Here is a 56,849-nt window from a genome sequence, read left to right on the forward strand (position 1 = left end):
ATCGAGCACATCATCGATCGGCCCGACGTGGCCAACCACGCTGAGGAAGTGCTGGCGCTTCTCTAGGTCCCGGGCCGTTCGCGAAGGCGGACCAGTTCCGCCCCGACGGCCTCGTGCACGCGCGCGTCGAGGAGCATCGCCAGATGGCCCACGCCGTGAATCGCGACATTGCGGGCCCAGGCGAGCCGGCTCGACTCCTGCGGGGCCACCAGGTTGTCATGCGCCGTGTACACCGAAAGCGCCGCACATCCCGGACCGCTGCCTCCTTCGGCACCGGCGAGTTCGCGCAGGAAGTCGCTCCCGATCCGCATCTGCCGAGCGTTTCGGCCGGTGCCCAGCGGGGCCAGCGCCGTGCCGTGGTGCGGGCTTCCCAGAGTGACCAGCCCGGCGATGCGGCTTGTCCCATGCCGCGCAAGCCAGGCGCGCGCGATGAGGCCCCCCATGCTATGCCCGACCAGAATCACCCGGGGCTGCCCGGTCATCTCTGTCACGCGGTGCACCACGCGATCCAGATGCGAGGCAAACGTCTCGATCGGCGCCACGATCGCCGGCAGGCTGGGGACGAAGACGGGGCCGATGCCGGCCGCGTCAAGGGCGTGGGCAAGACCGCAAAGCGTTCCCCGGTTGGACAGGTAACCGTGCACGAGTATCACCGGCACGCGTGCATCGGGCACGAGCGGGGGATCCGGGCGAAGGACCCGGCGCTCGAACGGCAGCCACAGGAAATTATTGGCGAGCATCGCGCGCCACTCGCCGGCGACGAGTCGGACGGTGCCTGCAAGGCCCAGACGCTCGCCGGGCGCCCTGGGCGAGCGGGCGAACCACGAGATGCACAGGGTGAGACCGACGAGGACGAGCCGCATGCCCAGGGCGCCCGCGACGGCGGCCGCGGCGAGGGCCGGAATGCTCCAGCCGCTCCGCGCGCGAAGCCAAGCGCCGATCGCCGTCCATGCGAACAGCTCTGCGGCGAGCGCGAGGCGGACGAGGTTGGCTGGCATTCGCGTCGAGTATAGCAATGGAGCGCCCGGAGGCCCACGCAGCGCGTGATACCATTTCGCGGCCTTCATGCCGCCCCACACGGGACAGAATCGCGCGATGCCGCTTCACGCCGCAACGATATTCCTGAGCGCCTTCCTGCTCTTTCTCGTCCAGCCCGTCCTCGCCAAGCAGATCCTGCCCTGGTTCGGCGGCTCGGCCATCGTCTGGACCACGTGCATGGTGTTCTTCCAGTTCGTGCTGCTGATGGGCTATGCCTATTCGCACTGGATCACGACGAAGGTGGCCTCGCCTCGCCAGAACTGGATCCACATCGGCCTCCTGGTGGCGAGCCTTGCGTTCATGCCGATAGTGCCGGGCGAATACTGGAAGCCCGCCGGCGACGAGAATCCGGTCGTGCGCATTCTCCTCGTCCTCTTCGCCACCATCGGCCTGCCCTATTTCCTGCTTTCCACCACGAGCCCTCTCATCCAGGCGTGGTTCGCACGGGAGTTTCCCGGCTCGATCCCCTACCGGCTCTTCGCTCTCTCCAACCTCGCCTCGATGCTCGCCCTGCTGGGCTACCCGTTCCTCTTCGAGCCGTGGCTTGCGAGCCCCCAGCAGTCGTGGGCCTGGTCGGGTACCTATGCGCTCTTCGTGGCCATGTGCTCATGGCTCTCCTGGCGCAGCCGGGAGCTGGCCCCGCTCGCGCGCGCAGTTCGGACCCGGGAAGACGCAGGCGAGCCCCGGCCCGCGGCGCGAACCCTTTTTCTGTGGCTGGCCCTCGCCACGATGGGGTCGGTCATGTTGCTCGCGGTTTCCAATCACCTCACCCAGAACATCTCGTCCATCCCCCTGCTGTGGGTGATTCCGCTCGCGATCTACCTGCTCACCTTCATCCTGTGCTTCGAGGGCACGCGCTGGTACAAGCGCGACGGGTACCTCGGTTTCCTCGTCTGGATCGTGTGCGTGATGGCATGGTTCCTTTCCGACAAGCGCCTGCAGTTCGAGCTCGCCTGGCAGGTCGGCGTGTTCGCCGTGGGCCTGTACGTCGTCTGCATGTTCTGCCACGGCGAGCTCGCGCGCCTGCGGCCCGGGCCGAAGCACCTCACCCTGTTCTATCTGGTCGTCTCCCTGGGGGGCGTCACCGGCGGCATCCTCGTCGGGATCGTCGCGCCACTCACGCTGCCCGGATTCCTGGAACTCGAGATCGCCCTCTTCGTGGTGGCCCTTCTCGCCGTTTACCTCAACCTCGACCGCCCGAAATCCATTGTCGCGATGTTCGCGGTCGTGGCCGTGTTCACCGCCGGAGCGCTCGCGTACCGCGTGAAGCACTTCACCGAGGATACGGTCCTCCTGGAGCGCAATTTCTACGGCGTGCTGCGCGTGAAGGAGGTCCTCGCGCGCGAGGGCGACCCCGAGACGCGCTATCGCTCGCTCGTGCACGGATCAATCCTGCACGGCGAGCAGTGGATGAGCCCGAAGTACCGTCGCGCAGCGACCACCTACTACAAGACCACCTCGGGAATCGGTATGACGCTCCTCGCGCACGAAGGCCTCGCGATCAAGGTGGGCGTCATCGGCCTGGGGGCCGGAACGCTCGCCACGTATGGCGATGCCGACGATACGTATCGCTTCTACGAAATCAACCCGGCCGTTGTGCGCATCGCGCGCGAGCGGTTCTCCTACCTCGGCGACAGCCCCTCGAAAATCGAAATCATCCTCGGGGACGCGCGCCTGAACCTGGAGCGCGAGCGGCCCCAGGGATTCGACGTGCTCGCCGTGGATGCCTTCTCGGGCGACTCCATTCCCGTCCATCTCATCACCCTCGAGGCCGTGGGGACGTACCTGCGCCATATGAAGCCCAGGGGCGTCATCGCCTTCCACGTCTCGAACCGGTTCCTCGACCTGAAGCCGGTGCTGCTCGCGATCGCCGAGAAGCACGGGCTCGAATATGCCTTCGTCCACGAGACCGGCACGGATGGAAGCACGACGACCAGCGACTGGGTGCTGCTCACTCGCTACAAGCCGCTCATCCTTCGCCGCGAGATCGTGGCCTCCACCGAGCCGGTGGCGCCGCAACCCGACTGGCGTCTGTGGACGGACGCCTACAACAACCTCCTGCAGGTCTGGCGCCGCTAGGGCGTCCGGCGATCGTTCAGGAGTTCAGGAACTTCGCCACGCGTTGCGCGATGAGAATGCAGACGCGCTCGTTCGACTCCAGCGTGACGCCGGAAATATGCGGCGTGAGGATCAGGTTGGGAACGCCGGCCAGGACGCTCCCGGCACCCAGGGGCTCCGCCTCGAAGACATCCAGCGCCGCTCCCGCCAGGCGTCCCTCGTGCAGCGCCTTCGCGAGCGCGGCCTCGTCGACAATGCCGCCGCGCGCCGAATTGACGAGGATCGCGCCGGGCTTCATCCGCCCAATGCGCGCCTCGTCGAAGAGCCTGTACGTCGCCTCGGCGAATGGCACGTGCAAGGAGACGACATCGGCGCGCGCCAGGAGGTCCTCGAAAGCGCAGGGCGTCGCGCCGGTTTCCGCCCACGCGGGCGAGTCGGCGGGTACACCGGGGTCGAAGGCAACGACGCGGATGCCCAGCGCGCCGGCCTTGCGTGCGGTCACGCGGCCGATGCTTCCGAAGCCGACGAGCCCCATCGTCTTCCCCGAGACTTCATGGCCTTGCGAGAGCATCTGGCGCGGCCAACGCCCGGCCGCAACGGCGGCGGTGGAAAGGTAGGCCGCGCCGCGAAGCAGGATCATCGACATGCCGAGGACGTACTCCGCAACCGATTCCGCATTGGCGCCCGTGGCGGGGATCACCTCGATGCCGCGCGCGGTGCATTCCGCCAGGTCGATGTTGTCCAGTCCCACGCCCAGCCGCCCCACGACGCGAAGGGCCGAGGCCGTCTCGAGCGCGGCGCCTCGAACCTGCGTCCGGTTGCGGACGATCCACGCATCGGCCCCGGCAAGCGCTCTCGCCAGCGCCGCCACGTCATCCACCAGCGCAGGCCGGTAGTCGACGTCGAAGTCACGCGCGAGGAGAGCCACGGCGGGAGCGTCCATGTTCTCGGAGATGACGATACGCTGCATGGGACAGGGCTCTCCTTCGGGGCCATTCGGAGTCCGGGCGAGTCTAGCACGCGATCAGCGCCGACCCGCCGCGAGCCAGACGGTGACCTCCTCGCGATCGTGGTAGAGGTGCCGCAGGCGAATGCGATGCGGCATTCCCGCCAGCGTGTCCTCGACAATGTCACGGGCCTTCGCCACTTCCTCCCAGCGCTTCTTCATCGGAAGCTTCAGGTTGAAGATCGACTCGCGGCACCAGCCCTCGGCGACCCAGCGTGCGGCAAGCGCGCACACGCGGGACGGGCTTTCCACCATGTCGCACACCATCCAGTCGACGGGCTCCGGGGGACGAAAACGGAAGCCATCCTCCCGCCGGTGTTTCACCTGACCCGTGTCGAGGAGCGCCGCGTCCATCGGGCCGTTGTCCACTGCGGTCACGCCAAGACCTCGCCTGACGAGCTGCCACGTCCAGCCGCCCGGGGAGGCGCCAAGGTCCACGGCGGTCATCCCGGGCGTCATCCGCTTCCCGAGTGCCTCGTCACCCAGGAAGTGGGCCATCGCCTCGGCGAGCTTGAGCGTGGAACGCGACGGCGCCCCGTGCGGCATGCGCAGCCTCGGGATGCCCATGGGCCACGGCGAACTCGCGCCAACGCGGGAGACGCCCACGTGGCAGGCCGTCCCGCCGACGAAGAAGACATGCAGCCGCTCGGGGGCCGCGGGGACGTCGATGGCCACCCCCGCGCGGGCCAGCGCCCGCGAAAGGTGGGGCGCCAGCGGGCGAATGAGGGATGCGAGGGACTTGCCGTCGTTCGTGTCCGGGGTTTCCAGGAACATCTCGCGGAAGGCCGTGCCCGCGGCGCGCGCGGCCGCGGCGATGGGCGTCGCGCGGTCCCCGACCGGCAGGTCCGGGAGCAGCGCGCCCGTACGCACCCCCTGCCGCGCAAAGACGAGCGAGTCGAGATCGATCCGGTCGGCGAATTGCCTTCCCGCCGTCTCGTCGTGTGGATGAAACACCGCGAAAGCGGCGTCGGGCCGCGCCTTCACGAAACCTTCGACCTCGGACCTGTGCGCGAGCGCCATCACCTCCTGCGCGCACTCCTTCTCGAATCCGGCACGGCAGTAGGTCAGCAGGTGCGAAGCGCTCATGCCGCGCCCGCTGCGCGCTCAGGACGGGCGTTTCGCATCTCGGAACAGGTCGAAGAAGTTCCTCGTGGTCGCCGCGGCCACCGCTTCGAGGCTCACCCCCTTCAGCCGGGCGACTTCCTCGGCCACGTGGCGCACGAAGGCCGGTTCGTTGGTCTTTCCCCGGTGCGGCGCCGGGGCCAGGTACGGGGCGTCCGTCTCGACGAGCATGCGCTCGAGCGGGACGAGAGTCGCCACCTCCTTGAGTGCCTTCGCGTTCTTGAACGTGACGATGCCGGAGAACGAGATGAAGAAGCCCAGGCGCATTGCAGCCTGCGCCACTTCGAGCGATTCGGTGAAGCAGTGCATCACCCCACCCACTGCAGAGGCGCCCTCGTCCTCGAGAATTCGAAGCGTGTCGACCGCAGCCTCGCGCGTATGGATGACCAGGGGCTTTGAGCAGGCCCTGGCCGCGCGCACGTGGACGCGGAAGCGCTCGCGTTGCCACTCGGTGTCACCCTCGACCCGGAAGTAATCCAGCCCCGTCTCCCCGATCGCGATCACTTTCGGGTGGCTCGCGAGCGCGACAAGCTCCTCGACGCTCGTTTCGCGGCCATCGCGCCGCTCGTCGGGATGCACGCCCACCGAGCACCACAGGTTGGGTCGGGACTGCGCAACCGCCAGCACGCCGGGAAACCCGGCGAGCGTGGTCGAGATGGTGAGGGCATGGGTCACGCCGTTCTCGGCCATGCGCGCGAGCAGCGCATCGAGCTCCGGGCGCAGATCGGGGAAATCGAGGTGGCAGTGGGAATCGACGAGCATGGCGCGCATTCTACCGGCGCGCGCCAGGCTCGGGCGGGCGCGCTAGATCGTGTGCGTGGGTCTCGAGGACTGCAACGCTCCCGCGAGCAGCCCCTCGACACGCTTCCTGAGTTCCCGGCAGGATTCGGATTCCTGCAATTGCACGCCGAAGCCCTGGGGACGGTTGCTTGCGGCATGCGCGGGATTCACCCAGGCGACGTGCCCCTGGATGGGAATCTTCACGCTGTCGTCGAGAAGCGACAACAGGACCAGCACCTCCTCGCCGAGCCGGTGTTCCCGTGTGCTGGGCACGAAGATGCCTCCCCCCCGAAGGAGCGGGATCCATGCGGCATAGAGCGCGGCCTTCGACCGGATCACCAGGGAAAAGACCCCGGGCCTCGCGATCGCCGCATCAGGTGCGATTTGATTCATGGCTCAGGCTAGTGTCGCTCGATTGTAGGCCATCATCAAGTGCTCCGCCGCAAGCCTCGCGTTCAGCGGATGCGCGACGAGCCTCCGGGCTTCCAGGAGTTCCCGGTCGAGCGCGAGCAGTCGGTCGAGTCGTGCACGGCGGGCCTTCGATCTGAGGGCGGGGACCGAATCGACATGATGGCGCACCTCGCCAGAATTCTTCAGGCGGACGAGGTCGTGGACCCAGGTCTGCATCACGAATACCGTGCGCTCGAGGAACGCACGATCGAAGCCCGTGGCGAACGCAACGACGTGCACTCCGTCTGGACGCGAAAGCTCCGCGACGATCTTCCGGCGCCATTCGCGCTCTGCCGGTTGCGCCAGTTCGGCGGCCAGCAATGGCGCACCACCGGCGAGGGCTAGCGCAATCTCCGGTTCCTCGGCCCCCCCGGCTTTGAGCCAGTCGAGGGCGCGATCGCGCGCGGGCGATCGCAGCACGACCGACTCGCACCGGCTGCGCAGGGTCGCGAGGAGCCTGGCGGGCCGGTCGCTCACGAGGATGATCACCGTGGCCGGCGGCGGTTCCTCGAGCGTCTTGAGCAACGCGTTGGCCGCCGCGGGCTGCAGCGCCTCCGCCGGGTGGATCACGATCGCGCGGTGACCGGCGCGGTGCGTGGATAGCGACACGAAGTCGCGGATCGCGCGTACCTGCTCGATCTTGATGACAAGGCTTTTCTTGCCCGCCTCCTTGCCTGCATCCGCGTCCGGGCCGTCGCCCTCCGTTTCCTCGGCGGCCTCGGGCACGATCTCGCGGTAATCGGGGTGGTTTCCCTGGTCGAACCAGTGGCAGGAAGGGCATTGCCCGCAGGCCAGCCGGTCGATGGGCGACTCGCACAGGAGACTGCGCCCGAACTCGCGGGCGAATTCCGCCTTGCCTATCCCGGGGCGACCCGAGACGAGGAAAGCGTGCGGCAGGCGCTCCCGGCGCCCCATGAGGCGCTCGAGTTCCTCCCGTTGCCAGGGCAAGGCGTTCACGGGAAAGCCTTCGCGAACACGTCGGCGAGCCTCGCACGCACCGCCTCGATCCCGCCAGAGGCGTCGATCACCCGCACGCGCGCTGGATCCTCCCGCGCGCGTTCGAGGTACGCGTCGCGCACGCGCTGGAAGAACACCTGCGCCTCTCGTTCGAACTTGTCCTGCGTCCGGCCCTGGGCCCGCTGGCGCTCGAAAGCAACGGCCGGGTCGAGGTCGAACAGAAAGGTGGCGTCCGGCTTTCGGTGCGGATGCACGATGGCCTCCAGGGCGCGGAAGACGTCCCGGTCGAGCCCGCGTCCGCCGCACTGGTAGGCGAAGGTCGCGTCGCTGAAGCGGTCAGACAGCACCCAGGCCCCCCGGGCCAACGCCGGTTCGATCACGCGAACCAGGTGTTCGCGGCGGCCCGCGAACATCACGAGCGCCTCCGTGGTGCCTTCCATCGGCTCGTGCAGGACGAGTTCACGAAGCCTTTCGCCCAGCGGCGTGCCTCCCGGCTCCCGCGTGACGACCACTTCCACACCGCGCTTGCGGATCGCGGAAGCGAGAAACTCCAGGTGCGAGGATTTCCCCGCCCCGTCGATGCCCTCCATGGAGATGAACCGGCTGGTCGTCATGATCTTCCCAATTGGTATTTTGCCACCGCCCGGTTGTGTTCCTCGAGGGTGCGCGAAAACTGGTGCGTGCCGTCGCCGCGTCCGACGAAATACAGGTAGTCGGTCGTTGCGGGGCCCACGGCGGCGGCGATCGATGCCGCGCCGGGCATCGCGATGGGGGTCGCTGGCAGGCCGCCGCGCGTGTACGTGTTCCAGGGCGTGTCGGCGAGCAGGTCGCGCTTGCGCAGGTTCCCGTCGAAACGCGTTCCCAACCCGTAGATCACGGTGGGATCCGTCTGCAGGCGCATGCCCCTTCGCAGCCGGTTCACGAACACCGAGGCGATCACCGGCCGCTCTCCCGACTGGCCCGTTTCCTTCTCGATGATGGAAGCCAGGATGAGCGCTTCATAGGCGCCGGAGAGCGGCAGGGCCGCATCGCGGGCGTCCCACGCGCGCGCCAGGCGCCTGACCATTTCCGCATGCGCGCGCTTGAGGATCTCCACGTCGCTGGTGCCAGACAGGAACCGGTAGGTATCGGGAAAGAACAGTCCCTCGAGCGCCGTCTGCGTCACCCCGAGCGCAGCACCGATCGCGGCGTCGTCGATGCGATCGAGGGTCGATCGGATATGCGGGTGCTGCTTCATTTGCACGAGCCACTGCCTGAACGTGGTGCCTTCAACGAACACGATCTCGATCGGCAGGACGTCGCCCGACGCGAGCTTGTCGAGAAGTTCCAGGGGGGTCACCGGGACGGCGAGCCGGTAGGTGCCGGCCTGCAGCGACGTCGCCTTCCCCAGGAGGCGGCCCAGGATCCAGAAGGTCTGCGGTTCTGGAAGGAGGTCTTCCTCGGCGAGGTTTCGGGCGACCGATTTCAGGCTCGCCCCGCTCTTCACCGTGAAGTCGAACGGGACTCGCGGCAACTCGAGCGGACGCAGGCAGAACCACGCGGTCCAGGCGATCGCCGCAAGTGCCGCAACAAGCGTCGCGGCAAGCGCCAGCCTAGGCGCGGCGCGCATCGTCGTCCTCGACCAGTCGCTGCAGGCGGCCTGCCATCGGGCCCGGAATCCAGCGCGCATCGTCGAGAACGACAACGGGCCAGATGCCGATGAGGCTGTTGGTGAGAAACACTTCCCCGGCCTTCCGCAGTTCCTCGAACGCGCAATCGCGGACCTCGCACGCGACCGCGTCGGCCTTCGCGAGTTCGAGCACGCGCTCGCGCTGGGCGCCGTTCACGCCGCACCGGGACAACGCCGGCGTGACCAGCTTGCCGTGGAGCGTGAAGAAGACATTGCTCATCGTCCCTTCCACCAGGCGCCCCTGGGCGTCGCCCAGGAGTCCCTCGCGGATGCCGGGGTCACGCCATTCGGCGCGCGCCAGCACGTTCTCCAGGCGGTTGAGCGACTTCACCCCCGCGAGCCGGGGCTGGATGGCCAAGGCGAGGTCGCACCGCCGGATCCGGACGCCTTCACGGGGTGCCTCGGGAGCCGTCTCGGGAATCGGAAACGCGATGACGATCCTCGTCGGCGCGACGTCCTCGGAAAAGGCATATCCGCGCCCCGACGCGCCGCGGGTCACGATGATCTTCACGACCGCGTTTCCGGGCGCCACGGACCTGATTTCGTCGATGAGAACCGGCTCCTCCGGGCAGCGCAGGCCCAGCCTGCCGCAATCATGCGCAAGCAACCGGTACTGGTGCTGCCAATTGAGAGGCCGCCCCGCCCGGGTGAGCAACGTGCGGAAGACGCCGTCGCCGTACATGAAACCGCGATCGCTCGAATTCACCGACCGGGCGGGCCGGCCATTGACGAGGAGCGTGGCCATCGGGTCCCCGGGCGACTCGCCCCGGCTTCCTAGCGCAGGCGCCGGAACGCGAGCGTGCCGTTCGTGCCGCCGAACCCGAAGGAATTGGACAGCGCCACGTCGATCTTCATCTCGCGCGCCACGTTGGGCACGTAGTCGAGATCACAGGCCGGGTCCGGGTTCGCGAGGTTGGTGGTGGGGGGCGAGACCTGGTGATGGATCGCGAGCACCGTGATCAGCGCCTCGACGCCCCCGGCCGCCCCGAGGAGGTGGCCGGTCATCGACTTGGTGGAGTTCACGGCCAGGCGATTCGCGTGGTCGCCGAACGCGGCCTTCACTGCCGCTGTCTCGTTGGCATCGCCCAGGGGCGTGGAGGTCCCGTGGGCGTTGAGGTAGTGAACCTCGGCGGCGTTGATGCCGCCATTTCGCATCGCTGCCAGCATCGCCCGCCGCGGGCCGTCCATGTCGGGCGCGGTGATGTGGTTCGCATCCGCGCTCATGCCCATGCCGGCGAGCTCGCAGTAGATGCGCGCCCCGCGCTTTCGCGCGTGCTCGTATTCCTCGAGGATGAGGATGCCCGCGCCCTCGCCCAGGACGAAGCCGTCGCGGTCGCGGTCGAATGGCCGCGAGGCGTGCGCCGGGTCATCGTTCCTTTCTGAAAGAGCCTTGAGCGAGCAGAAGCCGCCCATGCCCGACATGCAGATCGTGGCCTCGGTGCCGCCCGCGATCATGACGTCGGCGTCGCCGTACTCGATGACCCGGCCCGCCTCCCCCACGCAGTGCGAGCTCGTCGAGCAGGCCGACACCATCGAGACGTTTGGACCCTTGGCGCCGAACTGGATCGAGATGAGCCCGGCGACCATGTTGATGATCGAGCCGGGAACGAAGAAGGGCGAGATGCGCCTCGGCCCCTTGGCGCTCATTTCGAGGATGTTCTCCTCGATCATGGGAAGCCCGCCGATGCCCGACCCCACGATGACGCCGATCCGCTCCGCATTCGAGTCGTCGATCGCGAGCCCGGCATCGTCCAGCGCCATCTTCGTGGCTGCGATGCCGAAGTGGATGAAGGTGTCGGAGCGGCGCGCCTCCTTGGGCGTCATCCACTTCGTGGCGTCGAAGCCCTTCACCTCCGCGGCGATACGGGTGGACAGAGGCGCGGGGTCGAATTTCGAGATCGTGCAGACGCCGCTCACGCCGTGGACGAGGTTGCCCCAGGCCTGGGCGATGCCGGTACCGACGGGGGACACGATCCCAAGGCCGGTGACGACGACGCGGCGTTTGGTCATGGAGTCGCTCCGGGGAGTTTCGGAATTGGGAAGCGGGACAGAGACGGTCGGCGCGGCCCCCGGGAGTGCGGGGCCGCGCCCCAGGTGCCTATTGCTTGAGGTGGGCCTTCACGTAGTCGATCGCCTGCTGCACGGTCGTGATCTTCTCCGCGTCCTCGTCGGGAATCTCGCACTCGAACTCCTCTTCCAGGGCCATCACCAGCTCGACGTTGTCGAGGGAGTCGGCGCCAAGGTCCTCGACGAACGAGGATTCGATCTTCACATCGGCTTCCGCCACGCCGAGCTGCTCGGCAACGATCTTCTTGACGCGCGCTTCAATGTTCTCCATCTCGATCCTCCACTATTTTTTCGGGTCCCGCTGCTTTCGGGGCAATGCGTCGAATGCGGAAAAAAACGGCCTATTTTACCACACGGGCCTGTGCCGGCCGGCCTGCCCTAGTCCATGAACATGCCGCCGTTCACGTGCAGCGTGGCCCCGGTGACGTAGGCGGCTCCGGGGGAGCACAGGAAAGCCACCGCGGCCGCGATGTCGTCCACGCGCCCGAGCCGGCCGAGCGGGACGTTGTCGACCAGCCTCTTCACCTGTTCCCCGTCCAGCGAGCGTGTCATGTCCGTCTCGATGAAGCCCGGCGCCACGCAGTTGACGGTGATGTTCCTGCTGCCCACCTCGCGGGCGAGCGACTTCGAGAAGCCGACGATGCCGGCCTTGGCGGCCGCGTAATTGGTCTGCCCGGGGTTTCCGGTGAAGCCGACGACGGATGTGATGTTCACGATTCGCCCGGCCCTCGCCTTCATCATGCCGCGAAGCACCGCGCGCGAAAGGACGAAGACGCTCTTCAGGTTGGTCGACTGGATCTCGTCCCACTCCTCGTCCTTCATGCGCGCCAGGAGGTTGTCGCGCGTGGCGCCCGCGTTGTTGACGAGGATCGCCACCGGACCGAACTCGCCAGCCACCTGGTCGGCAAAGACCGCGCATGCGCCGGCATCGCGGACGTCCAGGACCCTTCCCGCGCCCTTGCCGCCGGCTTCGGCGATGACGCGCGAGACCTGCTCGGCTCCCTTGTCGGTCGTCGAGGTGCCGACGACGGTGGCGCCGGCTCGCGAAAGCGCGATGGCGATCGCCTCGCCGATCCCGCGCGAGGCCCCGGTGACGATGGCGACTTGTCCGTTCAGCATGGCTTCCTCAGCTGGTAGGCATGGCGGCGAGGAGCGCCGCCGAATCGGTGATGGCGACGGCCTCCACGCCGTCAACCGTGCGCTTCACGAGCCCGGCCAGCACCTTGCCGGGCGCGCATTCCACGATTCGGGCCACACCCTGCGCCTGCAGGTAGCGGACCGTTTCCGCCCAACGCACCGGGCGGTAGAGTTGCTCGACCAGGGCCTGCCGGATGCGGTCGGGATCATCGAAGGATGCCACGTCGGCATTCTGGAGCACCGGCACGGTGGGCGCGACGATCGCAACGGCCGCGAGGCGCTCCCGAAGCCGCTCGGCGGCGGGCTTCATCAGGCTGCAGTGGGACGGCGCACTCATGGGGAGCATCTTCGCGAGCTTCGCGCCGTGCGCCTTCGCCGCCGCCATGCCGCGCTCGACCGCGGCGCGGTGCCCGGCAATCACGATCTGGCCAGGCGAATTCAGGTTTGCGGGCTCCAGCACCTCGCCCTGTGCGGCCTCCTCGCACACTTGCGCGATCTTCGATTCCTCCAGGCCCACGATGGCTGCGATGCCACCCGTGCCTTCGGGGACTGCATCCTGCATCGCCTGCGCGCGCAGCCGCACGAGAGGCAGCGCGTCCTCGAAGCGCAGTGCACCCGCAGCGACGAGCGCCGAGTACTCGCCCAGGCTGTGGCCGGCGAAGAACGCCGGCCAGGGACCGCCGCGCTCGCGCCACGCCCGCCAGCAGGCCACGCCCGCCGTGAGCATCAGGGGCTGGGTGACGACCGTCCGATTGAGGGCCTCGGCCGGCCCGCCGGCGGCCAGCGCCCACAGGTCGTCGCCCAGGATCGCGCAGGCTTCGCGAAACGTGCGTTCGACCACGGCCGTATCGCCGAAACCGTTCATCATGCCCACCGATTGCGAGCCCTGCCCGGGAAACACCATCGCGAATTTCATTGTTCGTTCACCACCGGATGAGTACGGAACCCCACGTGAAGCCTCCGCCGACGCCGGTCAGGAGCACCAGGTCGCCGCGCTTGATGCGGCCGTCGCGTGCGGCGACGTCGAGGGCCAGGGGGATGGAGGCGGCGGAAGTATTGGCGTGCCTGTCCACGGTCACCACGCATTTCTCCGGCGCGATGCCCAGCTTCCTCGCCGTGTGCGAAATGATGCGCACGTTGGCCTGGTGCGCGACGAACCAGTCCACGTCGGAGACACAAAGTCCGTTGGCCGCGAGCGCCTCCTGCGCGCTTTCCTCGAGCACGCGCACGGCCAGCTTGAACACGGCGCCGCCGTCCATCTTGAGGGTCGGGTCTCCCAGGACCTTCCCGCCGCCGACATGGCCGGGCGTGCACAGGATGTCCGCGTATGCGCCATCGGCATGCAGGTGCGAGGAAAGGATTCCCGGTTCGGGAGAGGCTTCCAGGACCACGGCGCCCGCGCCGTCGCCGAAGAGGACGCAGGTTCCGCGGTCCTTCCAATCGAGGATGCGCGAGAACACCTCGGCGCCGACGACGAGCGCCCGCCTGTGCATGCCCGAGCGGATGAACTGGTCCGCGATCGCGAGCGCGTACACGAACCCGGCGCAAACGGCCTGGACGTCGAAGGCCGCGCCGTGGCGGATGCCCAGCTTCCTTTGCAACAGGCAGGCGCTCGACGGGAACACCATGTCCGGCGTGGAGGTCGCGAGCACGATGAGGTCGATGTCGCCCGGCCTGAGACCGGCCGAGGCAAGCGCGCGACGCGACGCGGCCAGCGCCAGGTCGCTCGCGGTTTCGCCGTCGGCGGCAATGCGGCGCTCGCGAATGCCCGTGCGCGCGACGATCCACTCGTCCGTCGTCTCCACCATCGATTCCAGGTCGCGGTTGGTGAGGATCTTGTCGGGAAGGTGGCCTCCCGTTCCGGCGATGCGGGAGCGAATCGGCGCTTCCTGCGCCCGGGCTGCGCTCATTGCGCGGGCTGCGCCGCGGCAGCGCGGCCGGTGCCGGCCAGCACGCCCAGGCCATGCAGCCGTCCGATCTCGGCGGCAATGCGTTCGTTGAGGCCGTGGCCGGCTTCCGCGTCCGCCCGATTCAGCGCGGTGGCGAAAGCCAGGCGATCGGCCGAGCCGTGGCTCTTCACGACGATGCCGCGCAATCCCAGGAGCGTGGCACCGTTGTAGCGGCGGTGGTCCAGCCGGTGGCGGAAGGCCTTGATCACGGGCAGCGACACAAGGGCCGCGGCGCGCGTGAACAGGTTGCGCGTGTACTCCTGCTTGAGAAAGTCGCTCATCATCTTCGCGATTCCCTCGGACGTCTTGAGCGCCACGTTGCCGACGAAGCCGTCGCACACCACCACGTCCGTGGTGCCCTTGTAGATGTCGTCGCCCTCGACGTTGCCGTAGAAATTGAGCGTGCTCGCCTTGAGCAGCTCGCCGGCTTTCTTCACCACCTCGTTGCCCTTGATCTCCTCGGAGCCGATGTTGAGCAGCCCCACCGTGGGCCGGCTGCGCCCCTCCACCACCTCCGCCAGGGTGGCGCCCATGACGGCGAACTGCAGCAGGTGGTCGGGACTGCAGTCGGCATTGGCGCCGAGATCGAGCATGTAGACCACGCCCTTGCGGGTGGGCAGCACGCCGCAGATCGCCGGGCGGTCGATGCCGGGTAACGTCTTCAGGACGAACTTGGCGGTGCCCATCAGGGCGCCGGTGTTTCCCGCGCTCACGCATGCCTGCGCCCGCCCCTGCTTGACAAGGTCGATCGCCACGCGCATCGAGGAGTCGCGCTTGGTGCGGATCGCGGTGCGGATGTCCTCGTCCATGCCCACCACTTCGGTGGCGGGGACGATCTCGATTCCCGGTTGGCCCGCGACGCCGTGCCTGGCGAGTTCGGCGGCGAGCGGCCCGGCGAGGCCGACCAGAAGCAGCCGGGCGTCCGGCCGGGCCGCCAGGAAGTCGAGGCAACCAGGAATGGTGACCGCGGGGCCATGGTCACCCCCCATGGCGTCGACGGCTATGACGGACTTCATGGCAGCGGATGCCATGGTCGAGGAACGAGCAGCCTGGCCAAGCGGGGCCGGTCGCTCGGTGCTCAGTCCTTCGTCTTGATGACCTTCTTGCCGCGATAGACGCCCGACGGCGAGATGTGATGGCGCAGGTGGGTCTCTCCCGTGGTGGGCTCGACAGCCGTGGGCGGGTTGGTGAGGAAATCGTGCGCCCGGTGCATGCCTCGCTTCGAGGGCGACTTCTTGTTCTGTTGGACAGCCATGATGTTCTCCTTGGATTCTGCGTTGGCGGCCGCCACTGCGGCGACCGCTTGAATCATTTCGTCTTTTTCAAGCCCGCCAGCGCCGCGAACGACGAAGGCTTCTGCGGCTTCTCCGCCGTGGTTTCCGGCGGTTCCGCCAGCCCGGGTTTTCGCGGAACCATCGGAAGGGCGAGTATCACCGCCTCTTCGACCAGGCTGTGAACATCGACCGGTGACGCGGCAACCACGAAATCCTCCCGGTCGCTCTCTTCCTCGAACGCGGGAAGCTCCTCCTCCGAGCCCACCAGCACCAGCCGGTCGTCGAGGGTGACCTCGTGCCGGAAAACTTCGGAAGTGGACTGACACGTGAGAAAAACGAAGCCATTGATTATACACGACACTGTGCGTCGTTGCGTGCCGTCCAGGCGTGCCGTGACCCGGTAGCGAAGCTCCCCGTCGGGCAAGGCAAGCGCTTCGGAAAGGTTCTCCAGATCCCCGGGTCGAAGCACGCCTTCGAAAACGGTACCCTTCGGGGTCAGGCGCTCGGGATCGATGGTTTGGGGGCTGGACATGGTAGTTTCATGATAGAGTTTGGTTTAACTATCGTCAATAGAAAATTGATTTGAAAGACTATTTACTGATTCTTGCTTCCGGCTCGCGATATCGCGCCGAGCTGCTTGGCCGACTGGGCATCCCTTTCGACGCCTGGTCGCCGTCAATCGACGAGTCGCCCCTCGCGGGCGAATCATGCGCCGAAACCGCCTGCCGGCTGGCGCGCCTGAAGGCCAGGGCCGCCCTCGACCGCTTCCCCGGCGCCTGGGTGATCGGCTCGGACCAGGTGGCCGAACTCGATGGGCGCCCGATCGGCAAGCCGGGCGATCGCGATTGCGCCCGGCGGCAGTTGCACGCCATGCGCGGGCGCACCGTCATGTTCCATACCGCCCTTTGTCTCCTCGCCAACGGGCGCGCGCACGAAGCGCTCGTGCCCACAGAGGTTTCCTTCAGGCAGCTCGCGGACGACGAGATCGAGCGCTATCTCGATCGCGAGCCTGCCTTCGACTGCGCGGGAAGCGCCAAGAGCGAGGCGCTCGGGATCGCGCTGCTCGCCGCCCTTCGCGGCGACGACCCTACTGCCCTCGTGGGCCTGCCCCTCATTGCCCTCTGCGCCATGCTTCGCAGCGAAGGCGCGCAGGTGCCGTGATGGTTCCTGCAGCCCTGTACCTGATCCCGGTGCCGCTAGCCGATGATGTCGCGCCGGAGGCGGTGCTCCCGGCGGAGGTGCTGGCGCGCATTCGCGGCATCCGCGACTTCGTCGTCGAGAACGCGAAGACGTCGCGGCGGTTCCTGGCCGCCTGCGGCCACCCGGGCCCCTTGTCCGCACTCGGCATGACGGTTCTGGACGAGCACACGAAGCAGGCGGATGTCGCCGCCCTTCTCGCACCGCTTCGCGATGGCCGGGCGCTGGGCCTCATGTCCGAGGCAGGCGCCCCGGCCGTGGCCGATCCGGGCGCCAGGCTGGTGGCGGCAGCCCACGCCGAGGCGCTGCGCGTCGTGCCCCTGACCGGGCCGTCGTCCATCCTGCTCGCGCTCATGGCTTCAGGACTCGAAGGGCAGCGTTTCCGGTTCGCGGGCTACCTTCCCGTGGCCGGGCCGGACCGGATGGCGGCCATCCGGGACCTCGAATCGCGCTCGGCGGCAGCGCACGAGACGCAGGTCTTCATCGAAACGCCGTACCGCAACGACGCGCTCCTCGCCGACCTGCTGAGGACCTGCCGCGAGGACACCCGATTGACGGTGGCCGTCGACCTTACCGGAAGCACCGAGGCCATCGGCACGAAGAGCATCGGCCAATGGCGGCGCTCGCCTTCCCCGCCGGGCAAGCGCCCGGCCATCTTCCTGCTGCTCGCGAACGCAAGCCGGGCAAAGGCCTAGGGGGCACGCGCCGGTTCGCGGGCGTACAGGTTGTTCCGCTTGAGCAGCGGGTACACGCTGTCCGCGGACATGGGCATGGAAAAATAGTAACCCTGCCCCACCCGGCAATCCTTCGCGCGCAGGATCGCCAGCTGGCCCGCGGTCTCGACGCCCTCGGCGATCGTCTGCAGGTCGAGGCTCCTCGCCATGTTGATGATGGCGACCACGATCGCAGCGTCGTTGGGATCCACGGTGATGTCGCGTATGAACGACTGGTCGATCTTGAGCGTCTGGATCGGCAGGCGCTTGAGGTAGGACAGGCTCGAGTATCCCGTCCCGAAATCGTCGATCGCCAGGTGCACGCCCATTTCCGAGAGCCGGTTGAGCATCAGGATCATGCCATCGGTCTGGCGCATCACCTGGCTTTCCGTGATCTCGAGTTCGAGCCACTTCGGATCCAGCCCCGTGTCCTGCAGCACGCGGATCACGGTGTCGAGGAACGCCTTGTCGGAGAACTGGCGCGCGGAGAGGTTCACCGCCATCCGCCGCGGGGCGAGACCGCGGTCCTGCCATTCCCTGTTCTGGCGGCACGCCTCGCGAAGCACCCACTCGCCGATCTCGCTGATGAGGCCGGTCTCCTCTGCCAGGGGGATGAAGTCGCCAGGCATGACAGTGCCGCTGTCCTCCGTCTTCCAGCGCACGAGCGACTCGACCGCAACGATCTCCCCGGTCTCGAGGTTCACCTGCGGCTGGTAATGGAGCACGAAGTTCTTCTGCAGCACGGCGCGGCGCAAGGCCGATTCCAGCGTCATGCGCCGCTTCACGGCGATGTTCATCTGTGCCGTGAAGTACTGGTACGTATTCTTGCCGATGCCCTTGCCGTGGAACATCGCGGTATCGGCATTCTTCATGAGGGTCTGCGCGTCGCTGCCGTCCCCGGGGTACACGGCGATGCCCACGGAGCCGCTCACGTGCTGCTCCATCCCGTCCAGGACGAACGCCGCTCGCAGCGCGTTGAGGATCTTTTGCGCGACGACGGACGCCACGCGACCGTCGTCGAGGCTGTCGAGAAGGACAATGAACTCGTCACCGCCCTGGCGCGCGATCGTGTCGCCGGCACGCACGCAGCCGGACAGGCGTTGCGCGACCTGGCGCAGCAACTCGTCGCCGACATCGTGTCCGAGCGTGTCGTTGATGTTCTTGAAGTTGTCCAGGTCGATGAACAGCACCGCGACCTTCCGGCCGCCCCGCTCCGCGCGCGCGATCGAATGCGCGAGGCGGTCCTGCAGAAGCCCCCGGTTGGGTAGCCCGGTGAGGTTGTCGTGATAGGCCAGGTGCTGGATGCGCTGCTGGATCACCTTGCGCTCCGTCACGTCGCGCGAATTGAACACGACGCCGCGAATGTGCGGGTTGTCCACGCAATTGGTGCCCAGCGATTCGAAGGTGCGCCACTGGCCGTCGCGGTGCCGGATGCGGAACTCGAGCGGCTCGCGGAAGTGGCTCGTCTCGAGGATCCGGCGAAATGCGGCGCGCGCCGAATCGACATCGTCGCGATGCACGAGGTCGAAGACGTTCCTCCCGAGGGTGTCGCCGGGCTCGTAGCCGAGGAGGTTGCCGAGCGCAAGGTTCTGGTAGAGGATCGTTCCGTCGGCGCCCAGCACGGATATCAGGTCCAGGCCGCTTTCCGTCAGGACGCGAAAGCGCGCCTCGCTGGCCTCCAGCGCGCGCTCCGTCTCCTTGTACCGCGTCACGTCGGTGATCGTGCCGATCAGCCCCGCGATTCTCCCTTCCCGGTCCACGAAGCTCACCTTGCTGTACAGCATCTCGCGATCGTGGCCGGACGTGGTCGGCATTACCGCCTCGTATTGCACCTGCGATGGCTGTGCGTAAAGGGGTTGGTCACGCGCATCGTGCAGCTCGGCGATCGCGTTCCCGAACATGTCGTGAACCGTCTTGCCTTCCCAGTTGCTCCCGGCGCCCCAGAGCTCGTGCCACGCACGGTTGTAAACCCGGTAACGGCCCTCGATATCCTTGAAATAGACGGGACTGGGAATCGCGTCGATGAGGGCCCGCGTGAAGTGCAGCTGCTCGTTCAGGGCCGCCTCGATGCGCTTCGATTCGGTCACGTCGGAGCACATGACGAGCAGCCCCACGATGCGGTTATCCTCGTCTCGCAAGGGCGCCGCCGACCCGTTGATGACGATCTGCGTCCCGTCGGCCTTCTGGCGGGCGAGCTCGAGGTTGGTGAGCACCTCGCCGGCGAGCGTCTTCTCGCGCAGAAGCCTCGCCTCGTCCTTCTTGTCGGCAGGCACGAACGGCGCGCGGTGCCCGAGCGCCTCGCCCCGCGTGAACCCGAAGGTGCGCTCGGCTGCGGGATTCCAGAGCGTGATCATGCCGTCCAGGTCGGTGGCGTAGATGGCGACCGGAGAGGTCTCGATGATCGCCGACATGAAGCGTGTGGTCGACTGCAGCGCCCGTTCCCGCGCGCGCCGCTCCGTGAGGTCGTCAAATGCCCCGATGACGAAACGGGGCATGCCCGCGGAATCGCGCAGGAGCCCGGAATTGCGCCGCACCCAGACCGCCCCCCCGTCGCGTCGCAGGAGCCGCTTCTCGACCACCGGCGGGCACTGGCCCGTTTCGCGGACGCGGGCCAGCGCGGCCACGTCGGCCGCGACGTCCTCCGGGAAGGTCAGCTGGCGAAAGTTGCGGCCGACCAGCTCGTCGGTGGCGTAGCCGGAGAGTTCGCCGTAGGCCCGGTTCACGATGAGATAGTCGCCGTCCAGCGACACCAGGGTGAGCCCGACGGTCGCCTGGTCGAAGGCCTGGCGCACGAGGCCCAGTTCGCCCAGCGTATCGCCCTCGGGGGCGCTGCCGCGGCCGAGAGCCGCGTTTATCGCGCGCAGGACCCGCTCCATCGTCCTACTGCAGCGCGGCCGCGCCGTGCGTGCGGAGTTCGGAAAGCGCGCGCACTGCCGATTCCGCCACCCCGGCGCCCAGGCGCCTGGAAAGCTGCTCGAAGTAGTTCTCGTCGGGCGTGAAATCCACGACGCGCTCGGCCTTCATCACGTCGCGAGCGACGGAGTCGAGGCTGCCGTATCCGTCGGCCAGGCCCAGCTCGACGGCACGCTCTCCCGTCCAGATGAGTCCGGAGAAGATCTCCGGGGATTCCTTGAGCCGCTTGCCGCGCCCGTCGCGCACGACCTTGATGAACTGTTCGTGGATCTCGCCCAGCATCTTCTTCGCGTGCTCCTTGTGCGCCGGGTTCTCGGGCGCGAAGGGATCGAGGAAGTCCTTGTTCTCGCCCGCGGTGTAGGCGCGCCGGTCGACGCCCAGCTTCTCCATGGTGCCGGTGAAGCCGAACCCGGACATGATCACGCCGATGGAGCCGACGAGGCTCGCCTTGTCCACATAAATCCGGTCGGCCGCGACCGCGACGTAGTACCCGCCGGAGGCGCACAGGTCCTGGACCACGGCGTGCAGGGGAATCTCGGGATACTTCCCGCGCAGCCTGCGGATCTCGTCATTGATGTAGCCCGCCTGCACGGGGCTTCCTCCCGGGCTGTTGATCCGCAGCACCACGCCTTGCGTGTGCTTGTCCTTGAAAGCGGCGTTGAGCGCCGCGATCATCTTGTCGGCGCTTGCCTTGGATTCCAGGCCGATCACGCCGCGCAGCTCGACCAGCGCCGTATGCTTGCCGGTCCGGATGGGCTCCGTGGTCGAGCCGCCGATCCATCCCATCGCCGCGGCGACGACGATGAAGAGGAGTGTGAGCCAGAGCAGGCGGATGAGTGTCGTCCACTGGCGGGCGCGGCGCTGCTCGTCGAGCGCGCGCAGCGCGATTCTCTCGAGGGTGGCGCGTTCCCAGCTGGTCGGGGTCGGTTCGGTCATGGTCTGTCGTGGGTTTCGTCCCGCTGGACGGGATCCGGGACATCATCGTAAATGAGGATCCGTCCTTGGTGCTCCTCGACGGCGATCGCCTGGAGCCGGGCCCCCTGGCATGGCCCTGCGACGCACAGGCCGGTCGAAGGCTCGAAGATCGCGCCGTGCGTCGAGCAGACCAAGTATAGACCGGATTCCTCGAAAAACTCCCCCGCCTGCCAGTCCAGCTCGACGCCAAGGTGCGGGCAGCGGTTCACGAAGGCGCGGGCCGCGCCGTCGTGGCGGATGGCGAAGCCCTTGCCCGCGCCGCCTGCCGGGGACCAGTCAAAGCGCACGCCGCTGCCGCCCTCGGCAAGCGCCGCCGCCGCGCAGATCAGCCGTGGCGTGCGAGCCATTGGCGCAGGTCTTCCACCGAGGCGGCGTAGTGTCTTGCATCGCGCCCGCGAAGCAGCGCCAGGTCATGTGCGCCGTAGGAAACGGCGATGGCATCCACGCCGGCATTCGCCGCGAGTTCGAGGTCGTGGGTCGTGTCTCCCACCATCAGCGCACGCGAAGGCTCGACGCCGGTTTCCTCGAGCAGGTGCAGGACCATGTCGGGGTGCGGCTTGGGAAAACCTTCGTCCGCGCATCGCGTCGCCTCGAAGAAAGCGCCGAGCCCCGAGGCTTCGAGCGCGCGACAAAGCCCGCGCCGGGACTTGCCGGTCGCCACGGCGAGCCGCGTGTCGCGCTGGCGCAGTTCCGACAGCAGTTCGGGAATGCCACCGAAGAGCGGCGCCTCATGGTCGCGAGACAGGAAGTGCCGGCCATAGCGGTCGGCGAATTCGCGCTGCTGCGACGCGTCCAGCCCCGGGGCCACTCGTTCCATGGTTTGGGCGACTCCCAGCCCGATCACCCACTTCGCCTGCTCCCTATCCGGCACCTCGAGTCCCATCTCCCGGCAGGCTTCCTGGATGCACGAGGCGATGAGCCCCGTCGAGTCCATGAGGGTGCCGTCCCAGTCGAAGATGACGAGGTCGTAACGGCTCACGACGGCGCCGCCTCGGCGAGGCACGCGCGGCGGAAGGCTTCGAGGTCCGCGGGCAGCGGCGAGCGCACGGTGAGACGCTCCCCGGTGGCGGGATGCACGAACGAGAGTTCGGCCGCGTGCAGGAACATGCGCCGCAGCCCCCGCTTGCGCAGCGACTTGTTGAGCGGGAAGTCGCCGTACTTCTCGTCGCCGAGCACGGGGTGCCCGATGTGCGCGAGATGGACACGGATCTGGTGGGTGCGCCCGGTGAGGAGTTCCGCCTCCAGCAGGCTGAACTCCTCGTTGCGGGCGAGGCGCCGGAAGATCGTCTCGGCCTCCTGGCCCTCCCGTTCATCCACCGCCACGCGCCGCTCGCCCTCCCCGGTCGAATACTTTCGCAGCGCCACCTGCACGCGGCGCTTCTCGTCCCGCACGCGGCCGGACACGGCCGCGAGATAGCGCTTGTCCATGCCGCGGCCGCGAAGCTCCTCGTGCAGCGCGACGAGCGCGGCCCGCTTCTTGGCGAGCAGCAGCACGCCCGATGTCTCGCGGTCCAGGCGGTGCACCAGCTCGAGAAACTTCGCCTCCGGGCGGGCGGAACGAAGCCGCTCGATGGCGCCGTGCGCAATTCCGCTGCCGCCGTGCACGGCAAGACCGGCGGGCTTGTCCACGGCAAGGACATGTTCGTCCTCGAAAAGCACCGGCAGCTCCAGGGGAGGCGCCGGCAAGTCGCCAGCCTCGCGCTCGGCCACGCGAATCGGCGGCACGCGGATGCGGTCGCCGACCTGGAGCCGGTGAGAAGCGGCCACCCGCCCGGAGTTCACGCGCACCTCGCCGCTGCGCACGATCCGGTACACGTGGCTCTTCGGAACCCCCTTGAGGCGGGCGACCAGGAAGTTGTCGATCCGCTGCCCGGCGCCACCCTCGTCCACCTCGATCCAGCTCACCGCCCGCTCGGGAGCGATAACCGCTTTGCCTTCGGCCACCATGGGCGTTATACTTTATCTTCTTGATTTGAAAGCCCGCTTGCGCAATCGCCGGCGGGAAGCGCCAAGGCGCCTTGGATCAGGTCAATGGAACGCGGGTGCCGCGAAAGGCCCCGAAGCCGGTTAACTTCGCTCGCCGGCCATGCCAAGCAGCGATGGTAAACGAATTGACGCGCTCGATTTCACGCACCCTTTCCGGGCCTGCCGCCGCTTCACGCCGCGGGAGGCCAGACGAAAGCTCCTCAGCGACATCGCCCCCTTCACTCGCAAGCTCCTGATGCAGTCAAGAATCGATTCCTGAACACTCTCGTCCAGGGCCCCGAAGAGAACGGGTCCTCTTCCGTGTTACGAGCGCGGGAGAAAAATACAATGAAACGCATGCTGTTCAATGCGACCCAGGCAGAAGAACTCCGGGTCGCGATCGTCGACGGTCAGAAGCTCATCGACCTCGACATAGAATCCGCCGGCAAGGAACAGAGGAAGAGCAACATCTACAAGGGTGTCATCACCCGCGTGGAGCCCTCCCTCGAGGCAGCTTTCGTCGAATACGGCGCCGACCGCCACGGTTTCCTCCCCTTCAAGGAAATCGCCAAGCAGTTCATGGTCAACAACGACGGCGAGTTCGGCCGCTCGAAGATGTCCACGCACCTGCGCGAAGGCCAGGAAATGATCGTGCAGGTGGACAAGGACGAGCGCGGCAACAAGGGCGCGGCGTTGACCACCTACATCTCGCTCGCCGGCCGGTACCTGGTCCTCATGCCCAACAATCCGCGTGGCGGCGGGGTTTCTCGCCGCATCGAGGGCGAGGACCGCAACGAGCTTCGCGAGGTGATGGACCAGTTGCAGGTCCCGGACGGGATGAGCCTCATCGCCCGCACCGCGGGCATCGGCCGCAGCCTCGAGGAAATGCAGTGGGACCTGAACTACCTCCTGCAGCTCTGGACGGCCATCGAGACCGCCGCCAACGAGGAAAAGGGACCCTGTCTCATCTACCTCGAGTCGAGCCTGGTGGTGCGCGCCATCCGCGACCTCTTCCAGCCCGACATCGGCGAGATCCTCGTCGACACGCAGCAGATTTTCGAGCAGGCGGTCGCGTTCATGAGCACGGTGATGCCCGCGAACGTGAACAAGGTGAAGCTCTACCGCGATGACGTGCCGCTCTTCTCGCGCTTCCAGATCGAGCACCAGATCGAAAGCGCCTACCGGCGCGATGTCACCCTGCCCTCCGGCGGCGCGATCGTGATCGACCACACGGAGGCCCTGGTGTCCGTGGACGTGAACTCGGCCCGCGCCACGCGCGGCCATGACATCGAGCAGACGGCGTTCAATACCAACGTCGAAGCGGCCGACGAAATTGCCCGGCAGCTTCGCCTGCGCGACCTGGGTGGCCTCATCGTCATCGATTTCATCGACATGGAAAGCGCGAAGAACCAGCGCGAGGTGGAAAACCGCCTGCGCGACGCGCTTCGCCACGACCGCGCCCGGGTGCAGGTGGGCAAGATCTCGCGCTTCGGGCTCCTGGAGCTTTCCCGCCAGCGCCTGCAGCCTTCGCTCGAGGAGACGACGCACTCCGCCTGCCCGCGCTGCCACGGCACCGGCTTCATCCGCGACACGGCCTCCACCGCGCTTCACGTCCTGCGCATCCTGCAGGAGGAGGCCATGAAGGAAAGCACGGCCACTGTCCACGTGCAGGTTCCCGTGGACGTCGGCACCTACCTGCTCAACGAGAAGCGCTCCGAGATCATCAAGATCGAGGCCCGATTCAAGGTGGGCGTGATCCTCATTCCGAATTCCGCCCTCGAGACGCCCAATTACCATATCGAGCGCCTGCGCCACGACTCGCCGCTGCTCGACTCGCAGGTGCCGAGCTACGAAATGGTCGGCATTCCCGAGGAGGAAGAGGACGATCGGCGGCCGCAGCGCGGCGCCCAGGCCAAGGACAAGGACGAAAAGGCCGCGCGTCCGGAGCCTCTGGTGAAGGGCATCACGCCCGACCAGCCGGCTCCGCAGTCGCAGTCGCCCTCGCCGGCCGACGCCGCACCGGCTGCACCAGCCGCCCTGCCGGCAGTTCGCGAAGAAGCGCGCGGCGGGTTCATCGAACGGATCTTCGGCTGGTTCCGCAAGCCCGGGGCCGCTCCCGTTGCATCCATCCCGGCGCCCGCGACGGAAACGAAGCCTGCGGAAGGTATCATCCGCAAGGAACGCGATGACAAGCGCGGCGGTCGAGGCGATGGCAAGCGAGGTGACGGTCGCCGAGGCGAAGGTCGTGGCCAAGGACGTGGCCAAAGCCGCGGCGAAGGTCGTGCCGAAGGTCGTGCCGAAGGTCGTGGCGAAGGACGTGCCGAAGGTCGTGGCGAAGGTCGTGGCGAAGGCCGTGCCGAAGGTCGCAGCGAAGGTCGCAGCGAAGGTCGCAGCGAAGGCCGGGGCCAAAGCCGTGGCGAAGGCCGCGGCGAAGGTCGTGGCGAAGGCCGTGCCCCGAGCAGCGGCGAAGGTAACGGTGAAGGCCGCCGTGGCGAAAGCCGCAGTGAGAACCGCGGCGAAGGTCGCCGCAGAGGCCAGCCCCAGGGTGGCGAGCCGCACGCACCGCGCGAGGAAGCGGTGCCCATGGCAGGCGCAAACGAGCCCGTAGCCGCGCTGACGGCCCATCCCGTGGTTCCAAACACCGAAGCCAATGGCGCGGAAGGCGAAAGCGGCCGACGTCGCCGTCGCGGCCGGGGTCGCGGCCGGGGTGACCGGGGCGATCGCGCGCCGGAGACGATGGCCGACTTGCGGGCGGAATTCCCTGCCGAGCAGGCCGAGGAATCGGAGACGATGCAAGGCGAACCCGCTTCCGCACCCAGGTCTGCTGCGCCCGCACCCGTCCCTGTTCCCCAGGTTCGCGAACCGGACCCGGTGAGCCAGGAGGAACCCGCGCGTCAGCCGGAACTCGTGCGCGAGCCCGAGCCCGTGCGCGAGCCCGAACCACAACGCCACGTCGAGCCCGCAGTGGAAGCGACACCCTTGCCGCACAAGCCGCAGGTCATCGCCTCGTTCGCGGCTCCTCTGGCGACCTACCAGGTCGTCAGCGAGCACGACACCGTCGCGGCAGAGCCTGCGCGTCCCGTGCGCAAGCACCGTCGGGGTGACGCGCCCGTGGCACCTGCCGAGCCGCTGCAACTGGTGGAGACAGCCGGGGAAAAGCTGGCAACGGTGATTCCCGCGGTCGACGAGGAACAGTCGCACCGTCCGGTGCGGCGGCGCCGCAATGCGCAGGCTTCCGCAGCCACCGCGGAACCGCTGCAGCTCGTGGAAACCGCGCCCGTGACGACTGAAGGCAACGCGCCGCAGGCCTGACCGCGTCATGCCTTCTCCCATCGAGTTCTGGTTCGATTTCTCCTCGCCGTACGGCTACATCGCCGCCGAATTGATCGACGATGTGGCCGCCCGGCACGGGCGAAAAGTGAACTGGCATCCCATCCTGCTGGGCCCGATTTTCAAGGCAGTCGGCACGGCGCCGCTCACGATGCTCCCGATCAAGGGCGACTACTCGAAACGCGACTTTGCGCGCATGGCACGCTTCCACAAGGTGCCGTTCCGCCTTCCGGGGAAATTTCCCGTCGGCACGCAGGTCGCCGCCCGAGCCTTCTATCTGGTCGCCGATGCCGATCCGGACCGGGCCCGCGATTTCGCCAAGCGCGTCCTGCGCGCGTACTACGTGGAAGGCCGCGACGTGGCCGACCCGGAAGTCGTGCTGGAGCTCGCCGGCGCAGCCGGGGTGGACTCTGCGGCTCTGGCCGAGCCGCTCAAGGGCGAGGCCATCAAGGAGCGCATGAAGACCGAAGTGGACAACGCCATGAAGGCGGGCGTCTTCGGCTCCCCGCACTTCATCGTGGACGGCGAGCCTTTCTGGGGCGTGGACCGGATCCCCGTGATGGAGGAGTGGATCCGCACCGGCGGTTGGTAGACCCACGGGAGGGCGAAATGCTCGAGTCGATCGGCCAGATCTCGATCAACGTCAAGGACACGGACCGCGCGAGGGCTTTCTATCGCGACGTCCTGGGCCTGAAGCACCTGTTCGACGCGGGCCCGAACCTCGCCTTCTTCCTTTGCGGCGGCGTGCGACTCATGCTCTCCACCGCCTCGAAACCCGAGTACGACCACCCCGGGTCGATCATCTATTACAAGGTGTCCGGCCTCGCGGCGACACACGACTCGATCGTCGCGAAGGGCGCGACATTCGAGGCCGGTCCCCACCTGGTGGCCACCATGCCGGACCATGAGCTGTGGATGGCGTTCCTGCGCGATTCCGAAGGCAACCTCCTCGCCCTCATGGAGGAAAAGGGCCCGGGATGAGACTTCGGCGCCGCTATCGAGCCATCGCGTAGAACTCGTCGTTCGGCCGCATCGAGGTGAGGTTCGCCATGCGATTGGAAAGCGCGAAGAACGCTGCGATGGCACCCACGTCCCAGACATCCTCGTCGGAAAGCCCATGGGCGTGCAGGGGGGCGAAGTCGTGGTCCTCCACCCGGTGCGCCTGCGTGGCCACCTTCATCGCGAAGTCCAGGATGGCCCGTTCGCGCGGGCTCAAGTCCGCCTTCAGGTAGTTGCCAGCAACCTGGTCCGCGAGGAGCGGCCGCTTCGAGTACGCGCGCAGGATCGCGCCGTGAGCCACGATGCAATAGAGGCAGTGGTTCGCGCTCGACGTGGCCACCACGATCATTTCCTTCTCGGCCTTGGTAAGGCCCCCCGCGCGCAGCATCAGCGCGTCGTGATAGGCAAAGAAGGCGCGGAACTCGTCGGGCCGGTGCGCCAGCACGATGAACACGTTGGGCACGAACCCCGCCTTTTCCTGCACCTTGTTGATCCGCTCCCGGATGTCCCCGGGCAGCTCCGAGAGCTTCGGGACGGGGAAGCGGCTGACAGCAGGCTTGGTCATCACACTCTCCTTGGTGGTTCAGCGCGGCAGGCCGGCCAGGATTTCCTCGAGGAGCCGCGCCGAGGCCTCCTCGACCATGTCCAGCACCTCCTCGAACCCGCGCTCCCCGCCGTAGTAGGGATCGGGGACGTCCATCCCCGGCCACCGGCCCGAGTGGTCCAGGAACCTCGATATGCGGCTGAGGGTGCCCTTGGGCGCCTCCCCCTTCAATTCCCGCAGGTGGCCGCGGTCCATGGCGAGAATGCGGTCGAACTGATGAAAGTCCGCATAGGTGATCTGTCGCGCGCGCAGGTCCGAGAGGTCGTAGCCCCGCCGCGCAGCGTGCTCGATCGCCCGCGGGTCCGGCGCCTCGCCCTCGTGGTAGTCGATGGTGCCCGCCGAATCGATATGCAGCCGCTCTACCACGCCACGCTCGCGCGCCAGGTGCCGGAAGACGCCCTCGGCCGTCGGTGAACGGCAGATGTTGCCCGTGCACACGAAAAGGACGCTGCCGCCGCGGTCAGCCACCGCCCACCTCCATGAGCCGTTCGCGGACGACGCGCAGTTCGTCCCGCAGGTGCGCCGCGCGTTCGAACTCGAGGTTCCTCGCCGCTTCCAGCATCTCCTTCTCCAGTTTCCTCACGCGCTGGTCGAGCTGCTTTTCCCCCAGCGCCTCGATCTTCGCCGCCTCCCTGGAAAGGCGCTTCGATTCCTTCGCCTCGTCGGCGTCGTAGGCGCCGTCGATCATGTCCTTGACGCTCTTGGAGATGCCCTTCGGCTCGATGCCGTGGGCGAGGTTGAAGGCCACCTGCTTGGCGCGGCGCCGGTCGGTTTCGCCGATGGCCGCCTTCATGGAGTCGGTCACCCTGTCCGCGTAGAGTATGGCGGTGCCGTTGATGTGGCGAGCGGCCCGCCCGATGGTCTGGATGAGCGAGCGGACGGATCGCAGGAACCCTTCCTTGTCCGCGTCCAGGATCGCCACCAGCGACACTTCCGGCAGGTCGAGCCCCTCGCGCAGCAGGTTGATCCCGACCAGCACGTCGAAGAGGCCCATCCTCAGGTCGCGGATGATTTCCACCCGCTCCACGGTCTCGATGTCGGAGTGCAGGTAGCGCACCTTGACCCCGTGCGAGGCGAGGTAGTCCGTGAGGTCCTCGGACATGCGCTTGGTGAGCGTCGTCACGAGCACCCGCTCGCCGATCGCCGCGCGCCGGTTGACCTCCGACAGCAGGTCGTCAACCTGCGTGCTCGCCGGGCGAACGATGATCACCGGATCCACGAGGCCCGTGGGCCGCACCACCTGTTCGACGACCTGCGAGGCGTGGTTCGCCTCGTAGTCGGCGGGCGTGGCCGAGACGAAGATCGCCTGGCGCATCTGGCGCTCGAACTCGGCGAACTTGAGGGGGCGGTTGTCCAGCGCCGAAGGCAGGCGGAAGCCGTAGGCCACCAGCGTCTCCTTCCTCGAGCGGTCGCCGTTGTACATGGCGCCCACCTGCGAGACGGTGACGTGGCTTTCGTCGATGATGAGGAGCGCGCTGGACGGCAGGTAGTCGATGAGCGTGGGGGGCGGCTCGCCTGGCGCGCGGCCCGAGAGGTGGCGCGAGTAGTTCTCGATCCCCTTGCAGAAGCCCAGTTCGTTGAGCATCTCCAGGTCGAAGTGCGTGCGCTGCTGCAGGCGCTGCAGCTCCAGGAGCTTGCCCTCCTTCTGGAAGAATTCCAGCCGCTCGCGAAGCTCGACCTTGATGGCCTCGATGGCCTTGAGCACCGTCTCGCGGGGCGTGACGTAGTGGCTCTTCGCGTACACCGTGAAGCGCGGCACCTTCTGCCCCAGTTGCCCGGTCAGCGGGTCGAAGAGCATGAGCGATTCGATCTCGTCGTCGAAGAGCGAGACGCGAAGCGCCGTCTCGCCCAGTTCCGCGGGGAAGATGTCGATCGAGTCGCCACGCACGCGAAAGGTGCCCCGCCGGAAGTCGATGTCGTTGCGGGTGTACTGCATTCCCGCCAGGCGGCGCAGGAGGTCGCGCTGCGGGACCGGGTCGCGCTCGCGCAGGATGAGGCGCATCTCCTGGTAGTCCTCGGGGTCGCCGATGCCGTAGATGCACGACACCGTCGCGACGATCACCGTGTCCGGCCGCTCCAGGACGCTCTTCGTGGCCGACAGGCGAAGCTGCTCGATATGCTCGTTGATCGAGCTGTCCTTCTCGATGAAAAGGTCGCGCGAGGGAACGTACGCCTCGGGCTGGTAGTAGTCGTAGTAGGAGACGAAATACTCGACCGCGTTTTCCGGGAAGAACTCGCGCATCTCCGAGTAGAGCTGCGCCGCGAGCGTCTTGTTGGGGGCGATCACCAGGGCCGGGCGGCCGGTGCGTGCAATGACGTTGGCCATCGTGTAGGTCTTGCCCGACCCCGTCACCCCGAGAAGGGTCTGGTAGGCCAGGCCGTCGTTGAGCCCCTGCGTCAGCGCCTCGATGGCGGCGGGCTGGTCCCCGGCAGGCAGGAACGGGCGGTGCAGGCGAAACGGGCTGCCGGGGTACGTGACGACGTCGGTCATGGGGGCCATGCGTCTGGTTAACCGTGCATTCTATCAATCGCCGGCGGCAATGGCTCACCCGCCGGGCGATCGCGGCCCTCATGCCCGTGCCGTCCGTCCGGGTCCCGAAAGTTCCGGTTATTGCCGCGGCGCATCGTCCGGTAAAATGCGGGAAGTTCCCGCCATTCGCCACCTGCCCCGGAGAAACCATGTCGCTCGTCGCCGCCCGCCTCGCCTCCATCAAGGCCTCTCCCACCATGTCCATCTCCGCCAGGGCGGTGAGGCTCAAGAGCGAGGGCAAGGACATCATCGGCCTGGGGTCTGGCGAGCCCGACTTCGACACGCCCCAGTTCATCAAGGACGCGGCCGTCGCGGCCCTGAACAAGGGCCTCACGAAGTACACGGCCGTGGGCGGCACACCCTCGCTCAAGAAGGCCATCATCGCCAAGTTCAAGCGCGACAACGGCCTGGACTACACCGAGAAGCAGATCCTGGTGTCCTGCGGCGGCAAGCGCACGTCCTTCAACCTGTGCCTGGCGCTGCTCAATCCCGGTGACGAGGTGATCATCCCGGCGCCCTACTGGGTCAGCTATCCCGACATGGCCCTGGTTGCTGGCGCCCTGCCCGTCATCGTTTCGGCCAGCATCGAGCAGGGCTTCAAGATGACCGCCGCGCAGCTCGAGAAGGCCATCACGCCCAGGACGCGCCTCGTTTTCATCAACAGCCCGTCGAACCCCTCCGGCGCCGTGTACACGTTCGACGAGCTGAAGGCCCTGGGCGAGGTGCTGCGCAGGCACCCGCGCATCGTGATCGCCTCCGATGACATGTACGAGCAGATCCTCCTGGACGGCTCGAAGTTCGCCAATATCCTCAACGCCTGCCCGGACCTCTACGACCGCACGGTCGTCGAGAACGGTGTCTCCAAGGCCTACTCCATGACCGGCTGGCGCATCGGCTATTGCGGCGGGCCGACGGATCTCATCGAGGCCATGGAGAGCATCCAGTCGCACTCGACGTCGAATCCCACGTCGATCGCGCAATGGGCGGCCGAGGCGGCGCTGAACGGGGACCAGGCCTGCATCGTGCCGATGCTGACCGCCTTCAAGGAGCGCGGAGAGTTCCTTGTCCAGGCGCTCAACCGGATACCCGGAGTGCGATGCCTCCCGCCCGCGGGCGCGTTCTACGCGTTCCCGGACTGCAGCGCAGCGATCAGGCGCCTGCACGACGCAGGCAAGCTCAAGGCCCCGACCGACCTGGCCCTGTGCGACTACCTCATGGAGCAGCCCGAGGCCGTCGCTGCCGTGCCGGGCTCCGCGTTCGGCACCGAGGGGTGCCTGCGCATCTCCTTCGCCACGTCGATGGACAACCTGAAGAAGGCCGTCGAACGCATGGCGAAGTCGATGGGTTGAGGGCGGACAGGAAAAAAGGGGACAGACCCCAATTACCCAGCTTCGGGTAATTGGGGTCTGTCCCCTTTTTTCACAGTCGCGCGCCGAGCCGCGTCCCCTCGTCGATCGCGCGCCGGGCATCCAGCTCGCCGGCGACCGCCGCGCCCCCGATGAGGTGAACGCAGGCGCCGGCCGCCTTGAGGGGCGCTTCGAGCTCGCGCATCGACTCCTGCCCGGCGCACAGCACGATCGTGTCCACTTCCAGTACCGTCGCGTTCTCGTGCTTCTCGCCGAAGCTCACGGCGAGGCCCTTCTCCACGACACCTTCGTAGTTGACGCCCGCCATCATCTCGACGCGCTTCATCTTCAGCGCCGCACGGTGGATCCAGCCCGTGGTCTTGCCCAGCCCCGCACCGGGCTTGGTCTTCTTGCGTTGCAGCAGGTACACCTGCCTTGCCGGAGGCGCAGGCCGCGGCTTCACGCCGGCCACGCCGCCACGAACGCTCGCGGGGTCCTCCACACCCCATTCCCGGCGCCAGGCCTCGATGTCGAGCGAGGGCGAATGCCCGTCATCAACCAGGAACTCGGCCACGTCGAAGCCGATGCCACCGGCCCCCACGATGGCCACCCGGGCGCCAACCGGCTTCGACTCGCGCAACACGTCGATGTACGAGAGCACCCGCGCATCGTTCCCGCCCGGGATCCCCGGGTCGCGTGGTGCAACGCCGGTGGCGAGCACCACCTCCTCGTAGCCCACGAGGTCCTCGGCCGATACGCGCCGCGACAGATGCAGGCGCACCCCCGTCACCTCGATGCGTCGCCGGAAGTAGCGGATCGTCTCGTGGAATTCCTCCTTGCCGGGAATGCGCTTGGCCATGTTGAACTGGCCGCCGATCCCGGAAGCGCCGTCGAAGAGGTCCACCTCGTGGCCGCGCTCGGCCAGCGTGGTGGCGCAGGCGAGTCCTGCCGGGCCGGCCCCGACGACGGCAATGCGCTTCCTCGCCATCGCGGGTTCGATGAGCAGTTCGGTCTCCCGGCAGGCAAGCGGGTTCACCAGGCATGTGGCCATCCTCCCCTCGAACACATGGTCGAGGCACGCCTGGTTGCACGCGATGCAGGTGTTGATCTCGTCGGCTCGTCCGGCCGCCGCCTTTCTCACGAACGCCGGATCGGCGAGCATCGGCCGCGCCATCGACACCATGTCCGCGCACCCGTCGGCGAGCACCGCTTCGGCCACTGCCGGGTCGTTGATGCGGTTGGTGGTGCAAAGCGGGATGGACACCTCGCCCTTGAGCTTCTTCGTCACCCACGCGAAGGCCGCGCGCGGCACGCTGGTCGCGATCGTGGGCACGCGCGCCTCGTGCCAGCCGATGCCGGTGTTGATGATCGTCGCCCCCGCCTTCTCGACGGCCCTGGCGAGCGTCACCACCTCCTCCCAGGTGCTTCCTCCGGGCACGAGGTCGAGCATGGAGAGCCGGTAGATCACGATGAAGTCGCGCCCCACCTTTTCGCGGATGCGGGACACGATTTCGACCGGCAGGCGCATGCGGTTCTCGTACGACCCGCCCCACTCGTCCGTCCGGCGATTGGCCTGCGTTGCCAGGAACTGGTTGATGAAGTAGCCCTCGCTCCCCATCACCTCGACTCCGTCGTACCCGGCATCGCGCGCCAGGCAGGCGCAGCGCACGAAGGCGCGGATCTGGCGCTCGACGCCGCCGCCGGAGAGCTCGCGCGGCGTGAAGCGGCTGATCGGCGACTTGAGTCTCGAGGGGGCCACCGAAAGCGGCGAATAGCCGTACCGCCCGGCGTGCAGGATCTGCAGCGCGATCTTTCCGCCCTCGGCATGAACCGCCTGCGCAATCGGCCGGTGGGCGCGCGCCGCCGCGGAAGAGGCCAGCGTGGACCCGAAGGGCGTGAGCCAGCCCTCGATGTTCGGCGCGAAGCCGCCCGTCACGATGAGCCCCACGCCGCCGCGGGCGCGTTCGGCGAAATACGCGGCGAGTTTCGGAAAATGCTTCGCCTTGTCCTCGAGCCCGGTGTGCATCGAGCCCATGAGGACCCGGTTGGCCAGGGTGGTGAAGCCCAGGTCGAGGGGCGCGAGCAGATGCGGGTAGGCAGTGGGCACGGGGTCGGTCAGGCGATCTGCGTCCGCGGGGTGCGGGCGATGGTCGCCATTGTCTGCCATTCCGCGTGGCTCGGACAACGGCACAGCGAGCACAGCAACGCCCAGGCCGCCTCCATCGCATCGCTCGTCGCCTGTGCGGGCTCGGAACCCAGATCGAATTGCGCCGCGCGGATGCCGAGGACGAACGCCGCGGGAGGCGCCTCACCGGTCACCCTCGGGTACACGCCGAGGACCGCTCCGGGGGAAAGCGAGTGCGTCGAATGGCCCACCCCCAGGGCCGTGGCGCCCACCGGACCGAACGTGACCGGCTCGGTCGTCTCCCGGCAGGCGTCGATGAAAAGCGCGAGCCTGCGCCCCTCGAGGTCGAGTGCGTTTTCCACCTGCAATTGGTACTCCTCGAAAAGCTCGAAGTCGCCCGAGAGACCTCGGTCGTCCAGCCACACCCGGAGCCGGTCGAGGAGCAGCGGCCCGACGGCGTCGTCGCCGCGGCTGCGGTTGCCGACGGCGAAGATGGCAACCGCGCCGCTCACGGCGGCGATCGGCTCACGGTGCCGTCACCGTGACGCGCAAGCTGGTCCAGCTCGACGCCATCGGCGCCGACAAGGGTCAGCTCGAGCGCCATCTGCCCGAGCGCGTGAGTGGCGCAGGACAGGCACGGATCGAAGGCGCGGATCGCCACCTCGATGTGATTGAGCAGCCCCTCGGTCAGGCGGTGGCCGCTCAGGTAACGCTTGGCGACGTGGCGGATGGCCTCGTTCATCGCCTGGTTGTTGTGCGTGGTCGAGACGATGAGGTTGCACATCGTGACCAGGTCGTCGTCGTTCACGCGGTAATGGTGGATCAGCGTTCCGCGCGGCGCCTCGATGACGCCGATGCCCTCGCGCGCATGCTCGCCGGTCGATACGAGGTCGTCGCCCATGATGTCGTCGTCGTGCAGCAGGTCCTTGATCGTCTCCGCGGCGTGCAGCATCTCGATCATGCGCGTCCAGTGATAGGCAAGCGGCGCATGGATCGGGGAGCCGCCGGCGTAATCGACGAACTCACGCCGCTCCGCGTCGGCCAGGGGCGAGGCGATGTGATCGCAGTTCTGCACCCGCGCGAGCGGCCCCACCTTGTACCAGCCTTTCTCGGCGCCGAGCGAGGAGAGGAACGGGAACTTCATGTAGCTCCACGGCTTCACTTCCTCGCGGATGTACGACGCGTACTCGCGATAGTTCACGTGGTCGAAGAGGATCGCGCCGGACTCGTCTCGGGCACGCAGGCTGCCGTCATAGAAATCCAGGGCTCCGTCCGGCGCCACCAGCGACATCATGCCGGAGCGGAAGACGCCGAAGCTGTTGTAGAGCGCCGGGTCCTGCCCGTGCAATTGCTTCACCAGGGCAACGGCGTCGCGCGACCAGGCGACCATGTCGTAGATGTCGGCGAGCAGGACATCGCGCTCCTCGCGGGTGACGGACTTGTTCACGCCGCCGGGGATCGAGCCCGTGCCGTGGATGCGCTTGCCGGCCGTGACCCGGATCACCTCCTGCCCGAAACGGCGAAGCAGCACGCCGCGCCGGGCCGTCTCGGGGTGCGCCGCGGCGACCCCCACGATGTTGCGCTTCGCCACCTCGCTGGCGAAGCCGAACAGCAGGTCCGGCGAGCACAGGTGGAAGAAATGCAGCGCGTGCGACTGCAGGATCTGGCCGTAGTGCATCAGGCGCCGGACCTTCTCTGCCGTCGGGGTGAGACGCTTCGTGCCGACGATGGCATCCATCGCCTTCGAGGCCGCCAGGTGGTGGCTCACCGGGCAGATGCCGCACAGGCGCTGCACCATCACCGGCACTTCCCAGTACGGCCGGCCCTGGATGAAGCGCTCGAAGCCGCGGAACTCGACCACGTGCAGTCGCACCTGCCGCACCTTGTCGTCGTCGTCGAGGAGGATCGTCACCTTGCCGTGGCCTTCGACGCGCGACACCGGGTCGATCGCCACGCGGCGCAGCTGCTCCGGGTGCTCCGCAGTCTCGAGTCCGTAGGTCATGGTGTCCCTTGCTTCCTGTAGTCGGCTCGTTCCACGACCCTGTCAGTCGAAATGGATGAGCGAGTGGTCGAGCGGGTGCTCGCGGCCTTCGAGAAGGCCGGTGAGCACCTGCCAGATGGCGTCCGCGGAGGGCGGGCAGCCGGGGATGAAGTGGTCGATCCGGACGACCTCGTGCAGCGGGTGGACCTTGTTGAGCGGCAGCGGCAGTTCCGGATCGTTCGGAATGAGGCCGTACTCGGCGCCCGGCTCGCTGCGATAGACCTCCTGCAGCAGGAGCGGCAGGCTCAGGTGGTTTCTCTGCGCCGGCAGGCCGCCGTTGATCGCGCAGGCCCCCAGCGCCACCAGCACCTTGCAGCGGCGCCTGAACTCCCGCAGCACCTCGACGTTCTCGGCATTGCAGAGCCCGCCCTCGATGATGCCCACGTCGCACTCGCCCACCTCCTTGATGTCCGTGATGGGCGAGCGGTCGAACTCCACCTTGTCGAGCAACGTGAACAGGCGCTCGTCGATGTCCAGTATCGACATGTGGCAGCCGAAGCAGCCGGCGAGCGACGTCGTGGCGACCTTGAGCTTTCTCGCGGCGATCGCATTCACGTCATCGCTCCTCGATTTGCGCCGAGGCGTCGGCCACGGCGCTGATGGGTTTCAGGTCGAAAACGCGCCTGCCGAGCGGCACGGAGAATCCGCGGCGCTTGGGCAGGATCACGCCCACCGGGCACACGTGTACCGCCCGGTCCCCGGCAGACACATCGCTGTCCACAAGCCTTCCGGTGCGCGAGTTCACGATGAGGCGCGTCCTCAGGCCCCGCCCTGCGAGCGCGAAGGCGTTCTTGCCGTCCACGTCCCGGCTCGCGCGAACGCACAGCGAGCAGAGGATGCAGCGGTTGAAGTCCAGGAGCAGGTCCGGGTGCGAGGCATCGACGGGACGGTCGGGGAAGAAGTGATCGAAGTGCGGCGACACCATCCCCAGGTCGCAGGCCGTCGCCTGCAGCTTGCAGTCCCCGCTCTTCTCGCACGAGGGGCAGAAGTGGTTTCCCTCCACGAAGAGCATCTGCACCAGCGCCAGGCGCTCGGCATTGATGGCCGGCGTGTCGCTCTCCACCACCGCGCCCGCCGCGGCCGCCGTCGTGCACGAGGCGGACTGCCGTCCGCCCACCTTCACGGTGCACACCTTGCACGAGCCGTGCGGCTTGAAGTCGGGGTGGAAGCACAGGTGCGGGATATAGGCACCCGCGGCCACGGCCGCCTGCAGGATCGTCTGTCCCTCGGAGAACGGGATCGCCCGTCCATCGAGCAGGAAGGTGGCGCTCATGTGGCCTCCTCCGGAAGCACGTGGGCGGCAGGATCGTCGCGTCCGGTCATCTGCCGTGCCGCACCAAGCGCGCGGTCGAGGTCGAACGCGGGCTCGAACTCCTCGTGCGCCAGGCGCCTCAGGTAGGCGGGGCGGAATTTCGCGATCGTCGTGAGCACGGGGTTGCAGGCCGAGTGGCCGAGCCCGCAGTGGCTCATCGACTGCAGGATCAGGTTCATCTTCTCGATCTCGGCGAAGTCGTACGGCGAGCCGTGCCCGTTGGCGAGCTTGTCCATCATCTGCGTGAGCAGCGAGGTCCCGACGCGGCACGGCGTGCAGAACCCGCAGCTTTCGTGCGCGAAGAAGTGCACGAAATTGCGGGCCACCTGGAACATGTCGCGGCTTTCGTCGAAGACCATGAGCGCGCCCGCGGTAGGCAAGTCCTCGAATCCGATGCGCCGCCCGAATTCGGCGGCCGGCACGCAGGCGCCCGACGGGCCGCTCACCTGAACCGCTTTCGTTTTCCGGGCACCGCAATCCTCCAGCACCTGCCTCACCTCGACGCCGAACGGATATTCGTAGATCCCCGGCCGCGCACAGTCTCCGGAGACGCACAGGAGTTTCGTGCCGGACGATTCCCGCGTGCCGATGTCCGCGTACCATGCGCCCCCCTTGAGCGCCACGAGGCACGACGAGGCGAAGGTCTCCACGTTGTTCACCACCGTGGGCTGGCCGAGATAGCCGTGGGTGACGGGGTACGGCGGGCGGTTTCGCGGCGTGCCGCGCTTGCCCTCGAGCGACTCGATGAGGGCCGACTCCTCGCCGCATACATAGGCCCCCGCCCCGACGTGAATGGCGACGTCGAAATCGAAGCCTTCGCGGCCCAGGATCGATTCGCCCAGCAGGCCCGCGGCACGGCGCCGCTCGAGCACGCCTTCCAGATGCCCGAGGAGGAAGCGATACTCGCCCCGCAGGTAGATGAAGCCGCGCCAGGCGCCGGTGGCGAGGGCGCCGAGCGTCATGCCTTCGATCACCGCGTCCGCCGCCGTGGCGAGGAGCACCCGATCCTTGAAATTCCCCGGCTCGCCCTCGTCGGCATTGCACACCAGGTACCGGGCCTTGCCGGGCGCGTCGCGGCAGGCTTGCCACTTGAGGCCTGCCGGGAACCCCGCGCCGCCGCGCCCGCGCAATCGCGAGGCCTTCATCTCCCCGATGAGCGCCTCGGTTCCACGCGCCATCGCGGCTTGCAGCGCAGCCCCGGGAAGCCAGGGCGTGCCCAGGAGCACATCGCGCCGATGGATGTTCTCATCGACCCGGAAGAATTCCGCGGGCCAATCCCCCACGGGGATTTGCTCGCGGACGAGATCGCAGATCTCATCCACGCGCGCCTCGCTCAGCCGCGTGATGGCGATGCCGTTCACGAGGATCGCCGGCCCCTGGTCGCACAGCCCCGTGCAGGAAGTGGAGTCCACGCTCACGAGCCCGTCCTCGCTCACCTTGCCGCGCTCGATCCACAGGTTGCGGCACATCCGGTCGAGAAGCACCTGGTTGCCGAGCATCCGGTCGGTGATGTTGTCGCTGAAGAGGATGCGGTAGCGACCGCACGGGTTGATGTGCAGGAACGAGTAGAAGGTCGCCACCCCCAGGATTTTCGAGCGGGGAAGCCCCAGGCGGGCCTGAATGCAGTCGATCGCCTCGGGGGTGATCCAGCCGCAGGACTCCTGGACTTCGCGCAGGACCTGCAGCAGCTCGTGGGGATCATGCCGGTGGCGCGCCATCGCCGTGGCGGCCGCTTCTGCGGGATCTGGAGTCATGCGATCGGCGGGAGACATGGGCCGGAACCTTGATCGCGGCGGCGCACCGACAAGCGCGCCACCACGCTTCCACCCTACCCCTCCCGACGCAGTCTTTCTTGACGCCGATCTAATGCGCAGCGCAATTCGGGCATATTTTCAGTCGGTGGTGCCCGGGGCCGGAGTCGAACCGGCAAGCCTCGCGGCTGCGGGTTTTAAGCCCGCTGCGTTTACCAGTTTCGCCACCCGGGCATCGCCCGCGAGTTTACACGGGCGGGGCGTTGACGCTCTCGGTCTGTTCGATGACGGTGAGGGCCATCTCGTCGATGACGAGTCCCGCCGAATCGGCGCGCTGGTGGAGCATGCGCACGGCCTCGTCGCAGTTGACCTTGTGCCGTTCGGCGAGGATGCCGATCGCGATGAGCGCCTGGGGCCCGTGTCCCCCGCCGAGGGTATCGGCCAGCAGGCGCTCTCCCTCCCCCGTCTTGGGCAGGGTGACGGCGCGCGCCAGGGCGGAGCGGATGGCAGGGACGAGCTTCGCGAGGTCCACCGGCTTCGAGACGAAGCCCAACGTCCCCAGGGACGTTGCCCGGCTCCGGACCTCATCGTCCCGCGCCGATACCAGCAACATGAATGGCACCCGGGCTTCGCGTGCCAGGGATTCCGCGACGGCAAGGCCATTGTGGCCCGCCATCGCGACGTCGAGAATCGCCAGGGCCGGCCGGACATCGATGGCGACCCGCACCGCCTCGTCGCCATTGGTGGCGACCACGACGTCGAAGCCGGCGCGCGACAGGCCCGCCACGAGGGTGTTCAGGACAAAGCGGTCGTCATCGACGACCAGCAGGCGGGGCATTGCCTGGGTCATGGGAGCCTCATACTGTGTCGATTATGCCCGACCCTCGCGCCCGGAGACCGCCTTGATCGCCCTTCGCCTGCTGCCTGTGGCCATCGCCCTGGCCCTCCTCGCCGCTCATACCTACCGGGCCCAGGCCTGGGTGCCATTAGGCATCACGGTGGCCCTGATGCCGCTGCTCTTCATCCGCGCCCCGTGGGCTGCCCGGGTGCTCCAGGCGGCACTTGCGATCGGCGCGCTCGAGTGGATTCGAACCGCCGTCGCCCTGGTGGCGCTGCGCCAGGCCACGGGCCAGCCCTTCGCCCGGCTTGCGATCATCCTCGGCGCCGTAGCGCTTGCGACGGGCCTTTGCGCGCTCATCGTCCAGTGGCGCCCGGTGCGCACGCATTTCGGGATGCCGTCCGCCGAGCGGCCCGAGGACTAGGCAGCCTGCGCAAAGGCGCGAACCTGGTTGCGTCCATGGTGCTTGGCGTCGTAGAGGGCGGAGTCCGCCTGGCTCATGAGGGTATCGAGGTTGGTGCCGTCGGCCAGCGCAGCCACGCCGATGGACACCGAGATGCGAAGCGGCACGCCCTCGTCGCGGGTCACCTCGGCGTTCCCGATCGCTACGCGAAGGCGCTCGGCCACCTCGATCGCCCCCTCGATCGCGGTTTCGGGCAACAGGATCGCGAACTCCTCCCCCCCGACGCGCCCCACCTCGTCCACGGTCCGGAGCACTTCACGGCAGGTCGCGGCCAGTTGCCGCAGAACACGGTCCCCCGCGCGGTGACCGTGGGCATCGTTCACGTCCTTGAAATGGTCGATGTCGAGCATCAGGAGCGACAGCGGCGCGTCATACCGCCGCGAGCGGACGAGCTCCGCCTCGGCCGTCTCGAAGAAGTGGCGCCGGCTGGCAAGCCCCGTGAGCGCATCGGTATGGGCCTGCGTCTCGAGGAGCCGAGTCACCCGCCGCTGGTGGCGCCAGGCGCGATCGACCATGACGGCGGCGCCGATCGCCACCGCGAAGAGCACGCTCGACAGGACCACCACCACCCCCATGTCACGGCGCCAGTGTCCGAGGTATTCCGCCGTGGCGCGGCCCACGGTGATGTGCAGCGGGTAACCGGTGATCCTGCGGTAGGAATACAGGCGCTCCACTCCGTCCACCGGGGCGGCAGCATGGAATGTCCCGGAAATCTCCCCTCGCTCCACGAGTTCCCGAAGCGCGTCGGGCACGGTCCCCTGGCTTGCGGGCTCCGCCAACGGCGGGTGGCGCGCGATGATCTCGAGACCCTCGCCACGCAGGGTCACCGCGCCGTTGCTGCCCGCATCGGCGGCAGCGAGCAGGGTGACCAGCCGGTCGATCGGGATGGGCGCGATGACGGCTCCCGCGAACCGTCCGTCGGCGTATTCGATTCGGCGCGCAATGTCGATCACCCACGGGCCGTCCGGACCGTCTCGGTGCAGGCCGGAAATGACAATGCCCGGTTCGTTCGTGTTTCGAAGTCGGGCGAAGTACGGTTGTTCCATGCTCTCCGCGGCGGGCGCGTTCGCGAACTCCGCCTGGTAGAGGATTCTGCCAACGGCGTCGGAAACGCGGATCCCGAGGATCTCCGGCACGTTGGCGTGGATATTGGCCACGAAGGTGCGGAACTCCGTTTCGTCGATGGGGGCCCCCGCAAGCTGCCGTTCCCGCTCGGTGGCCACGGTGTGCAGCGCGAGCTTGACCTTGTCCACCAGCCCGGCGAGGTCGCTTTCCAGCACCCGCGCCACGCTGTAGGTCTCGACGACCGCCTGCTCCTCGTGCTGGTGCCGGCTCGCGACCATCGTCTGGGCGATGAGGAGCGCCAGGAGGACCAGTAGCGCGGCCACGACCCACCACAGGCGAGTGACAAACCGGCCTTTCCGGACTGGTTCCACAGGAGCCCTCCTGCGGCCATCCTGCACCCCGGGCAGGGCGCGGACTTGTCGGTCGTCAGGAGTTGGCGCGATTCAGTTGCATTGCGCGTTGCACAGCCGGACCACGTCGGCCTGCGTAAGAGGCCCTCCGTCCCACGAACGCGCGTCGGCGGGCAGGTAGCACGAGCACAGGCGCACGATGCCGGTCCAACGCGGCACCGTCGTCGTGACGCGCCAGGCGCTGCTCATGGGCGTGCCATAGGTGTTGGCCCAGGGGTTCTCGTCGCGGGCCACCCAGGTACGCGGGCCGGTCGATGGATACTCCGCGGGCCGCTGGGGTCTTGCGACGAGGTCGGTCCAGAAGCGGTCCGCATTGTCGCGCCGCAACTGCTCGCGCAGCCAGGCGTTGCCGTAATCGCCCCAGTAGTCGGCGGCGGCAGGGGCGCTCGCCACCAGGAAGGCAGCGGCGGCGGCTCGGGCAAGCGGCAAAAAGCGGATCATGGGCGTCACGGGAACGGATGGGGTCACTGGAGAGCCTAGCGCCGATACCCGGCGATTTCTGTGGCGTACGTCACAGGGGCGAATAAAGGGCGCCGCGAGGCGCCCTGCCTGGCGGGCCGTTGCAGCACGGCCGGCTTGCTCCCCGACCGTGCTAATTGATCGCGAGCCGGTGCGTCGGCGCGCCCCTGCGCTTGGGAAGCGTGAGCATCAGGACGCCCTCGGCGTACTTCGCCTCGGCCTTCGCGACGTCCACTTCCATCGGCAGCGTGAACGCGCGGGTCATTGTCCCCACATGGCGTTCCGTGCGCAGCACCTTGCCTTCCTTCTCGTCGATCTTCTCGCGGCGCACCTCGGCCGCGATCGAGACCATGTTGCCATCCACTTCGACGCGGATGTCTTCCTTTGTGACGCCGGGCATGTCGGCCTTCACGGTATAGCGGTCATCGGTTTCCGCGACATCGACCTTGATGGCGGGAGGTGCCGGTTGCGCATCCACCCACATTGGCGGGAACATGCCCTTGAAGACACCCGGGACACTCGCTTCGAAGAGGTTCAGGGGTTTGAGGGTTCCCATGGTTTCCTCCTGCAGTCTTCCAGGCCGCGCTGGCGTCACCTCCACCAGCGCCCGGAATGAAAGACACTTCACTCCGTGCCTGAAGTGTATTCCCGCCACGGGCGCGCCTCTTGCCGGGGGTCAAGAAGGCGTCGAATTTCGTGCCGCGATGTACTCGCAGATGCGGTCGAGGGTATCGAGCGCGGCGTAATCGGACTCCGCGATTTCCACCCCGAAGCGCTGGTGCACGGCAATGAGGAAATTGAGCCAGTCCATGGAGTCGAGATCGACCTGGTCGCGCAGCAGCTTGTCGGGCGCGACCTCGCCCGCCTCCAGCTCCGGAGCGATCTTCCTCAATTCGGCGAAGACGAGCGGGCGTAGTGCATCGGCATTCATAGATTTTCCGGTTCCTGGAGGCGGCGCGAGAGATCAGCGAGAAAGGCGGCACCGCGGTGCCCGTCGCTCACGCGGTGATCGGCGGACAGGGTCGCCACCACCGTCGGCCTGGCGATCACGGCGCCCTCTTCCACCCACGGGCGCGGCGCCACGCGGCCAAAGCCCACGATGGCGGCCTGCGGTGGGTAGATCACGGCAAACGTCGATTCCACGCCGGCCTCGCCGAGGTTGGTCACCGTGATGGTGGGATCGGACATCTCGGAGCTCTTGAGGCTCCCCGCCCGTGCGCGCTTCACGAGGTCGGCAAGGCTCTTCATCAGGTCGTCGAGCGTGAGTTCCGGGACGTCGCGGATGGCCGGCGCCACCAGCCCGCCCTGCCGGAGGGAGATCGCCACGCCCAGGTGCACCGCCTGCGACGGCTGGTAGAGGCCCTCGCGCCAGGTGCCGTTGAGGTCGGGGAATCCCTTGAGGGCGAGCGCCACGGCCTTGAGCTGCAGCACCGCCATGAGGATGCGGCCCGTCAGCGGCCGCTTCGCGTTCTCGGCGGCGAGCCAGTCGGTGGCGCGCAGCATCGGGATCGTCTCGGCAAGGTAGTAGTGCGGGATCTCGCGCTTGGAGCGGCTCATGGCGGCGGCGATGGCCTTGCGCATCTCGGCTGCGCGATCGGGTGGAGCGCCCGGCGCGGGCTTCCCGGCCGTCCGCTCGATATCCTCGATCGTCACCACGCCGTGCGGGCCGGTGCCCTCGACCGTGTCCGGATCCACGCCGAGTTCCGTCGCGCGCCTCCTCGCCGCCGGCGAAACGGGCTTGCGATCTCTTGCCGGGGCAGGTGCCCCGGGGGCTTCCGTCGCCGCCGCCGGCGCTGCCTCGCCCGGCTTCTCGCCGGGCGCGAGGAAGCGCGCAAGGACCGTCCCGACGGGAATGGTCGTGCCCGGCTCGACGAGGAGCTCGTGCACGGTGCCTTCCTGCCACGACTCCACGTCAACGGCTGCCTTTGTCGTATCGACGATGGCCACCACGTCGCCCTTCTTCACCCCATCGCCGGGCTTCACCTTCCACGCCAGGAGCTTGCCCTCGTCCATGTCCGCGCCGAGCGACGGCAGCTTGAATTCGATCACTGGAAGAGTCCTTTCGCGGCCATCACGATCTTGTCCGCCTGCGGCTGCGCCGCTTCCTCGAGGTGCTTCGGGTAGGGAATCGGCACTTCCTCGCGGCAGACGCGAGCCACCGGCGCATCGAGGTCGTAGAAAGCCTGCTCCATGATGCGCGCCATGATCTCCGCCGAGAGGCTGCCGCTTCGCCAACCTTCGTCCACGATGACGGCGCGCCGGGTCTTGCGCACGGAGGCCAGCACGGTATCCATGTCGAGGGGCCGGAGCACCCGCAGGTCCACCACCTCGGCGTTGATTCCCTCATCCGCCAGCCGCTCGGCGGCCTGCAGCGCCTTGGGCACGCAACCGCCATAGGCCACCAACGATACCCGCGTGCCGGGACGCCGCACTTTCGCGTGGACGATGTCGATGGGTTCCGCGGACAGCTCCCCGGTCGTCTCGAAAAGCGCCGGGTATTCGAAGAGGAGAACGGGGTTGCCGTCGGCCAGCGCCGCGCCCAGCATGCCGTGCGCGTCGTCGATGGTTGCAGGCGTCACGATCTTGAGCCCCGGGATGTGCGCAAACCACCCCTCGAAGCTGTGCGAATGCTGCGCGGCGAGCTGGCGGCCGGCGCCCGTCGCCATGCGGATCACCAGCGGCACGGCGAACTGCCCGCCGGACATGTGCCGCAGGATCGCCGCCGTGTTCACGATCTGGTCGAGCGGCAGGAGGCTGAAGTTCACCGTCATCACCTCGACGATGGGGCGCATCCCGCCCAGTGCCGCGCCGATACCGGCGCCCACGAACGCCAGCTCCGAAAGCGGAGCATCGCGCACGCGCTCCGGGCCGAATTCCGCCAGCAACCCCTTGCTGATCGCGTAGGTGCCGCCGTACCGGCCGACGTCCTCGCCCATCAGGAAAACACGCTCGTCCCGCGCCATTGCCTCGCGCAGGCCCAGCCTCAGTGCTTCGCGGTAGGTTATCGTCATGGTGCATACACCTGCGTCGCAAGATTCTCCACGGGTTCCCAGCCGGCCGCTTCGGCGAAGGCCACGGCGCGCTCAACCTCCCGCGCCACCTCGGCATCGATCTCCATGAAGCGCTCCTCCGTGAGGTCTCCCTGCGCCTTGAGCCGCGCCGAGAAGGTGTGTATCGGTCCGCGCGTCTTCCACTTCTCGACCTCGGCCTTGTCGCGGTAGAGCTCGGGATCGAACATCGAGTGCGCACGGAAGCGGTACGTGCGGAATTCGACGAACACGGGCCCGCTTGCCAGGGCATGATCACGGGCGCGCTTCGCCGCCTCGTGCACTTCCACCACGTCCATGCCGTCAACCGCGAACGCCTCCACGCCGTACGCCGCCGCCTTCACGCAAAGATCCGGTTGCGACTGCGAGCGCTCGATGGCCGTGCCCATGGCGTAGAAGTTGTTCTCGCAGAGGAAGACCACCGGCAGGTTCCATAGCGCGGCCAGGTTCAGCGATTCATGGAACGCGCCCTCCGCCACGGCGCCATCGCCGAAGAAGCAGGCGGTGAGGCGATCCTCGCCCCGCATCTTCGCCGCCAGGCCAAAGCCGACGGCCAGCGGAAGGCCGCCGCCCACGATGGCATTGCCGCCGAAGAAGTGCGTGGCCGCGTCGAAGAGGTGCATGGAGCCGCCGCGCCCGCGCGAGCAGCCGTCGATCTTCCCGAACATCTCCGCCATGATGCGTTGCATCGACACGCCCTTGAGCAGCGCGTGGCCGTGCTCGCGATAGGTGGCGACCACGTTGTCGCCGGGCTTGAGCGCGTGCATGGCGCCGGTGGCGACCGCCTCCTCGCCGATGTAGAGGTGCAGGAAGCCGCGGATCCTGCCGGCCCCGTAGAGTTCGGCGCACTTCTCCTCCATGCGGCGGATGCGCAGCATGTCCGTGAGGAGCACGATCGACTTCTCCGCAGGGTACGGCACCGGCCCCGACGGGGGCGGCGGGAATGGTGTGTTCATGGGCTTTCCTCGAGCGTGGAAGTGTCGCCTTCGGGCAGGCCCAGTTCGCGCGCCTTCAGGAGACGGCGCATGATCTTGCCGCTCCTCGTGCGCGGAAGCGCGGGCGAGAATTCGATCTCCTTCGGCGCGACCGCCGCGCCCAGGCGCTTCCTGGCATGGCCGAGAATCTCCATCCGAAGCGCCTCGCCAGGCTCGAAGCCGGTGCGCAGCGAGACGAAGGCCTTCACGATCTCCCCGACCATCGGGTCGGGCTTGCCGATGACGCCGGCCTCGGCAACGGCCGGGTGCTCCATGAGGACGCTTTCGACCTCGAAGGGGCCGATGAGGTGGCCGGCGGACTTGATCACGTCGTCTGCGCGCCCCACGAACCAGAAGTAGCCGTCGGCGTCGCGCTTCGCAAGGTCCCCGGTGAGGTACCAGCCGTCCGCGAAGCACTTGCGATAGCGATCTTCCTGCCCGAGGTAACCGCGGAACATCGATGGCCATCCGGCGCGCAGCGCCAACTCGCCCTCGGTATCCGTCGCCGCCTCCACCTCGAGCCCGTCATCGCGGCGATGCACGATTGCGGCCTCGACGCCAGGCAGTGGCTTGCCCATGGAACCGGGCTTCACGTCCATGGAGGCGGTATTGGCAATCATGATCCCGCCCGTTTCGGTCTGCCACCAGTTGTCGTGGATGGGCATGCCCAGCGCCTCCATGCCCCACCAGACCGCCTCCGGGTTGAGCGGCTCTCCCACGCTCGCGACGAATCGCAGGGCCGGGAACACGTGTTGCCGCGCGAGCGCCGCGCCCGCCTTCATCAGCATGCGGATCGCCGTGGGCGCCGTGTACCAGACGCTCACGCGCTCCTCCTCGAGGATCCGGTACCAGCGCGCGGCGTCGAAATCCGCCTCGTCAACGATGCTGGTCACCCCGTGCACCAGCGGCGTCACGATCCCGTAGGAGGTGCCCGTGACCCACCCCGGGTCGGCCGTGCACCAGTAGACATCGCCGGGATGCAGGTCGAGGGCCACCTTGCCGGTGGCATAGTGCATGACGACCGCTCCGTGAACGTGGACCGCGCCCTTGGGCATCCCGGTGGTGCCGCTCGTGAAGTGCAGGAACGAGGTGTCGCCGGCGTCGGTGCGTTCGAGATCGCAGCTCGCGGATGCCGCATCGAAAAGCGCCCTGAAGTCCGGCGCATCGACCCGCAGGACATGCTGCAGCGTGGGCATCGGGACGGCGATCTTCGCGACCTTCTTCTGGTAGAGCGCCTCGGTCGTCACGATGACCTTGCCGCGCCCGAGGTTCACTCGGGTGGCGATGGGTTCCGGCCCGAAGGCGGAAAAGAGCGGCGACACGGCGGCGCCGAGCTTGAGGGCCCCGAGAACCGCGAAGTAGAGCTCCGGGATGCGCGCGCAAAGGACGAACACTGCATCGCCCTTGGCGACGCCCAACGAGCGAAGCACGTTGGCGAAGCGATTCGAGGACTCGGAAAGCTCGCGATAGGTGATCGGGCGCACCTTGCCCGCGGCCGGATGCCAGCGGATCGCGACATGGTCGGCGAGGCCTCCTCGCGCATGCCGCTCAACCGCCTCCCAGGCGATGTTGAGGCCGCCGCCCGGCAGTCCGTCGAGCAGGCAGCGCGCCTCATCCCACCCGAGCGGCGCATTCGGCGCGGCCCGATGTGCAACGCTGCCCTTGCGTATGACCGATGGTCTCGACATGGTCCCGTTACTCCACTGCGGACCTGCAGATCCAGTATCGGCGCGACCGCCCTGCCTTCCTTGACCCCGATCAACTCACGTGGAGGCGCCGGCGAGACACTGGTTGCAATGGCCATCCGGCCCCACCGCTCACACCAGGAAAACATCATGGCTACTCGCACCGCACGCAAGGGTCGTGCGCCGCGCACACGCGCCGCGCCCGTCGAGAAGTGGGTCTACCTGTTCTCCGAGGGCAACGCCCGCCGCAAGGATCTCCTGGGTGGCAAAGGCGCGAACCTCGCGGAGATGACGCGCATGGGGCTTCCCGTCCCGCCGGGCTTCATCGTCACGACTCGTGCCTGCAACGCCTACCTCGGCGCGGGAGGTTTCGCGCAGGGCATGTGGCCCCAGGTCGAGAAGGCCCTTGCCCGGGTCGAGAGGCTTGCCGGCAAGCGACTCGGCGATCGGCTCGACCCGCTTCTCGTTTCGTGCCGCTCCGGCGCGCGCTTCTCGATGCCGGGCATGATGGACACGGTCCTCAACATCGGCCTGAACGACGAGGTGGCCGCCCGGCTCGTGAAGCTCACGAACGACGAGCGCTTCGTGAACGACGCCTACCGGCGCCTGGTGCAGATGTTCGGCACGGTGGTGATGGGGCTGCCCGACGAGCCATTCGAGGCCGTCCTCGAGCGGCACCGCACGGCCATGGGCGTCGCCAACGACGCCGACCTGGGCGCCGCGACGCTTCGTGAAATCACCACCGAGTTCAAGGCCATCGTGAAGAGCCGGGCAAGGCGCCCGTTCCCGGAGGATCCGCTCGAACAGCTGCGCCTTGCCACCGAGGCCGTCTTCAAGTCGTGGAACGGCAAGCGCGCCATCGACTACCGCAATGCCGCGGGCATCGCCCACGACCTGGGCACGGCCGTCAACATCCAGACGATGGTGTTCGGCAACATGGGCGCCGGCTCGGGGACGGGGGTGCTCACCACGCGCAACGTCACCACCGGAGAGCGCAATCTCGAAGGCGACTGGCTCACCAACGCGCAGGGCGAGGACGTGGTGTCCGGCACCCGCGCGACCAAGGCGATCGCGAGCCTGAAAACCGAGATGCCGCGCATCTACGCGGAGCTCGCACGCAATTGCCGCACGCTGGAGAAGCACTTCCGCGAGGTGCAGGACGTGGAATTCACGATCGAGCGCGGCAAGCTCTGGATGCTGCAGACGCGCGACGCCAAGCGCACCGCGCAGGCGGCCGTCCGTATCGCGGTGGATCTCGCCGATGAAAAGCTCATCACGCGGGCCGAGGCGGTCGAGCGCGTCTCGCCGGACCATGTGGACGCGTTCCTCCACCCGCAGTTCGACCCGAGGGAGAAGGCGGCTGCGAAGAAGCGCGGCGACCTGCTGGCCACGGGACTGAACGTCTCGCCGGGCGCCGCGAGCGGCATCCTCGCCTTCGACGCCGACACCGCGGAGCAGTGGGGCGCGAAGGATCGCAAGGCCGTGATCATGGTGCGGCCCGAGACCAAGCCGGACGACGTGCACGGCATGCTCGCGGCCCGCGGCATCCTCACCAGCCGCGGCGGGCGCACCAGCCACGCAGCCCTCGTGGCCCGGCAGTTCGGCAAGCCCGCCGTGGTCGGCGTCTCCGCCATCGTAGTGAACGCCGAGAAACGCCAGTTCACGATCGCAGGCCGCGTCTTCCGCGAGGGCGACAGCGTCTCGGTGGACGGCACGACGGGCGAGGTGTTCGCCGGCCTGCTCAAGACGGTGGTCCCCGAGTTCACCGACCCTTGCCTCGCCCGGCTGCTGCACTGGGCCGACGGTTTCCGCAGGCTGGGCGTGTGGGCCAACGCGGATTACCCGCGCGACGCCGTGCGCGCCCGCGGCTATGGTGCCCAGGGGATCGGGCTGTGCCGCACCGAGCACATGTTCTTCGAGACCGCGCGCCTGCCGCTCGTGCAGCAGATGATCCTCGCGAAGACCGACGAGGAGCGCGCCGGGCCTCTTGCGAAGCTGCTTCCATTCCAGCGCGAGGACTTCGTGGGGCTCTTCCGCGCCATGGACGGCCTGCCGGTCACGATCCGCCTCATCGACCCACCGCTGCACGAGTTCCTGCCGAGCCACGACGAGCTGCTGCACGACGTGACGCAACTCGAGACGCGCGCCGAATTTTCCGCCGGCAAGGACCCGATGGGACTCGCCGGCACGCTGGCGCAGAAGAAGCGCCTGCTGGAGGCCGTGGGCTCCATGCGCGAGGCCAACCCGATGCTCGGCCTTCGCGGCGTGCGCCTGGGCATCCACCTGCCCCAGCTCGTGCGCATGCAGGTGCGCGCCATCATCGAGGCCGCCTGCCACTGCAAGCGTGAAGGCGTCAAGGTGCACCCGAAGATCATGATCCCGCTCATCGCGCACAACAACGAGCTGATGGTCGAGGAGGCGATACTGGATGCGGAAGCGCGAGCGGTGATGAAGGAACAGGGCGTGCGCGTGAAGTACCAGTTCGGCACGATGATCGAGATCCCGCGCGCGGCGCTGACGGCAGGCGATATCGCCCGCAACGCGCAGTTCTTCTCCTTCGGCACCAACGACCTCACCCAGACGACCTTCGGCATCTCGCGCGACGATGCCGAGACCGGGTTCCTGCGCGAATACCTCGAGAAGAGGATCCTTCCCGAGAATCCCTTCGCGACCCTCGACCAGGCGGGTGTCGGCAAGCTCATGGAAATGGGCGTGCGCCTGGGCCGCGACGTGCGGCCCGACCTGGAGGTGGGCATCTGCGGCGAGCATGGTGGCGACCCCGCGACGATCGCCTTCTGCCACCGCATCGGACTGGACTACGTGAGCTGCTCGCCCTACCGGGTGCCGGTGGCGCGGCTGGCGGCCGCCCAGGCGGCCCTGGCGCAGGGTGAATAGCCCCTTCCCCGGGACGCCCCGGAAGCCTTATCACGCTCCAGCCGCGAAAAATGTGAACTGATTCACAGTATGGGGGCCGTTTTTGGCGCATGTTGATGTCGAGGCGCGCACGATATCCGGGATAAGGGTAGCTGCGCCGCAAGGAGTCAGACCATGAGCCACGGCGCATCAGCGAAAGCAATCGCAGGCCCCCGAATCGGCATCTACGGCCTTTTCGACCGGATTCCCTTCCTGAAGGGAAAATACGCCCAGAAATTTGCGGCCGCGACGGCGATCGCCATCGTGCCGCCCCTCATCATCCTGCTCGCCTACACGGTATTCGCCAACGACATCTCGGAGACGGGCAAGCGTTTGCTGCCGGCCCTGGGCTTGGTGTACCTCGGCGGGTTCATGGCCATGCTCTGGCTTCACCAGGGGCTCCTGGCCCCCGTGGTGATGTCCTCGGCCGCCATGAAGAAGTACCTGGACGAAGGCAAGGCCCCGGATATGCCGCAAGGCTACTACGACGACGCGGGACGCCTCATGGGTCGCACGCAGTACGTGCTCGAGCTGCTGGAGCGCTGGGGAGCGCGCATCGAAAACCTGACCGACCTCGACGACATGACCGGCGTGTACACCCGCCGCGCCGGCGAGAAGCGGCTGGGCGAGGAAGTCGCCCGCAGCGAACGCGACCAGACCACCTTCCACGCCCTGCTCGTGGACCTGCGCGGGTTCCGCGCCATCCGCGAGGAGGAAGGCTACGGCGCCGGGGATATCTGCCTGGTGCAGCTGGTGGCGGACCTCATGGCCAATACGCGCAAGGGCGACTGGATCGCCCGGTGGGGCAACGACCAGTTTCTCGTGGGCCTGCACCGCAACCACAGCGCCAAGCTCGTTACCGACCGCGTCCTGCATGCCATCGACACCGTGCCTTGTCGCGTCTCGGCCGACAAGGAGCTCAGCATCCGGGTGGCCTGCGCGGTGATGGAGTATCGCCTCGGCCTGGGGACGGACATGCTCCTCAAGCGACTCGGGGAAGCCCTCGCGGAAGCCAAGTTCCGCAGCGTCCCCGGCGGGCCGTCGCGCGCGGTATTCCGCCTCGGCACCGAACGATAGCCGCCGCGTCGCCCCGGCCAGGGGGACTGGTTGTATCGCAGGGTGTTCCAGTAGCAAAATCAGGGTCTTCGACCGGTCGGCTTTCCGGAGTGCGAAAGTTCGCATGCCCGTGCAGAGCCGGTCGATTTTGCTTCCGAGGAGGTTCGCCGGGATGCGCAAGTGGGCCTTGCTCCCGCAGATGCTCGTCACCGCGTTCCTGGCGACGGCCGGATACCACGCTGCCGCCACGTCGATCTCTGCCGGCGGGAGCCACTCCATGGCCGTGCGTTCCGACGGTGCTGCGTTGACCTGGGGCAACGACGATTGGGGTCAGCTCGGAACAGGTCGCGTCCTCGCGTTTCCCGACCCGCTCCCCATTGCGTCGTTGAGCGGCGTGCGCGCGATCACGGGAGGGTACCTGCACACGGTCGCGCTGCGCGCCGACGGGACGCTCGTCGCCGTCGGCGACAACCTCGCCGGTCAGATCGGCGATGGCTCACGGTCGGCGCGAGTGTCCCCTGTCCCGGTCGCGGGCATCGCCAACGTCGTCGCCGTCGATGCCGGCGCGTATTTCAACCTGGCCGTGTGCAGCGACGGCACCGCCTGGGCCTGGGGAGACAACGACAGTGGCCAACTGGGCGACGGGACGGTGACGAATCGAGCCTTGCCCGCTCGCGTCCCCGGCCTCACCGGCATCGTTGCGATATCCGCCGGCTACGGCCACTCCCTCGCCGTGCGTTCCGATGGCACCGTGTTGGCCTGGGGAAACAATGCCCAGGGTCAGCTGGGCGACACAACGATCACTTCCCGCTCGTCGCCGGTCACCGTCGCCGGGCTCACGGACGTCGTCGCCGTTTCCGCCGGCGATTATCACTCGCTTGCGCTCAAGCGCGACGGGACGGTCTGGGCGTGGGGAAAGAACGGCCAAGGCCAACTCGGCAATGGCGCGGAGGGCGATCGGAATGCGCCGGTTCAGGTCACCGGGCTTGCCGGCGTAACCGCGATCTCTGCCGGGGGGGATTTTTCAGCAAGCCTGCGCTCCGATGGAACGGTCTGGACGTGGGGATACAACCTCTTCGAACAGCTGGGTGACGGCGGCGCGACATTTCTGCTGTCGCGTGTTCCCGTGCGCGTCTCGGGGCTCGCCGAAGTCACCGCCATCGTCGCCGGCTATGCCCACGTGATCGCCCGGCGTTCGGACGGGACTGCGTGGACGTGGGGCCTGAACGGCGATGGACAACTCGGCGTCGGAACCACGGACAATCGCAACGCGCCGGTCGCGGTTCCCGGCCTGACGGGGATCGAATCGGTGTCCGCCGGCAACTATCACACCCACGCCATCGGCGCCGACGGCCGGGTCTGGGCATGGGGCTCCAACAGCGACGGACAGCTTGGCAGCGGCATACCAGTATTCCAGACCGTCCCCGGCACAGCGAACGGACCTTCGGGATACGTTGCAGTCGCCGCCGGCTACGCAACGTCCTACGCACTGCGAGCCGACGGCACGGTGTGGTCGTGGGGATCCAATGTGATCGGCGCGCTGGGCACTGGTTCCGGACCGGCACGCTCGATACCGGCCCAGGTCCGCGGCCTGTCCGGTGTAGTCGCGATCGACGCGGGCTTCAACCACGGCGTCGCGCTGCGCTCGGACGGCACGGTCTGGGCCTGGGGCAGCAATCTGGAAGGCCAACTCGGAAGCAACGTCTCTTTCTACTGGTCGGAAACACCGGTCCCGATTGCGGGGCTTTCGCAGATCACGGCCGTCGCCGCCGGCTTCGGGCATATCCTGGCCCTTCGTGCCGACGGTACTGTCTTCGCCATCGGCATGAACCGCGAAGGAGAACTCGGCGACGGTACGACGACGAACCGTGCCAATCCCGTCCCGGTGTCAGGGCTTTTCGATGCAGTGGCCATCGCAGCCGGCGGATACCATTCCCTGGCCGTTCGGCGCGACGGCACCGTCGTCGCCTGGGGCTCAAACTCCAGCGGGGAACTCGGCGATGGCTCCACGACGGATCGCGCGACTCCCGTCGCCTTGCCGGGCCTTGCGAACATCGCCGCAGTCGCGGGCGGCTGGATGCACTCGATGGCGCTCGGACGAGACGGTCGCGTGTCAACGTGGGGCAGCAACGGCCTCGGGCAATTGGGCGATGGAACGGCCGGCTATCGGGCGGCACCCGCTCCGGTACCCGGGTTTGCGCAAGGATCCGCGATCGCCGCCGGCGATTTCCACTCCCTCGCCGTGAGGTCGGACGGCAGCGTGTGGTCGTGGGGAAACAACGGCGAGGGAGAAATCGGAGACGGCACCGCGGTCGATCGCGCAGTACCCGTTGTCGTTCGCCGGGATGGGGGTGGCGGAACGATTGCCGGCAATGACTGGTTCCTCGACCTCGACCCGCTGGTTGCGTCGATCATTCCGGCGGATAAGGTGCCGGTCTTCCTGATTGTCGCCTCGCCCGAAACCGTCGACATCAGCGCAAGAGTCCAGTTCCGCGCCGAAGACGTGGGGACCACGGGATCGATTTTCGTTTTCGCTTCGGCGCCCGCGGATGTCGTGCGATCGGCGAAAGGCGGCGAGGCGCCCCTGGTGGTGGGCAGGACGGTGTCGCGCGATGGCCGCAAGGACGCCGCGGTGGCGTGCGTGCTGGCCCAACTCACCTCGACCGGGCAACTGCAGGCGGTCACCGCCTCGAGCCTGCAAGCCTACGTGACCGGCGTGCTTTCCGGGCAGGGACAGGCAGTCACGGTGATCAACGGCGCAACCGCAGTGAATATCGGAGGCGCGACGTTCTACGTGGGATACGGGCCCGACCCCGCGTCGATGCTCAACAGCGGTCTCAATCGCGGCGTCGTGACCGTCCCGGGGGCCAGGGAATGCAAGCCGCAGGCCCCGCAGACCGGCTGGTGGTGGAACGCCGCCGAGGGCGGCCGTGGCTATTCCGTGGAAGTGGCCGGCAACCACATCTTCTTCGCCGCCTTCCTCTACGACGACACGGGGCGCTCGAACTGGTATGTGGCCACCGGCAACACGTCGCTCGACGGCTCCCTCTTCACCGGCGACCTGCTCAAGGTCACCGGCGGGCAGACGCTCACCGGTGCCTACAAGCCTCCGAATCCGGTGCAGAGCGCGGGCCCTTTCACGCTCGCCTTCTCCGATGCTTCCAACGGGACGATGGTGTGGCCCGGCGGGACGGTCGCCATCGAGCGCTTCAACATCATTCCGGGCGGACTCGCCGCAGCTCCCCAGGCCAACGTGCCGGAGTCGGGCTGGTGGTGGAACCCGGCGGAGAGCGGCCGCGGCTTCTTCATCGAGTGGCAGAACGGGAGCGCGGATCTGGCCGGCTACATGTACGACGAGGCAGGCAACCCGGTGTGGTACCTGTCGCTCTTCCCCACGCCCAACCCGCGCACCTTCAGCGGCAACTGGTGGAGCTACGCCAACGGCCAGACGCTCATGGGCGGGTACAAGCCCCCCACCCTCCCCCCCGAGCACCGTGGCGCCGGTCACGGTGCAGTTCGACACGACCACCACCGCCACCATGACCCTGCCCAACGGACGGCAACTTCCCCTCACCCGGCACCGGTTCTGAGCCGGCAGCAAGGCAGACACCGTCCACCGACGGCAGGCCGACCGCGCGATTCACTCATTGGCGATATCCGCAAGCGGCCGCCGCCGCTCCAGATGGAAGCGCACCAGCGCCGCAAGCCGGTAGAGGGCGTGCACAAACTTGCCGTAGGGCATCGTCACGAAGAGCGCCAGCACCAGGCCCAGGTGCGCTACCAGCAGCAGTCCCATGGCCCGCGTCTCGCGCAACGCGAGCAGCCCGAGGCCGGTCAGGCTTGCGAGGAAGAGCAGCGCGAGGAATCCCGCCTCCATCCCCTTCTGCTCCGGGTCCACCAGCTCCGGGTCGCGCCGGCGCTTGAGCCAGAGGAGCCCCAGGGGCCCGATGAGCAGTCCGATGCCGCCCGCGGTGCCCAGGATCACCGGAAGGCTCCAGAACGGGTACGGCGCCTTCCAGCCGAACGCGTAGTGGTAGATCGTCGCCGTGGTCGTGGCCGTGAAGCAGAGCAGGAATCCGTAGAAGGTGAGATGGTGGAATCGCCGCCGCGCGAACGAGGGTTTCTCGTCCGGGTACATGCAGCCGTCGCCGCCACCGTCGAGGTACTTGAGCGTGAGCGCATCGACCAGCGCGTTTCCCGCGGGCACGGGCGCCGCGAAATCGGCCGCTTTCTCCTCCATGTCCAGCCAGAAGCGCGCGAAGCCCATGACGAACGCGAGGAGCACGAAAGCGGACACCGAACCGAACACGGCCACCATCGCGTTGTGGGAAATCACGGCGTAAAAGGAACCCTGCGCGTCGGAAAAAGCCATGAGGAGGCGAGCCGGATCGGAGACCAGGGCGGCGAAAAGCAGCATGAAGGCGAGGCTTGCGGCAGTGGCGAGGCTCGTGACGATCCCGTTCGCCTCGAAGGCGCGCGCGAAGAACCCCGGCCAGGCGTACTTCCGGTAGGTCTGCACACGCACCTGCGCAAGGATGCGCGGGAAGTTGAGCTGGAACTCGTGCGGCGGCGCGTACTGGCAGGCGTAGAGGCAGGCGCCGCAGTTATGGCACAGGTTCGCGAGGTAATGC

General features: G+C 67.7%; 52 protein-coding genes, 1 tRNA gene and 1 pseudogene (2 of these 54 cut by a window edge). 12 read left to right on the plus strand and 42 right to left on the minus strand.

The window, feature by feature from the left end; genetic code table 11:
• Positions 1-66, plus strand: the 3' portion of a protein-coding gene (locus IPP91_02515) for a peroxiredoxin (GenBank protein ID MBL0140949.1). Its footprint begins 405 nt before the window's first position; the window shows 66 of its 471 coding nt (coding positions 406-471); its start codon lies off the left edge, out of view; it ends in the stop codon at positions 64-66.
• Here IPP91_02515 and IPP91_02520 read toward each other — a convergent pair.
• The gene (locus tag IPP91_02520) at positions 63-998 is read right to left on the minus strand and encodes an alpha/beta fold hydrolase (GenBank protein MBL0140950.1); all 936 of its coding nucleotides are present in this window, start codon (positions 996-998) and stop codon (positions 63-65) included. The two genes, IPP91_02515 and IPP91_02520, sit on opposite strands and share 4 nt — an antisense overlap.
• Positions 999-1,065: 67 nt before the next feature.
• Between IPP91_02520 and IPP91_02525 the strand changes: the two genes are divergently transcribed.
• Positions 1,066-3,117, plus strand: coding sequence for a fused MFS/spermidine synthase (locus IPP91_02525; GenBank protein MBL0140951.1), 2,052 nt, complete (start codon positions 1,066-1,068; stop codon positions 3,115-3,117).
• Positions 3,118-3,133: 16 nt separating this feature from the next.
• Here the strand turns inward: IPP91_02525 and IPP91_02530 are convergent, their stop codons facing one another.
• From IPP91_02530 to IPP91_02605, 16 genes are all read right to left on the minus strand, one after another.
• Positions 3,134-4,066, minus strand: coding sequence for a hydroxyacid dehydrogenase (locus tag IPP91_02530; GenBank protein ID MBL0140952.1), 933 nt, complete (start codon positions 4,064-4,066; stop codon positions 3,134-3,136).
• A gap of 54 nt (positions 4,067-4,120) precedes the next feature.
• On the minus strand, positions 4,121-5,188 hold the full coding sequence (gene rlmM, locus IPP91_02535) for a 23S rRNA (cytidine(2498)-2'-O)-methyltransferase RlmM (protein ID MBL0140953.1): 1,068 nt from the start codon (positions 5,186-5,188) through the stop codon (positions 4,121-4,123).
• An 18-nt stretch (positions 5,189-5,206) separates the two neighbouring features.
• The gene (locus IPP91_02540) at positions 5,207-5,986 is read right to left on the minus strand and encodes a TatD family hydrolase (protein ID MBL0140954.1); all 780 of its coding nucleotides are present in this window, start codon (positions 5,984-5,986) and stop codon (positions 5,207-5,209) included.
• Positions 5,987-6,028: 42 nt separating this feature from the next.
• Positions 6,029-6,397: a pilus assembly protein PilZ gene (locus IPP91_02545; protein ID MBL0140955.1), complete on the minus strand. Its 369-nt coding sequence runs from the start codon at positions 6,395-6,397 to the stop codon at positions 6,029-6,031.
• Positions 6,398-6,400: 3 nt separating this feature from the next.
• Positions 6,401-7,411, minus strand: a complete 1,011-nt coding sequence (gene holB, locus IPP91_02550) for a DNA polymerase III subunit delta' (GenBank protein MBL0140956.1) — start codon at positions 7,409-7,411, stop codon at positions 6,401-6,403.
• On the minus strand, positions 7,408-8,025 hold the full coding sequence (locus tag IPP91_02555; GenBank protein ID MBL0140957.1) for a dTMP kinase: 618 nt from the start codon (positions 8,023-8,025) through the stop codon (positions 7,408-7,410). Before IPP91_02555 ends, holB begins: the two co-directional genes overlap by 4 nt.
• Positions 8,022-9,020, minus strand: a complete 999-nt coding sequence (gene mltG, locus IPP91_02560; protein ID MBL0140958.1) for an endolytic transglycosylase MltG — start codon at positions 9,018-9,020, stop codon at positions 8,022-8,024. The genes IPP91_02555 and mltG overlap by 4 nt, the downstream gene beginning before the upstream one ends.
• On the minus strand, positions 9,004-9,825 hold the full coding sequence (pabC, locus tag IPP91_02565; protein MBL0140959.1) for an aminodeoxychorismate lyase: 822 nt from the start codon (positions 9,823-9,825) through the stop codon (positions 9,004-9,006). Before pabC ends, mltG begins: the two co-directional genes overlap by 17 nt.
• 29 nt (positions 9,826-9,854) lie before the next feature.
• Positions 9,855-11,090, minus strand: coding sequence for a beta-ketoacyl-ACP synthase II (fabF, locus tag IPP91_02570; GenBank protein ID MBL0140960.1), 1,236 nt, complete (start codon positions 11,088-11,090; stop codon positions 9,855-9,857).
• An 88-nt stretch (positions 11,091-11,178) separates the two neighbouring features.
• Positions 11,179-11,418 carry an acyl carrier protein gene (gene acpP, locus IPP91_02575; GenBank protein ID MBL0140961.1) on the minus strand — a complete coding sequence of 80 codons (240 nt, stop codon included), beginning with the start codon at positions 11,416-11,418 and terminating at the stop codon, positions 11,179-11,181.
• 107 nt (positions 11,419-11,525) lie between these two features.
• Positions 11,526-12,266, minus strand: a complete 741-nt coding sequence (gene fabG / locus IPP91_02580; protein MBL0140962.1) for a 3-oxoacyl-ACP reductase FabG — start codon at positions 12,264-12,266, stop codon at positions 11,526-11,528.
• Positions 12,267-12,273: 7 nt separating this feature from the next.
• Complete coding sequence (fabD, locus tag IPP91_02585) at positions 12,274-13,200, minus strand: ACP S-malonyltransferase (protein ID MBL0140963.1); 927 nt, start codon at positions 13,198-13,200, stop codon at positions 12,274-12,276.
• Between the two features lie 7 nt (positions 13,201-13,207).
• Positions 13,208-14,164 (minus strand): ketoacyl-ACP synthase III, encoded by a 957-nt coding sequence (locus IPP91_02590; GenBank protein MBL0140964.1) that lies wholly within the window; start codon positions 14,162-14,164, stop codon positions 13,208-13,210.
• Positions 14,165-14,190: 26 nt separating this feature from the next.
• Complete coding sequence (plsX, locus tag IPP91_02595; GenBank protein ID MBL0140965.1) at positions 14,191-15,249, minus strand: phosphate acyltransferase PlsX; 1,059 nt, start codon at positions 15,247-15,249, stop codon at positions 14,191-14,193.
• 62 nt (positions 15,250-15,311) lie between these two features.
• Positions 15,312-15,488, minus strand: coding sequence for a 50S ribosomal protein L32 (gene rpmF / locus IPP91_02600; GenBank protein MBL0140966.1), 177 nt, complete (start codon positions 15,486-15,488; stop codon positions 15,312-15,314).
• A 53-nt stretch (positions 15,489-15,541) separates the two neighbouring features.
• The gene (locus tag IPP91_02605; protein ID MBL0140967.1) at positions 15,542-16,039 is read right to left on the minus strand and encodes a DUF177 domain-containing protein; all 498 of its coding nucleotides are present in this window, start codon (positions 16,037-16,039) and stop codon (positions 15,542-15,544) included.
• A 44-nt stretch (positions 16,040-16,083) separates the two neighbouring features.
• Here IPP91_02605 and maf point away from each other — a divergent pair, with 44 nt between their 5' ends.
• Both maf and IPP91_02615 read left to right on the plus strand, forming a co-directional pair.
• On the plus strand, positions 16,084-16,668 hold the full coding sequence (gene maf, locus IPP91_02610) for a septum formation protein Maf (GenBank protein ID MBL0140968.1): 585 nt from the start codon (positions 16,084-16,086) through the stop codon (positions 16,666-16,668).
• Positions 16,668-17,399, plus strand: a complete 732-nt coding sequence (locus IPP91_02615; GenBank protein MBL0140969.1) for an SAM-dependent methyltransferase — start codon at positions 16,668-16,670, stop codon at positions 17,397-17,399. The genes maf and IPP91_02615 overlap by 1 nt, the downstream gene beginning before the upstream one ends.
• Here IPP91_02615 and IPP91_02620 read toward each other — a convergent pair.
• Genes IPP91_02620 through IPP91_02640 form a run of 5 tightly spaced genes read right to left on the minus strand, consistent with a single transcriptional unit; the run spans position 17,396 to position 23,252 of the window.
• The gene (locus IPP91_02620; GenBank protein MBL0140970.1) at positions 17,396-20,293 is read right to left on the minus strand and encodes an EAL domain-containing protein; all 2,898 of its coding nucleotides are present in this window, start codon (positions 20,291-20,293) and stop codon (positions 17,396-17,398) included. The genes IPP91_02615 and IPP91_02620 overlap by 4 nt on opposite strands.
• A gap of 4 nt (positions 20,294-20,297) precedes the next feature.
• A complete protein-coding gene (locus IPP91_02625) occupies positions 20,298-21,266 on the minus strand; it encodes a S49 family peptidase (GenBank protein ID MBL0140971.1) in 969 nt (322 codons plus the stop codon).
• Positions 21,263-21,652, minus strand: coding sequence for a Rieske 2Fe-2S domain-containing protein (locus IPP91_02630; GenBank protein MBL0140972.1), 390 nt, complete (start codon positions 21,650-21,652; stop codon positions 21,263-21,265). Before IPP91_02630 ends, IPP91_02625 begins: the two co-directional genes overlap by 4 nt.
• On the minus strand, positions 21,631-22,284 hold the full coding sequence (locus IPP91_02635; protein ID MBL0140973.1) for an HAD-IA family hydrolase: 654 nt from the start codon (positions 22,282-22,284) through the stop codon (positions 21,631-21,633). Before IPP91_02635 ends, IPP91_02630 begins: the two co-directional genes overlap by 22 nt.
• Positions 22,281-23,252, minus strand: a complete 972-nt coding sequence (locus IPP91_02640) for an RluA family pseudouridine synthase (protein ID MBL0140974.1) — start codon at positions 23,250-23,252, stop codon at positions 22,281-22,283. Before IPP91_02640 ends, IPP91_02635 begins: the two co-directional genes overlap by 4 nt.
• Before the next feature lie 366 nt (positions 23,253-23,618).
• Between IPP91_02640 and IPP91_02645 the strand changes: the two genes are divergently transcribed.
• Genes IPP91_02645 through IPP91_02655 form a run of 3 tightly spaced genes read left to right on the plus strand, consistent with a single transcriptional unit; the run spans position 23,619 to position 27,581 of the window.
• Positions 23,619-26,582, plus strand: a complete 2,964-nt coding sequence (locus IPP91_02645) for an Rne/Rng family ribonuclease (GenBank protein ID MBL0140975.1) — start codon at positions 23,619-23,621, stop codon at positions 26,580-26,582.
• Between the two features lie 7 nt (positions 26,583-26,589).
• Positions 26,590-27,192 (plus strand): 2-hydroxychromene-2-carboxylate isomerase, encoded by a 603-nt coding sequence (locus IPP91_02650; protein MBL0140976.1) that lies wholly within the window; start codon positions 26,590-26,592, stop codon positions 27,190-27,192.
• A 17-nt stretch (positions 27,193-27,209) separates the two neighbouring features.
• Positions 27,210-27,581, plus strand: a complete 372-nt coding sequence (locus IPP91_02655) for a VOC family protein (GenBank protein MBL0140977.1) — start codon at positions 27,210-27,212, stop codon at positions 27,579-27,581.
• Positions 27,582-27,594: 13 nt separating this feature from the next.
• Here IPP91_02655 and IPP91_02660 read toward each other — a convergent pair whose 3' ends face one another.
• The 3 genes from IPP91_02660 to uvrB are packed head-to-tail and all read right to left on the minus strand — an operon-like array spanning position 27,595 to position 30,694.
• A complete protein-coding gene (locus tag IPP91_02660) occupies positions 27,595-28,164 on the minus strand; it encodes a peroxidase-related enzyme (protein MBL0140978.1) in 570 nt (189 codons plus the stop codon).
• 18 nt (positions 28,165-28,182) lie between these two features.
• Positions 28,183-28,671 carry a low molecular weight phosphotyrosine protein phosphatase gene (locus tag IPP91_02665; GenBank protein MBL0140979.1) on the minus strand — a complete coding sequence of 163 codons (489 nt, stop codon included), beginning with the start codon at positions 28,669-28,671 and terminating at the stop codon, positions 28,183-28,185.
• Complete coding sequence (uvrB, locus tag IPP91_02670) at positions 28,664-30,694, minus strand: excinuclease ABC subunit UvrB (protein ID MBL0140980.1); 2,031 nt, start codon at positions 30,692-30,694, stop codon at positions 28,664-28,666. The genes IPP91_02665 and uvrB overlap by 8 nt, the downstream gene beginning before the upstream one ends.
• 188 nt (positions 30,695-30,882) lie before the next feature.
• Between uvrB and IPP91_02675 the strand changes: the two genes are divergently transcribed.
• Complete coding sequence (locus tag IPP91_02675; protein MBL0140981.1) at positions 30,883-32,082, plus strand: pyridoxal phosphate-dependent aminotransferase; 1,200 nt, start codon at positions 30,883-30,885, stop codon at positions 32,080-32,082.
• 70 nt (positions 32,083-32,152) lie between these two features.
• Here the strand turns inward: IPP91_02675 and IPP91_02680 are convergent, their stop codons facing one another.
• The 8 genes from IPP91_02680 to IPP91_02715 form a co-directional block, all read right to left on the minus strand.
• Complete coding sequence (locus IPP91_02680; GenBank protein MBL0140982.1) at positions 32,153-34,246, minus strand: NADPH-dependent 2,4-dienoyl-CoA reductase; 2,094 nt, start codon at positions 34,244-34,246, stop codon at positions 32,153-32,155.
• Positions 34,195-34,716: a hydrogenase maturation protease gene (locus tag IPP91_02685; GenBank protein MBL0140983.1), complete on the minus strand. Its 522-nt coding sequence runs from the start codon at positions 34,714-34,716 to the stop codon at positions 34,195-34,197. The genes IPP91_02680 and IPP91_02685 overlap by 52 nt, the downstream gene beginning before the upstream one ends.
• Positions 34,713-36,206 (minus strand): Ni/Fe hydrogenase subunit alpha, encoded by a 1,494-nt coding sequence (locus IPP91_02690; protein ID MBL0140984.1) that lies wholly within the window; start codon positions 36,204-36,206, stop codon positions 34,713-34,715. Before IPP91_02690 ends, IPP91_02685 begins: the two co-directional genes overlap by 4 nt.
• Before the next feature lie 42 nt (positions 36,207-36,248).
• Complete coding sequence (locus tag IPP91_02695; GenBank protein MBL0140985.1) at positions 36,249-36,731, minus strand: NADP oxidoreductase; 483 nt, start codon at positions 36,729-36,731, stop codon at positions 36,249-36,251.
• A gap of 70 nt (positions 36,732-36,801) precedes the next feature.
• The gene (locus IPP91_02700) at positions 36,802-37,518 is read right to left on the minus strand and encodes a (2Fe-2S)-binding protein (protein ID MBL0140986.1); all 717 of its coding nucleotides are present in this window, start codon (positions 37,516-37,518) and stop codon (positions 36,802-36,804) included.
• Positions 37,515-39,311, minus strand: coding sequence for an NAD(P)H-dependent oxidoreductase subunit E (locus IPP91_02705; GenBank protein MBL0140987.1), 1,797 nt, complete (start codon positions 39,309-39,311; stop codon positions 37,515-37,517). The genes IPP91_02700 and IPP91_02705 overlap by 4 nt, the downstream gene beginning before the upstream one ends.
• A 146-nt stretch (positions 39,312-39,457) precedes the next feature.
• Positions 39,458-39,542: transfer RNA gene (locus IPP91_02710), tRNA-Leu, on the minus strand.
• Between the two features lie 13 nt (positions 39,543-39,555).
• Complete coding sequence (locus IPP91_02715) at positions 39,556-40,158, minus strand: response regulator transcription factor (GenBank protein MBL0140988.1); 603 nt, start codon at positions 40,156-40,158, stop codon at positions 39,556-39,558.
• A gap of 52 nt (positions 40,159-40,210) precedes the next feature.
• On the opposite strand from IPP91_02715, the gene IPP91_02720 reads away from it, so the two are divergent.
• Positions 40,211-40,570 (plus strand): hypothetical protein, encoded by a 360-nt coding sequence (locus tag IPP91_02720; protein ID MBL0140989.1) that lies wholly within the window; start codon positions 40,211-40,213, stop codon positions 40,568-40,570.
• Here IPP91_02720 and IPP91_02725 read toward each other — a convergent pair.
• From IPP91_02725 to acsA, 8 genes are all read right to left on the minus strand, one after another.
• Positions 40,567-42,045 (minus strand): diguanylate cyclase, encoded by a 1,479-nt coding sequence (locus IPP91_02725; protein ID MBL0140990.1) that lies wholly within the window; start codon positions 42,043-42,045, stop codon positions 40,567-40,569. The two genes, IPP91_02720 and IPP91_02725, sit on opposite strands and share 4 nt — an antisense overlap.
• Before the next feature lie 72 nt (positions 42,046-42,117).
• The gene (locus IPP91_02730; protein ID MBL0140991.1) at positions 42,118-42,525 is read right to left on the minus strand and encodes a hypothetical protein; all 408 of its coding nucleotides are present in this window, start codon (positions 42,523-42,525) and stop codon (positions 42,118-42,120) included.
• Between the two features lie 151 nt (positions 42,526-42,676).
• A complete protein-coding gene (locus IPP91_02735; GenBank protein ID MBL0140992.1) occupies positions 42,677-43,099 on the minus strand; it encodes an Hsp20/alpha crystallin family protein in 423 nt (140 codons plus the stop codon).
• Between the two features lie 120 nt (positions 43,100-43,219).
• Positions 43,220-43,474 (minus strand): acyl carrier protein, encoded by a 255-nt coding sequence (locus IPP91_02740; protein ID MBL0140993.1) that lies wholly within the window; start codon positions 43,472-43,474, stop codon positions 43,220-43,222.
• Positions 43,471-44,592, minus strand: a complete 1,122-nt coding sequence (locus IPP91_02745) for a 2-oxo acid dehydrogenase subunit E2 (protein ID MBL0140994.1) — start codon at positions 44,590-44,592, stop codon at positions 43,471-43,473. Before IPP91_02745 ends, IPP91_02740 begins: the two co-directional genes overlap by 4 nt.
• Positions 44,589-45,554 (minus strand): alpha-ketoacid dehydrogenase subunit beta, encoded by a 966-nt coding sequence (locus tag IPP91_02750; GenBank protein ID MBL0140995.1) that lies wholly within the window; start codon positions 45,552-45,554, stop codon positions 44,589-44,591. Before IPP91_02750 ends, IPP91_02745 begins: the two co-directional genes overlap by 4 nt.
• Entirely contained in the window at positions 45,551-46,546 is a 996-nt protein-coding gene (pdhA, locus tag IPP91_02755; GenBank protein MBL0140996.1) for a pyruvate dehydrogenase (acetyl-transferring) E1 component subunit alpha, read from the minus strand. The genes IPP91_02750 and pdhA overlap by 4 nt, the downstream gene beginning before the upstream one ends.
• Positions 46,543-48,252 carry an acetate--CoA ligase gene (gene acsA, locus IPP91_02760; GenBank protein MBL0140997.1) on the minus strand — a complete coding sequence of 570 codons (1,710 nt, stop codon included), beginning with the start codon at positions 48,250-48,252 and terminating at the stop codon, positions 46,543-46,545. Before acsA ends, pdhA begins: the two co-directional genes overlap by 4 nt.
• Positions 48,253-48,399: 147 nt before the next feature.
• Here acsA and IPP91_02765 point away from each other — a divergent pair, with 147 nt between their 5' ends.
• From IPP91_02765 to IPP91_02775, 3 genes and pseudogenes are all read left to right on the plus strand, one after another.
• On the plus strand, positions 48,400-51,144 hold the full coding sequence (locus IPP91_02765) for a pyruvate, phosphate dikinase (protein ID MBL0140998.1): 2,745 nt from the start codon (positions 48,400-48,402) through the stop codon (positions 51,142-51,144).
• A gap of 153 nt (positions 51,145-51,297) precedes the next feature.
• Positions 51,298-52,239 carry a GGDEF domain-containing protein gene (locus tag IPP91_02770; protein ID MBL0140999.1) on the plus strand — a complete coding sequence of 314 codons (942 nt, stop codon included), beginning with the start codon at positions 51,298-51,300 and terminating at the stop codon, positions 52,237-52,239.
• A gap of 232 nt (positions 52,240-52,471) precedes the next feature.
• Positions 52,472-54,529: pseudogene (locus tag IPP91_02775) on the plus strand (RCC1 repeat-containing protein).
• Positions 54,530-55,858: 1,329 nt separating this feature from the next.
• On the opposite strand, the gene tcuB reads toward IPP91_02775, so the two are convergent.
• On the minus strand, positions 55,859-56,849 hold the 3' portion of the coding sequence (gene tcuB / locus IPP91_02780) for a tricarballylate utilization 4Fe-4S protein TcuB (protein ID MBL0141000.1). Its footprint extends 143 nt past the window's final position; only the last 991 of its 1,134 coding nucleotides appear in the window; the start codon falls outside the window, past its right edge; its stop codon occupies positions 55,859-55,861.

The organism is Betaproteobacteria bacterium (genome assembly GCA_016720855.1).
Taxonomy (GTDB): Bacteria; Pseudomonadota; Gammaproteobacteria; order Burkholderiales; family Usitatibacteraceae; genus FEB-7.

Bases quoted from the DNA above. Each gene is read 5' to 3' on its own strand.
- IPP91_02520 (MBL0140950.1), bottom strand. From the start codon at position 998: ATGCCAGCCAACCTCGTCCGCCTCGCGCTCGCCGCAGAGCTGTTCGCA.
- IPP91_02525 (MBL0140951.1), top strand. From the start codon at position 1,066: ATGCCGCCCCACACGGGACAGAATCGCGCGATGCCGCTTCACGCCGCA.
- IPP91_02530 (MBL0140952.1), bottom strand. From the start codon at position 4,066: ATGCAGCGTATCGTCATCTCCGAGAACATGGACGCTCCCGCCGTGGCT.
- rlmM (MBL0140953.1), bottom strand. From the start codon at position 5,188: ATGAGCGCTTCGCACCTGCTGACCTACTGCCGTGCCGGATTCGAGAAG.
- IPP91_02540 (MBL0140954.1), bottom strand. From the start codon at position 5,986: ATGCTCGTCGATTCCCACTGCCACCTCGATTTCCCCGATCTGCGCCCG.
- IPP91_02545 (MBL0140955.1), bottom strand. From the start codon at position 6,397: ATGAATCAAATCGCACCTGATGCGGCGATCGCGAGGCCCGGGGTCTTT.
- IPP91_02555 (MBL0140957.1), bottom strand. From the start codon at position 8,025: ATGACGACCAGCCGGTTCATCTCCATGGAGGGCATCGACGGGGCGGGG.
- mltG (MBL0140958.1), bottom strand. From the start codon at position 9,020: ATGCGCGCCGCGCCTAGGCTGGCGCTTGCCGCGACGCTTGTTGCGGCA.
- pabC (MBL0140959.1), bottom strand. From the start codon at position 9,825: ATGGCCACGCTCCTCGTCAATGGCCGGCCCGCCCGGTCGGTGAATTCG.
- fabF (MBL0140960.1), bottom strand. From the start codon at position 11,090: ATGACCAAACGCCGCGTCGTCGTCACCGGCCTTGGGATCGTGTCCCCC.
- acpP (MBL0140961.1), bottom strand. From the start codon at position 11,418: ATGGAGAACATTGAAGCGCGCGTCAAGAAGATCGTTGCCGAGCAGCTC.
- fabG (MBL0140962.1), bottom strand. From the start codon at position 12,266: ATGCTGAACGGACAAGTCGCCATCGTCACCGGGGCCTCGCGCGGGATC.
- fabD (MBL0140963.1), bottom strand. From the start codon at position 13,200: ATGAAATTCGCGATGGTGTTTCCCGGGCAGGGCTCGCAATCGGTGGGC.
- plsX (MBL0140965.1), bottom strand. From the start codon at position 15,249: ATGAAGTCCGTCATAGCCGTCGACGCCATGGGGGGTGACCATGGCCCC.
- rpmF (MBL0140966.1), bottom strand. From the start codon at position 15,488: ATGGCTGTCCAACAGAACAAGAAGTCGCCCTCGAAGCGAGGCATGCAC.
- IPP91_02605 (MBL0140967.1), bottom strand. From the start codon at position 16,039: ATGTCCAGCCCCCAAACCATCGATCCCGAGCGCCTGACCCCGAAGGGT.
- IPP91_02615 (MBL0140969.1), top strand. From the start codon at position 16,668: ATGGTTCCTGCAGCCCTGTACCTGATCCCGGTGCCGCTAGCCGATGAT.
- IPP91_02620 (MBL0140970.1), bottom strand. From the start codon at position 20,293: ATGGAGCGGGTCCTGCGCGCGATAAACGCGGCTCTCGGCCGCGGCAGC.
- IPP91_02625 (MBL0140971.1), bottom strand. From the start codon at position 21,266: ATGACCGAACCGACCCCGACCAGCTGGGAACGCGCCACCCTCGAGAGA.
- IPP91_02630 (MBL0140972.1), bottom strand. From the start codon at position 21,652: ATGGCTCGCACGCCACGGCTGATCTGCGCGGCGGCGGCGCTTGCCGAG.
- IPP91_02640 (MBL0140974.1), bottom strand. From the start codon at position 23,252: ATGGTGGCCGAAGGCAAAGCGGTTATCGCTCCCGAGCGGGCGGTGAGC.
- IPP91_02645 (MBL0140975.1), top strand. From the start codon at position 23,619: ATGAAACGCATGCTGTTCAATGCGACCCAGGCAGAAGAACTCCGGGTC.
- IPP91_02650 (MBL0140976.1), top strand. From the start codon at position 26,590: ATGCCTTCTCCCATCGAGTTCTGGTTCGATTTCTCCTCGCCGTACGGC.
- IPP91_02655 (MBL0140977.1), top strand. From the start codon at position 27,210: ATGCTCGAGTCGATCGGCCAGATCTCGATCAACGTCAAGGACACGGAC.
- IPP91_02660 (MBL0140978.1), bottom strand. From the start codon at position 28,164: ATGACCAAGCCTGCTGTCAGCCGCTTCCCCGTCCCGAAGCTCTCGGAG.
- uvrB (MBL0140980.1), bottom strand. From the start codon at position 30,694: ATGACCGACGTCGTCACGTACCCCGGCAGCCCGTTTCGCCTGCACCGC.
- IPP91_02675 (MBL0140981.1), top strand. From the start codon at position 30,883: ATGTCGCTCGTCGCCGCCCGCCTCGCCTCCATCAAGGCCTCTCCCACC.
- IPP91_02680 (MBL0140982.1), bottom strand. From the start codon at position 34,246: ATGGCAGACAATGGCGACCATCGCCCGCACCCCGCGGACGCAGATCGC.
- IPP91_02690 (MBL0140984.1), bottom strand. From the start codon at position 36,206: ATGACCTACGGACTCGAGACTGCGGAGCACCCGGAGCAGCTGCGCCGC.
- IPP91_02695 (MBL0140985.1), bottom strand. From the start codon at position 36,731: ATGTCGATACTGGACATCGACGAGCGCCTGTTCACGTTGCTCGACAAG.
- IPP91_02700 (MBL0140986.1), bottom strand. From the start codon at position 37,518: ATGAGCGCCACCTTCCTGCTCGATGGACGGGCGATCCCGTTCTCCGAG.
- IPP91_02705 (MBL0140987.1), bottom strand. From the start codon at position 39,311: ATGACTCCAGATCCCGCAGAAGCGGCCGCCACGGCGATGGCGCGCCAC.
- IPP91_02715 (MBL0140988.1), bottom strand. From the start codon at position 40,158: ATGACCCAGGCAATGCCCCGCCTGCTGGTCGTCGATGACGACCGCTTT.
- IPP91_02730 (MBL0140991.1), bottom strand. From the start codon at position 42,525: ATGATCCGCTTTTTGCCGCTTGCCCGAGCCGCCGCCGCTGCCTTCCTG.
- IPP91_02735 (MBL0140992.1), bottom strand. From the start codon at position 43,099: ATGGGAACCCTCAAACCCCTGAACCTCTTCGAAGCGAGTGTCCCGGGT.
- IPP91_02740 (MBL0140993.1), bottom strand. From the start codon at position 43,474: ATGAATGCCGATGCACTACGCCCGCTCGTCTTCGCCGAATTGAGGAAG.
- IPP91_02750 (MBL0140995.1), bottom strand. From the start codon at position 45,554: ATGACGATAACCTACCGCGAAGCACTGAGGCTGGGCCTGCGCGAGGCA.
- pdhA (MBL0140996.1), bottom strand. From the start codon at position 46,546: ATGAACACACCATTCCCGCCGCCCCCGTCGGGGCCGGTGCCGTACCCT.
- acsA (MBL0140997.1), bottom strand. From the start codon at position 48,252: ATGTCGAGACCATCGGTCATACGCAAGGGCAGCGTTGCACATCGGGCC.
- IPP91_02765 (MBL0140998.1), top strand. From the start codon at position 48,400: ATGGCTACTCGCACCGCACGCAAGGGTCGTGCGCCGCGCACACGCGCC.
- IPP91_02770 (MBL0140999.1), top strand. From the start codon at position 51,298: ATGAGCCACGGCGCATCAGCGAAAGCAATCGCAGGCCCCCGAATCGGC.